This window comes from Streptomyces sp. NPDC059443 (assembly GCF_042750105.1).
In the GTDB taxonomy this organism is placed as follows: Bacteria; Actinomycetota; Actinomycetes; order Streptomycetales; family Streptomycetaceae; genus Streptomyces.
In genome coordinates this window covers 36612-91590 of record NZ_JBHYVM010000034.1, presented here as the reverse complement: position 1 = coordinate 91590, position 54979 = coordinate 36612, and the positions used below count along the sequence as shown (strand labels likewise).

The window sequence follows — 54979 nt, the reverse complement described above, 5'->3', positions numbered from 1 at the left end:
GTCCTCGGCGGCGGGGTGGCCGGCCTCACCGCCGCGCACGAGCTCGCCGAGCGCGGCTACGCCGTCACCGTGTACGAGCGCCGGGCGCTCGGCGGCAAGGCCCGCAGCATGGACGTGCCCGGCAGCGCGCGCGGCGGTCGCCGCCCGCTCCCCGCCGAGCACGGCTTCCGCTTCATCCCCGGGATCTACCACAACCTGCCCGACACGATGCGGCGCATCCCCTTCCCCGGCAACGCCAACGGGGTCTGGGACAACCTGACCGCCCCGCGCGAGATGATGTTCGCCCGCGCCGGCGGCCGCGAGGACCTGCGCGCGCCCATCCCGTGGCCCGACAGCTCCCCCGCCACCCTGACCCCCGACGAGCTGCGCCGGGCCCTCACCGGCATCCTCCAGTCGCTGGTCCGGCTCCCGGCGCACGAGACGGCGTACTTCGTCGACCGCGTGCTCGTCTTCCTCACCAGCTGCGACGAACGGCGCAACGAGCAGTGGGAGAACACCCCTTGGTGGGAGTTCACCCGGGCCGCGCAGATGTCGAGCGAGTACCAGCGGATCCTCGCCGTCGGCATCACGCGCAACATCGTGGCCACCAAGGCCGAGGAGGCCTCCACCCGTACGGTCGGCACGCTCGGCGAGGCCTTCGTCTTCAACCTGCTGGGGCGCGGGGCGGACGGCCCGCCGGACCGGATCCTGAACCTGCCGACCAACGAAGCGTGGATCGGCCCCTGGGAGACCCATCTGCGCTCCCTGGGCGTGGAGTTCAACATCGGCTGGACGGTCCGCGAGGTGCGCTGCGCGGACGGCCGCGTGAGCGGGGTCGTAGTGGAGGACCCGGCCGGCGCGGCCTCGACCGTCACCGCCGACCACTACGTCAGCGCGCTGCCCGTGGAGCACGCCCGCCGCACGTGGAGCCCGGCACTGCGGGCGGCCGACCCGATGTTGGGGCGCTGCGACAAGCTGGAGACCGACTGGATGACCGGGATCCAGTTCTATCTCACCGAGCGCGCACCCCTGGTCCACGGACACCTCAACTGCATCGACTCCCCCTGGTCGTTGACGGCGATCCAACAGGCCGAGCACTGGCCGGCGCGGGACTTCCCCGCCGACTACGGGGACGGCACGGCCGTGGACTGCCTGTCGGTGGACATCTCCGAATGGGACAAGCCCGGGATCCTGTACGGGAAGACGGCCAAGCAGTGCACGCGCGAGGAGGTGGCCCGCGAGGTGTGGGCGCAGCTGAAGGCCTCGCTGAACGACACCGGCAGGACGCTGCTCTCGGACGGCAAACTGCACTCGTGGTTCCTGGACCCGGGGGTGGAGGGGACCGGCACGCCGAACCCGACCAACCAGGACCAGCTGCTGATCCACCCGACCGGCACCTTCCACAACCGGCCGAGCGCGGGCACCCGCATCCCCAACTTCTTCCTCAGCGGGGACTACGTGGCGGTCGACATCGACCTCGCGACGATGGAGGGAGCCAACGCCTCGGCCCGCGCGGCCGTCAACTCCCTTCTGGACCGGGATGGTTCGACGACGGCGCGGTGCTCGGTGAAACCGATGTACCGGGCTCCGGAGGTGGAACCCCTCAAGCGGCACGACCTGTGGCGCTACCGCCTCGGCCTGCGGAACGTCTTCGACCTGGGGTGAGCCCGGCGGGTTACCGTCGGGGCATGACGACGACGGCAACGGTGGGAACACTGCTCCGCACTTGGCGGGAGCGGCGCGGGATCAGCCAGCTGGAGCTGGCGGGCCGCGCCGACTCCTCCTCCCGGCACATCAGCTTCGTGGAAACCGGCCGGTCCCGGCCGAGCGAGGAGATGGTGCTGCGGCTCGCCGACCATCTGGACGTCCCGGTGCGGGACCGCAACGCACTGCTGCTGGCGGCGGGTTACGCGCCCCGGTACGCGCACACCCCGCTGGACGACCCCTCGATGGGGGTGCTGCGCGAGGGGCTGGAGCGGCTGCTGACCGGCTACGAGCCGTATCCGGCGCTGGTGGTGGATTCCACGTACGACGTGGTGGCCGCCAACCGGGGCGTCATGATGCTGATGGAGGGGCTGCCCGAGCACCTGCTGGCGGGGCCGCTGAACGCGATGCGGCTGACCCTGCACCCGGAGGGGCTCGCCGCGCGGATCCACAACCTGCGCGAGTGGCGCGGGCACCTACTGGCCCAGATGGAGCGGCAGATCGCCCTGGCCCGCTCGGAGCCGCTGCGTGCGCTGTACGAGGAGGTGGCGGCGTATCCGGTGCCGGACCGGCCGGGCGACAGCGAGCCGGAGGAAGCCGTTCCGTACATCGCGCTTCCCTTGCGGATCGAGCACGACGGACACCTGCTCTCCTTCGTGTCCTCCATCTCCACCTTCAACACGCCGATGGACGTGACCGTCGCCGAGCTGGCCATCGAGACCCTGCTCCCGGCCGACCCGGCGACGGTGAAGTACCTGCGCTCACTGGCGCCCTGAGCCCGCGCGCAGCGCGAGCTGCTGGAGGAGGCCGAAGGAGGCGACGGTGAGGGCCTGCGCCGGGATCCACACCGCCCCGGCGGTGGTGGGTGCGAACCACACGACGAGGGCGACGAGACTGAGCGCGGCCCAGGCGTAGTTGGCCTCGATGACGAACCTGACCGGGAAGGCCGGGGGCTGCCGGCGCGAGGCCAGTAGGCCGACGCCCGCGCCGAAGAGCACGAGGAAGAGGCCCAGTTCCAGCAGCAGCCCCTGCCCGATACCGAGCAGCCGGCCGAGGGGCGCGGAGAAGGCGGCGTAGGCGAGCCCGTTGCCGGTGGTGACGACGGCGTCGAGGGCGAGGAAGCGGCGCAGCGCGGCCTGCGGGACGGTGGTGCGGGCTACGGCGGTGAGCAGCGTTGCGGACATGGCGAATCAGCCTCCGTCGAGGGTCGAATGCACGGGTGGGGTACGGATGAAGTACGGAGTGGAGTACGGGTGACCGGGCCCCGGAGCCGAGTGCGCGGCCCGGGACCCGATGGCTCCACTGTGCCGCCGGGGCCCCGGCCGGTCGATTACCTCCGAGGTCATGCCCGCACGCGGGTCCCGGCTGGTCCCGGCGTCCCCACCTTTTTTGAGCCGGACGGAAAGAAAGGTTGGGGGGTGCCCTGTTCCGCCACGGAACAGGGGGATACGCTTCACGCTGAGCAACCATTCGAACCTTCTCTCTACTGACGGAGAAACACCCGGTGCGTGCCACCGCCAGCCCCGACCTCACCGCGGCCTGGGGCCGTGTCGTGGCGTTGGCCGAGCGGCGCGGTCAGGATCCGGAGCACGTGCTCTCCGTGGAGCGGCTGAGCCACCTGTCCGGGGTGGAACCGGCCCGCATCCCCCCGGTCCTGGCCGGTACCGCCGCCGAACTGCCCCTGTGCGAACGGGTGCACCAGCGGTTCCTGCGGCTGCGCGCCACCCGGCGCGACAAGCACGGCCGGGAGTGGCCCCTCGCGGCCATAGCCGAGGACTTCGACGCACCCGGCGCCTCCCTCGGCCCGCTCAACGCGGGCACCGGACTGCCCCGGCTCGGTCACGCGGCCGGAGTCCAGCGGTTCTTCGGGGTCTACGCCGGCTTCCTGCTCGCCGACAGCAAGAGCGCGGTGGAACGGGCCCTGGCCACCACCGGGAGCGGACCGGCGGGCCCGTCCACCGGCGGTACGGACGACCTCGAACACCTCTCGTACCTCACGGGCATCACCCCGCAGGCCATCCGGCTCACCCTCGACGGCAACCCGCCGCGGCTCCCGCTGAAGGAGCAGGTCCGCCGCCGGTTCGAGCACCTGCGCCGCACCCGCACCCGGGAAGACGGCCAGCCCCACTCCCTCTCCGCCATCGCCGCCTCCTTCGACGCCTCGGGGCAGTCCCTGACCCGCCTGGCGCAGGGCGAGGGGCTGCCCAACCTCGCGGCGGCCGCCGGGATCCAGCGTTTCTACGGAGTCGAGGCCGGCTTCCTGCTGGCCGACGACACCGAGGCGCTCGGCGCCACCCTGACGGGGATCGAGCGCGAGCTGGAGGCCGCGGAGCGGCCCGCGGAGAACCCGATGCTCGCCGTGATGCGGGCCCACGACGTACGCAGCATCGTCACCCGGGCGGGCAGGCTCTCGCCGGGCGGCTGGAAGTCGCTGGCCGACCACCTGGACGACCTGCTCGCCCGCGAGGGACAGCTGGGCCGCCCGGCCGCCGAACGCCCACGCGACGGCGACGGCCGTGGCCACGGCCACGAACGCAGCGCAGGCAACGACCGCAGTGCCGAAGGGGATGATGCGCCATGAGGACCACACGGGCCATGCGGAAACTCGGCGCCGACCTGGTGGCGGCCGCCCGCCTGACCCCGAACACCGAGGCCGCCGGCATCATCGCGGGGCTGTGCACCGCATACGGGCGCGGCCGCGACCGGCCGGTGCTGTTCCGGTTCGCCGCCTTTCCGCCCGACACGGCCAGTGGGCTGTGGCTGGAGATGGAGGACCGCGACCTCCTCGTCATCGAGGAGCGCACCCGGCCCGAGCACCAGCTCGTCATCGCCTGCCACGAGCTGTGGCACATGGACGAGGGCACCTGCGACCGGCACGGCTCCGGCATGGCGGTCGCGGCCCGACTGACGGGACGCCACGGCGGCCTGGCGGAGCTGCTGCGCTCCGACCAGGGACTGAGCTCCGTCGTCCGGCAGGCCGCGGCCCGTGCCGACCGGGAGGACCCGGCGGAGATCCGCGCGGAGACCTTCGGGCTGCACCTCGGAAAGATCCTCAAGGCATTCCTTCCACCGCCCCGGGAAGAGCAGGTCCCCGAGGCGATCGAGCGCATCAAGACCTCGTTCGGCTGTGGACGTTGAGCGGGCCATGGCAAGCACGCGCGGCGGCTGACCGCCGCCCTCCCGCCGACGCACCTACTTCGCCGATGCGCACGCGCACGGCCCTGACAGAGAGCACCACACGATGACCCAGTCTTCTCCGCCCCGCCACGCCGTCGTCATCGGCGGCAGCATGGCCGGCCTCCTCGCGGCGGCCGTCCTCGCCGAGCACGCGTCGGTCACCATCATCGACGCCGACACCCTGCCCGACAGCCCGGAGCCCCGGCGCGGCCTGCCGCAGGCCCGCCACGTCCACGTCATGTGGTCGGGCGGCGCCCGCGCCATCGAGGACATCCTCCCCGGCATCACCGAGGACTGGACGGCGGCGGGCGCGATCCGCCGCAGCCTGCCCACCGACCTGGTCACCAAGACCGCTCAGGGCTGGATCCCGCGCTGCGGGGAGAAGCAGTTCAACATCTCCTGCAGCCGCGACCTCCTCGACTCGGTGGTCCGCGCCCGCGTCACCGCCCTGGACGGGGTCACCACCCTCCAGAAGAGCCGTGTCCGCTCCCTGGAGGGAACGGCCGCCCGGATCACCGGCGTCCGCGTCGACACCCCGGAGGAAGAGGGCAGGCTGATCACCGCCGACCTCGTGGTCGACGCGAGCGGCCGCGGCTCCCGGGCCCGCAACTGGCTCCAGGAGCTCGGCGTGGGCGGCATCAGGCAGGCCGAGGTCGACTCCGGCCTGGTCTACGCGACCCGGATCTTCGAAGCACCGGAGGGCGCCCACGCGATGGGCTTCCCCATCGTCAACGTCCAGTCCGATCCCCGGGTTCCGGTCCCCGGCCAGACCGCGACGATCGTGCCCATCGAGAACGGCCAGTGGCAGGCCACCCTCTCGGGGACCCGAGGCGGCCAGCCCACCGGCGACCCCGAGCAGTTCATCCCGTTCGCCAAGGGCATCCGCGACCCGATCGTCGGCGAACTCCTCGAAGGCAAGAAGCCCCTGACCGACGTCGCCGTCACCCAGGGCACCGCCAACCGCCGGGTCTTCTTCGAGAAGGCCGAACTCCCCGACGGGTTCTTCGCCGTCGGCGACTCGGTCGCCACCTTCAACCCGCTCTACGGCCAGGGCATGACGGTCGCCGCCCAGGGCCTGCTGGCCGTCCGTACGCTGCTGCGCGCCAAGGGGCTGGCGCACCCCTCCATCGGCATGGAGGCGCAGCGCGCCATCGCCCCGCAGGTGGCCACCGCCTGGGAGCTCGCCACCTCGCAGGACATCCTGTACCCGGGCGCCACCGGGATGAAGCCGCGCGCGGGCGCCGGCCTGCTCAACTCCTACGTCTCCCGGCTGATGACCGGGGCCACCACCCGGGAGGAGCTGACCGCGGCCTTCCTGGAGGTCATCACCATGAGCAGCCCTCCCACCTACTGGCTGCGTCCGGCGGTGGTCTGGCAGGTGCTGCGCGCCTCGGACCAGGGGGCCCTCAAGGCCCCGCCGCTGACCGCCGCCGAGTGGGCCGTCGCCGGACTCGACCAGGAGACCGATCCCGTGGAAGCCCGCCAGTAACCCGATGTCGGACGGGCTCATCCTCTACGTGCCGGGTTTCGTGATCGTCCTGGCGCTGATCATCAAGGCTCCGACCCTGCGCCGCGGCTGGGACCAGCCGCTGATGCGCGCCGTGTGCACGCTGCTGGTGGTCGGTTCCCTCGCCATGTTCCTGTCCGGTCCGCCGACCATCGCCGCCGTCAACCGGCTGACCGGCGTCGTCAACTTCTCCGCCCCGCTCGTCTACAGCGTGCTGACCACGTTCTCCGGATCGTGCATCGTGCTGATCCTGCACTGGGGCGGCGGGCCGACCCCGGGCGTGCGGCGGGCCACCCGGATCACGGTGGTCGCGTACAGCGCCGTCGTCGTGGCGATCGTCCTCCTCTTCGCGAAGGGGGACGCGCCGGTGGAACGGCTGCGCGACCTGGACACGTACTACGCCAACACGCCGTGGATCCGGGAGATGATCGCCCTCTACCTGGCCGCCCACGCGGTGGGCAGCACGGCGCTGACCCTGCTGTGCTGGAAGTGGCTGCGGCGCGTGGATCCGGCCATGCGGGCCCTGCGCACCGGGCTGGCGCTGCTCATGCTCGGCGGGGTGATGGACGTGGGCTACCTCGTCGCGAAGTGGGCGGCCGTGGGTGCCCGCTGGTCCGGCCGGGACTGGGACGGCCTGTCGACCTACCTCGCGCCGCCGCTGGCCTCCGCGGCGGCCCTGCTGGTGGGGACCGGATTCATCGTGCCGCTGGTCGGCGAATCGGCGGCCTGGCAGGACTTCAGCCAGTACCGGCGGCTGCGTCCGCTGTGGAAGGCCCTGCACGGATTCGCCGCGTCGAGCGTGATGACCGTGCCGCTGACCTGGTGGTCGCCGGTCGGGATCCGGCTGATCCACCGCGAGTCGGTGATCGACGACGGGCTCCTGGCCCTCGCCTCCTGGTTCGACCCCGCCGTCCGCGGCGAGGCCTACGAGGCCGCGCTCGCCCAGGGCCGGTCCGAGCGGGACGCCGCCCTGGTGGCGGACGCCGCGATGCTCGCGGCCGCCTGTCTGCGCCGGCTGGCGGCCGGTGCGGAGCGGCCCGTCGGGGAATCCGGGCAGCCGGGCTCCTGCCGGCTGGGCGCCCGGCCGCTGGCCGAGCTGGCCCGCGAGTTCCACGCCTCCCCCATCGTCGCGGAGGCCCGCCGCCGGGCCGCGGCCCGGGTCTGACCCCGAAGGGCCCCCAGCGGGCCGCCAGGGGCCCTCTCGGGGCCGCGGGAGGGCCCGGGCCGGGGAAAGACGGAACGCCCCGGGCCGAAGGGTCCGGGGCGTTCGTCGTACGGTCACGCCCGCCGCGGCGGGCGGAGGTCGCTCAGAGGTCCGCGAGCGCCAGCCCGGCCTGCGCGGCGGCCGCCTGGACGGTCTGCTCCAGCAGTACCGCGATGGTCATCGGGCCGACACCGCCAGGCACGGGGGTGATCAGCGAGGCGCGCGCGGCGGCCGATTCGAAGTGGACGTCGCCGACGTTGCCCTCGTTGTACCCGGCGTCGAGGACCACCGCGCCCGGCTTGATGTCCTCGCCCCGGATGAACTCGGCCTTGCCGACGGCGGCGACCAGCACGTCCGCCTGGCGCACGATGGACGGCAGGTCCACGGTGCGGGAGTGGCAGTAGGTGACGGTGGCGTTCTGCTCCAGGAGCAGCATCCCGGCCGGCTTGCCCAGGATGGCGCTGCGGCCGACGACCACGGCGTGCTTGCCGGTCAGGTCCACGTCGTAGGCCTCCAGCAGGCGCATGATGCCGCCGGGGGTGCAGGAGACGAAGCCCGGCAGACCGAAGCCCATGGCGGCGAAGGAGTGCATGGTGACCCCGTCGACGTCCTTGCCGGGGGCGATGGCCTCGAAGGCGGCGCGCTCGTCGATGTGGTGCGGGACCGGGTGCTGGAGCAGGATGCCGCTGATCTCCGGGTCCTCGGAGAGCGCGGTGAGCGTGGCGACGAGCTCCTCGGTGGTGGTCTCGGCCGGCAGCTCCACGTGGCGGGAGGTGATCCCGGCCTTCGCGCAGCGGTTCTGCTTCATGCGGACGTAGGTGACGGACGCGGGGTCCTCGCCGACCAGGACGGTCGCGAGACAGGGCGCGGTGCCGGTGCGCTCGGTGATCTTCGCGGCGTACGCGGCGGTCTGCTCCGAGATGCGGCGGGCGAGGGCGGTGCCGTCCATCAGCCGGGCGGCCGGGGTGCCGGCGGTCTGCGTGGCAATCGTGGCCTGGGCAGTCGTCATGGGGTCTCCTGAGCGTGGCTGCGGGATCGCGGTTCGCCCAGGCGCGCGGCAGTCGACGTACGGAGGCACGCCGGGCCGCTCCCCGGTGGTGATCCACCCGAACGCCAGTCACGGCCCGCCGCCCAGTGTAGGCGAACCCGCGGGACTCCCCGCGGGTGCCCCGACCCCGGCAATCCGGTGGATGACCGGCGCCCGGGCTGGGAGGATCTAGACATGACGCCCACATTCGACCATCTCGTCGCGGAAGCCGAGTCCGTCTCCGTGGACGGCTGGGATTTCTCCTGGCTCGACGGCCGGGCCAGCGAACAGCGGCCCTCGTGGGGCTACCAGCGCCTCCTCGGGGAGCGCCTGTCCCACGTCCAGGCCGCCCTGGACATCCAGACCGGCGGCGGCGAGGTCCTCGCCGGAGCCGGACCGCTGCCCCCGCTGATGGCCGCCACGGAGTCCTGGCCGCCGAACATCGACAAAGCGACCCGGCTGCTGCACCCGCTCGGCGCAGTGGTGGTCGCGGACAGCGACGAGCCCCCGCTGCCGTTCGGCGACGAGGCCTTCGACTTCGTCTCCAGCCGGCACCCCGTGACGATCTGGTGGGAGGAGATCGCGCGGGTGCTGCGGCCCGGCGGCACGTACCTCTCCCAGCAGGTCGGTCCGGCGAGCGTCTTCGAGCTCGTCGAGTACTTCCTGGGACCGCAGCCCGAGGAGATCCGGCGCTCGCGCCACCCCGACGACGCGGTCGCCGACGCCACGAAGGCCGGGCTGGAGGTGGTCGATCTGCGCTCGGAGCGACTGCGGACGGAGTTCCACGACATCGGAGCCGTGATCTACTTTCTACGGAAGGTGATCTGGATGGTGCCCGGCTTCACGGTCGGGCAGCACCGGGACCGGTTGCGCGAGCTGTACGAACAGATCGAACGCGAAGGCCCGTTCATCGCGCACACCGCCCGATTCCTCATCGAGGCCCGCAAAACGGGCTGACAAAAAGGGCGGACGCCGCCACCGCCGATCGGTTGCCCGGTCACAGCGTGGCGCAGGTCACTCAATTCAGCGCGTAACGAATCTACTCGGGCGTGCGATGAACCGACAGGTGTCCTCGTGCGGCTCGGAATACAGACCCCCCTCGGGTCTGTTTCCCGAGTTCGCGCGATGATGTCCCGCCACCCCTTATCTGTTCGCAACGAGAGGCTCCTTGTGTCGCTCAGCCCGTCCCGTACGTTCCCCACGGAGATCGCCGAATCCGAGGCCCTGGTCGCGCTTGTCGAGCGTGGCCGCGAGCAGGGTCACATCAACGGTGATGACGTGCGCCAGGCCTTCGAGGCCGGCCGCATCCCGGTGGACCAGTGGAAGCGGGTCCTGCGCAGCCTGAACCAGGTCCTCGACGAGGAAGGTGTCGCACTTCACGTCAGTGCGGCGCCCGCCACGAAGGCTGCCGCCAAGAAGCCGCGCAAGGCGGCCGCCGCCCCGGCGCGTGCCGTCGCCAAGAAGGCCGCCGCCCCGCCGCGCCTCATCGGCGCGCGCAAGACGGCCGCGGCCCCGGCCCCCGCCGCGGCGATATCCGACCCGTCGGCCTCCGGCACCGAGGAGGAGGTGGCGGCGGATGCCGCCGCCGCACCGAAGAAGCGGACGGTCAAGAAGACCGCCGTGAAGAAGACCGCCGTGAAGAAGACGGCTGCCACGAAGAAGGGCGCCAAGGACGGCGACGAGGGCGAGACCCCCGTGGCCGAGGGCGAGGACTGGGCAGCGGAGGACCTCGGCGACGACGAGGAGGAGAAGACCCCCAAGGCCGGCGGCACGCAGGGCTTCGTCCTCTCCGACGACGACGAGGACGACGCCCCGGCGCAGACGGTCATGGTGGCCGGCGCCACCGCCGACCCCGTCAAGGACTACCTCAAGCTCATCGGCAAGGTGCCGCTGCTCAACGCCGAGCAGGAGGTCGAGCTCGCCAAGCGGATCGAGGCCGGTCTCTTCTCCGAGTACAAGCTCGAAGAGGAGGAGGACCACAAGCCCGCGTTCAAGCGCGAGCTGGAGATCCTGGTCGAGGACGGCCGCCGCGCCAAGAACCACCTGCTGGAGGCCAACCTCCGCCTCGTGGTCTCGCTGGCCAAGCGCTACACCGGCCGCGGCATGCTCTTCCTGGACCTGATCCAGGAGGGCAACGTCGGTCTGATCCGCGCCGTGGAGAAGTTCGACTACACCAAGGGCTTCAAGTTCTCCACGTACGCGACCTGGTGGATCCGCCAGGCGATCACGCGCGCCATGGCCGACCAGTCGCGCACGATCCGCATCCCCGTCCACATGGTCGAGATCATCAACAAGCTGGCCCGCGTCCAGCGCCAGATGCTCCAGGACCTCGGCCGGGAGCCCACTCCGGAGGAGCTGGGCAAGGAACTCGACATGACCCCCGAGAAGGTCATCGAGGTCCAGAAGTACGGCCGCGAGCCGATCTCCCTGCACACCCCGCTGGGTGAGGAGGGCGACAGCGAGTTCGGCGACCTCATCGAGGACTCCGAGGCGGTCGTCCCGGCCGACGCGGTCTCCTTCACCTTCCTCCAGGAGCAGCTCCAGTCGATCCTGGGCACGCTCTCGGAGCGCGAGGCGGGCGTGGTCTCCATGCGTTACGGCCTCAACGACGGCCAGCCGAAGACCCTCGACGAGATCGGCCGCGTGTACGGGGTCACCCGTGAGCGCATCCGCCAGATCGAGTCGAAGACCATGTCGAAGCTCCGTCACCCGTCGCGTTCGCAGGTGCTGCGCGACTACCTCGACTAGAACCGGGGTCCGCGCCCTCAGGTCAGCCGGAAGACCGGCCCCTGGGGCGTGAACGGCAGGGAGGCACCCTGCGGAACCAGGAAGGCGTGCTCGCGCCGGATCCGCAGGGTGTCGGTCCAGCCGTCCGTGATCACCAGCACCGGAGCCCGCGGCGGGAAGTCCTCCGCCCGCAGGAGCAGGTCGATGCCCGGCTGGAGCACGGTCCCGCCCCGGCCGCGCACCTTGACCCGGCCCGCGATTTCGGTCGGGGGCAGATAGCCCGCGTCGTACGGCGCCGCGTCGCAGAACACGACGCGTGCCGCCGGAACGTCGCGGGCTTCGGCGTACGAGGCGATGGCGCCGAGCGCCTTGCCGAGCAGCTCCCGGCTCATCGACGCCGACGTGTCGAGCACCACCCCGAAGGTGCAGCGGGCGGTCTCCTCCGCCGGGAAGTACCGTCCGGCCCGCGGGATGTCCGGGGTGGACGCCTGGCGGCGGGCCGGGCGCGCGAAGCTCCGTACGGGCTCCGGGCGGGGCACGTACGGCGTCGGGCGGCGGAGTCAGGCGGCGGAGTGCTCCAGCAGGTGCTTGAGCTTCTCCTCGCCCCGGGGCATCTCCTTGCGGACCATGGGCTTGACCACGAGCGGGACCAGGGCCCTGCCCAGGCCGTGGCCCTCGAAGTCGATGGCGAGGGTCACGCGCGAGCGGGTCCCGCCGTCGAGGGGTTCGATGCGGCCCCGCACGTCCGGCCGGACCGGCCCGTCCAGGCCGTGCATGTGCCAGCTCCTCGGCGGGTCGAGCTCCAGGACCTGCATGGTCGTGGGCAGGCGCCGCTTGCCGATCTGCCGGGTGACCATCACCTTCGAACCGACCTGGACGGGAAGATCGCCCATCGGAACGGCGGAGACGGCGCTGTCCTGCCACTCCGGCAGGTGCGTGGGGTCCGTGACGTACGCGTAGACGTCCTCGGGCCTGCGGTCGATGTCGATGCTCTTGCTGATCGCGGACATGGCGACTCCTCGGAGCCCCCCTGGAGGTCCTCCTCCTTACAAATTACGCCGCGGGCACGGACCCCGCGCCACCCTCGTGGCCACCGGGCGCGACCGGGACCTGGGGTCCGTCCGCCTCGCGGAGCCAGCCCCGCAGCACCTCGTGCACCGACTCCGCGCCCACCAGCTCCCCGCCCGGCAGGGTCTCCGGCTCCGGCAGCTCCACCGGCCACATCAGGAACGGGTGCCCCTGTTCTCCGCCCAGGCCCCCGTGCGAGCCGATCTGCTCCTCGAAGGCGTGCACCGCGCCCGTTCGCGGGTCGTACGCCGAGTTCACCATGATGTCGGCCACGTGCGGGAAGGAGTCCGTGCGCCGGACCGCCCGCGCCGACCCCGGCCCGAAGCCCGCCGTCGCCAGCAGTTCCTCCGCCGCGCCGGGCACGTCGAGCCGCGCCTCGGCCCCGTCGGGCCCCAGCACCACCCCGTCCACCAGCAGGAACCCGACCCCGGGATGGTTCGCCAGGGTCTCCAGCAGCGCCGGGTGCGCGCGGTCGATCCGCTCCCGCGAGGCCCGGCCGGGCAGGTCCGGGAAGGAGATCAGCCCGAGGTTGCCCGATGCCAGCACCACCGGGTCCGGGCCGGGCCCGGGACGCGCCTCCTCGGCCGTCTCCTCCACCGGCCGGTGCAGGGCGGCCCGTACGGCGGCACGCGCCTCGGCCCCGCTGTGCGTCCGGCCGGCCCTGCGGGACACGGGCAGCCCGCAGCCCGCGCGGACCAGGTCCTTCAGGGTGAGCCCGTACCGGCCGAGGAAGGTCTCCCCCGGGCTCTGGCCGTGGTCCGAGAGCAGCACGATCCGGTAGTCCCGGGGCGCGTGCTCGGCGACCCGGGCGATCAGGGCGAGGCCGCGGTCCATGCGGGCGAGCACCTGGTCGGTGTCCCGGCCGTGCGGGCCCGAGTGGTGGGCGACCTCGTCGTAGGCGACGAGGTCGGCGTAGACCGCGGCGCGCCCGGCCAGCATGTCGCCGATCACCGCCGCGACCACCACGTCCCGCTCCACCACCGTCGCGAAGGCGCGGATCAGCGGGTACAGCCCCCCGCGCCCGACGCGCGGCCGCTCCCCGCGCAGGCGTCCCCGTAGCGACTGGGTGATCTCCCGGCCCACCTCGGCGGTGAAGGACAGCGCGGTGCGGACGGAGTTGGCCGGGTCGGAGAAGTACGCGAAGTAGCCCGCGCGGGAGCGGTTCTCCGGGCCCCGGCGCGCGGAGACCGACAGGACGAGGGCCAGCTGGCCCGCGCCGCCGCTGAAGAGGTTGCCGCGGCTGGCTCCGTCGAAGGTGAGCAGGCCGCCGTCCCCGGTGCGCTCCACCGCGCGCCGCTGGAGTTCGGCGGCGCTGGTGGGCCGGTTGCAGACCATGACCTCGCCGGTGTCCTTCTCGTACCAGCGGAAGGCGGGCACGTCGAAGTTGGATCCGTGCAGGATGCCGAGCTGGCTGGCGCCGGTCTGGCTCGACCAGTCGGTCCGCCAGGACCTGATGCGGTGGGTGCGCTCCAGCCAGTCGGCGACCGTGGGCATCAGCCCGCTGCCCGCGGCGCGGCGCAGCACCTCGTACCCGACCCCGTCGAGCTGGAGGAAGACCAGGCCGGGGGCGTGCTCGTCGGCCCCGGGCTCGCCTGCGCGCCGCTGCCTGCGGCGGCGCCGGTCGGCGAGCCGGTAGAGCCGGCGCCGGTAGGCCTCGTCGTCGCGTACGGCGAGGGCGGTGGAAGTGGCCGACGCCACGGCGGACATGACGGCCGCGACCACCACGGCCGTCTCCGGGGCCGCCTCGCCGCGCCCGGCCGGGATCAGGCTGAGGGCTATGAGCAGCAGGGAGCCGTTGAGGAAGAAGACGAGCAGGCCGAGCACCAGGGCCGGTACGAGCAGCAGCGCGCGGACGAGCACGGGCCAGACGAGGGCGCTCAGCAGACCGAACGCCCCGGCGCCCAGGGCCGCCGTCAGTCCTATCTGCGTGATGCTGTCGCGGTCGCCGCCCTCGGCCTGGAGCCTGAAGTCGGGGAGGATCCCCGCGAGGGCGAGCATCGTGAGGGTGGACACCGCCCAGACGATGATCACCCGCAGCACGGCGCCGCCCGCGCTCCGCCACCGGCCTCGCAACACGCCGCACCCACCTCACCACCGTGGCCCGCACCGCGCCGCCGAGCCCCCGTCCCACTCGTTCCAGGCTCGCACAGCCGGGCCGTCACGGCCGGATGACACGGGTGGCGCATGTGCGTACGGGAGGTGGCGCGGGGTGCGTACGGAGGGGGCGACCTACGTACCGTCGTAGCCGGCGGTCGGCATGGAGAGGCGGCGGTGCACCTCGGCCTTCATCGCGGAGGTGTACCGCGGCTCGTCGAGCCCGGCGGTCTCCAGCCGTACGCCGCGCCGCCGGCACTCGGCGGCGAACTCGTCCACGGAGCGCAGCGCGCGGTCCAGCACCCGGTGGTTGGCGGCGACGAACAGGTCGACGCGGCCCGCGTCGACGTCGGTCCAGAGCCCGCAGTGGTCGGCGCGCAGCCCGTAGACGAGCAGGTGCCGGGTGACGACGTACCCCTGGCCTTCGGCCCAGCGGGCGCACATGGCGTGCTGGCTCCGGGTGTCGACGGCGAAGGGATCGGCGTCCAGATCCTCAAGCGGGGCCAGGCTGGCGATCGCGGCCACGCGCAGCTCATCCATGCCGCCCGACCCTACTCCGATCCGCCGCCGGGGAGGAGGGGGCGTGGGAGGCCGGTTCCGGGCGGCCCGGGCGGGCAGCCTTTAGGCTCGACGGAGGCGGGAGCGGACGGGAACGGGCGCGGGAACGGGCGGGAAGGCGGAGGGGGAACGGATGCCGGTGGAGATCACCTGGTGGGGTCATGCCACGTGCACGGTCGAGGACTCCGGGGTCCGGCTGCTGACGGACCCGCTGTTCACCCGGCGCCTGGCACACCTGCGGCGCCGTCGCGGGGCGGTGCCCCCGCCGGAGGCGGCGGTCGCGGACGCGGTGCTCGTCTCGCACCTGCACTCCGACCATCTGCATCTGCCCTCGCTGGCACGGCTGGCGGCCGGGACCCGGCTGCTGGTGCCGCTCGGGGCGCGGCGGGCGGTGCCGGGTCTGGCGCGGATCGCGGACGTGCGGGGGCTGGCGGTGACGGAGATGGCGCCGGGGGACGAGGTTTCGGTGACGGGCTCGGCGCGGGACGCACGGGGCGTACCGGTCGTACGGGTACGGGCGGTCAGCGCGCGGCACGACGGGCGGCGGCTGCCGTTCGGGCCGCAGCTCGCCCCGGCGCTCGGGTACGTGGTGGAGGGCGCGGCGCGGACGTACTTCGCCGGGGACACCGGGCTGTTCGACTCGATGGTCGAAGAGGTCGGGGCGGTGGACGTGGCCCTGCTGCCGGTGGGCGGCTGGGGCCCCTACCTGGGCCCGGGTCACCTGGACGCGGCGGGCGCGGCGCGGGCGCTGGCCCTGCTGGCGCCGGCGGCGGCGCTTCCGGTGCACTGGGGGACGTACTGGCCGATCGGGATGGACGCGGTGCGGCCGCACGAGTTCCATTCGCCGGGCGAGGAGTTCGTACGGTGTGCGCGGCGGGAGGCCCCGAAGGTGGCCGTCGTGGTGCCGGCGCACGGTGAGGCGGTGCTGCTGCCGTGACGGTGTCCGTGTCCTCGGCCCTGCACCAGCTCGCGGAGACGGCGGCCCAGGTCCCCGGCGAATCCACCCAGCAGGCCGTCGGCTACCCGACGTTGTTCGTCCTGGTGGCGCTGGGCGCGCTGGTACCGGTCATCCCGACGGGCGCGCTGGTCAGCACGGCGGCGGTGGTGGCCTTCCACCAGGAATCCCTGCCCTTCGGCCTGTTGCTGGTCTTCGGGGTCTCCTCGCTGGCCGCGTTCACCGGTGACCTCGCGCTGTACTGGCTCGGCCGGCGCGGGGTCCACTCCCGCAACGGCTCCCGCTGGCTGGAGGCCCTGCGGCGACGGGCCTCCCCCGAACGCCTCGCCCGGGCCCAGCGCAAGCTGGACGAGAACGGGGTACTGGTCCTCGTGGTCTCCCGACTGCTCCCGGCCGGCCGGATCCCGGTGATGCTGGCCTGCCTGCTGGCGGAGCTCCCGCTACGCCGCTTCGCCCGCGGCGACGCCCCGGCCTGCCTGGCCTGGGCGGCGACCTACGGCCTCATCGGCATCCTGGGCGGCTCCCTCTTCTCGGACCCCTGGAAGGGCGTGCTCCTGGCGGTGGCCCTCACCCTGGCCATCAGCGCGGCCCCGCCCCTATGGCGCCGTCTGCGCGGCCGGCCCGATCGGCAAGACACGGCCTAGGCCGGCCGGAGGACCCCCGACCCGCCGATCGGGAGGTCCCAGAGGTGTTCGCGGGGGCGGCCGGTGCGGGTCCAGGCGGCGCGCGTGCGGTGCAGGGGTTCCATCACCGGCTCGGCGGACAGGGCGAACGTGGCCCAGTGCATGGGGGCCATCCGGCGCGCCCCCACGTCGAGGCAGGCCTGGACGGCTTCCTCCGGGTCGGCGTGGACGTCCCGCAGCCACCACCTCGGGGCGTACGCGCCGACGGGGAGCAGCGCCAGGTCGATGCCGGGATGGCGGCGGCCGATCTCGCCGAACCAGTGCCCGTAGCCGGTGTCGCCCGCGAAGTAGACCTTCTTCGGGGTCCGGGCCCGCAGGTCGGTGAGGATCCAGCCGCCCCACAGGGTGCGGCACGCATCGAGCAGGGACCGCTTCGACCAGTGGTGCGCGGGCACGAAGTCGAAGCGTACGCCGCCCAGTTCGGCCGATTCCCACCAGTCGAGCTCGGTGACCCGGGTGAAACCCCGGCGCCTGCACCAGCGCGCGAGCCCGGCCGGGACGAAGAGCGCCGTGTGGCGCGGGAGCCGCTTGAGGGTCGGGGCGTCGAGGTGGTCGTAGTGGTTGTGGCTGATCACCACCGCGTCGACCGGCGGCAGTTCCTCCCAGCGCACCCCGACCGGGGTCATCCGCGCCGGGGTTCCGAGGATCCGCCGGGACCAGACGGGGTCGGTGAGTACGGTCAGCCCGCCGAGCCGCAGGATCCAGCTGGCGTGCCCGGCCCAGGTGACGGACACCGTCCCGGTGGCCGGGGCGGGCAGCGGGGCGGGGGCGTACGGCAGGTCGGGGATGCCGCGCAGCCCGTCGGGGGCGGGCCGGAAGGCGCCCTCGCGGGCGAGCCGGGCGAACGCGCGCAGACCGGGCAGCGGAGTGGTCAGCCGGTCGGAGAACGACCGGGGCCACAGCCGGTGTTCACCCAGCGGGCGCACCACGGGAGCCGCGGGCCGCACCGGCGGGCGACGGACGGCGGCGGCGTTCCGGTCGGGCACGGAGCCGGACGCGGGGGCTGCCGCCGCCGCTCCCGGCGCGTCCGTCTGATCCCTCATCGAGAAGTCTCCGTTCACCGGCGGGAGCCGGACAGCTCGGTCGGGCGGCACGGTCGGGCGGCACGGTCGGGCGGCTCGGTCGGGCGGCTCGGTCCGGCGGCTCGGTCCGGCGGCTCAGTCCGGCGGCTCAGTCCGGCGGCTCAGTCCGGCGGCTCAGTCGGACAGTCCGGCCAGGACCGACCGGAGCCGGTCCAGGGAACCCCGTACGTGCGGCAGCCGCAGGGGGTCGGCCGCGGTCAGCGCGGCGAGCCGCTCCTCCGGGGTATCCCCCAGCAGCGGACCGGTCGACAGCCGGACCCGCAGGGCGACCGGTTCGTCCGCGAACCGCTGCCCGCCCGGGGTCGGCGCGCCGAGCCGGCCGCCCAGCCAGTCCTCCAGTTCCATCGCGTCGCCGACACCCCGGCGGGCGAGCCCCGCGCGCAGCGGAGTCAGGTCGGCGTAGAGGTGCCGGCCGGCCTGCGGGGGCCGGGCGAGCGCCCCGACGGCCAGCAGTTCCCGGTGCGCGGCGGCGGCCACCGCCCCGTGCAGGGCGGCGGCCGCGGCGGTGCGGCCGGCCACGGGGGCGGGCTCGTCGAGGGCGTGCGCGGCGGCTCCGGCGACGGGTCCGGCCACGAAGGCGCCGGTCGCGGTGAGCACGTCGAGGCTGCGGGCCCGCAGCCAGGTGCCGTGCGGGGTGCCGGGGAAGCGGATGACGGCGGCGGGCCAGCCGGCGGGCAGCAGTGCGCCGGAGAGGTCGAGGAGGACCGCGACCTCGTCGGGCAGCATCTCGGCGGGGCTGAGCACCAGCATGTCGTGCGGCCGGTGGACGGGCCGGTGGACGGTGTCGCGCCAGGTCTCGTCGCTGACGACGAACAGCCCGGCGGAGGCGGCGGCCTCGCAGGCCTCCCGCAGCAGTTCGGGCGAGGGCACGGTGGCCGTCGGGTCGTCGGCGACGGACAGCAGCAGGACGCGCGGGTCACCGCCCTCGGCGCGCACCCGGCGCACCGTCTCCAGCAGCGCGTACGGGTCCGGTACGCCGCCGCACTCGGCCGGGGTCGGCACGTGGTAGGCCCGCCGTCCCAGCAGCCGGACCTGCGGCGTCCACCAGGCGGGACAGGGCCGGGGCAGCATGACGTCTCCGCCGTACGCGCCGAGCAGCGCGAGCAGCAGGGCGGGGGCGCCGGGTCCGGCGGCCACGTGGTCGGGGTCGGTCGGCAGCCCGCGCCGGTCCCAGTACCGGGCCGCCGCGGACCGTACGGGCACTCCCCCGCCCGGGGGCTCGGGGGCGGAGCGCCAGGCGGCCGCCGCGAGGACGGCGGTGAGCTCGGGCAGGACGGGCAGGCCCGGCTGCGGGGCGGGCGGACCGTAGCGGACCGGGCCCCGGCCCTCGGCCGTCGTGCGCTGGATCCCCGACACCGCGCGCCACCTCTTCCCGCCGTCCCCGCCGCCGCTCGCCGACCATGCCTTTATACGGTTATTCGCCCATACTCGCCCGTTATGGCCGCCCGGCTCAGCCGTCCCTTCCCAGCAGCCCGAGCAGCCGGGTCTGGGCGTTCGCCCCGGCCGGCACCTCCAGCGGCGCGGCGAACAGGCCGCTGGCGGCCAGCCCGTCCGCGTAGGGCATGACCTCCTTGATGGCGAACTCGACGAGGCCGTCGGGGAGCCGGTCGTCGGCGCCGATGGCCCGGGAGAGGTCCCAGGCGTGCACGGCGCAGTCGACGGTCAGTTCGGAGCAGTACGCCGACCCGAGCGTGGGCCCGTAGGACAGGCGGACGGTGCGGTCCAGCGCCCCGGGGGCGGTGAACGCCGCGTGCGCGGCGACCGAGGCCCGGTCCCAGGCGGCGACCGGGTCGGCGCCGAGGACGTCTCCGGAGAACGCGTCCCCGACCTCCTCGACGGTGCGGCCGTCGGAGAGCAGCGGCGGGATCCACAGCTGCTCGGAGGTGACGTGGTTGACCAGATCGCGCACGCTCCACTCGCTGCACGGCGTCGGCGCGTCCCACTGGGTGTCCGAGACGGCGCGCACCCGCTCCCCGAAGAGCCGCAGGGCCTCCGCGTGCCGGTCGAGCGGCGAGTCCGGCAGGCGCGGTTCCGCAGCCTGCGAGCCGCCCGCCGCCTGCGCGCCCGTCACCTGCGGGTCCGGTACTTGGTCCGGCATGACTCTCACCGTCCTTCGCCAGGGTCTCCCCTCCCCCGGGTTCACTCTCCTCGCACCCGCCGCACCCTGCCACCGACCCCGCACCGACCTGCCCGGTCTCCTTGACGCACAAGGATGGTGTCCACATGTCAAAACGCATATCTCATATCGCGAACTGATCGTTTACGGTGGCACCATCGCTTCGACGACGAAGGAGACCCGGCCATGAACGCCGCACAGTCCGCCAACGCCCCGCACGAGACCGCCGTCTACACCCACGGACACCACGAGTCGGTGCTGCGCTCGCACCGCTGGCGCACGGCACGCAACTCGGCCGCGTACCTGATCGGCGAGGTGCGTCCGGGCATGTCCGTCCTGGACGTGGGCTGCGGTCCGGGCACCATCACGGCGGACCTGGCGGAGCTGGTGGGACCGCGGGGCCGGGTCACGGCCGTGGACGCCGCGCAGGACGTGATCGAGCAGGCCGCCGCGCATGCCGGGGAGCGCGGCCTGACCAACATCGAGTTCGCCACGGCCGATGTCCACGCGCTGGACTTCCCGGACGATTCCTTCGACGTGGTCCACGCCCACCAGGTGCTGCAGCACGTCGGAGATCCGGTCCAGGCCCTGCGCGAGATGCGCCGCGTGTGCCGGCCGGGAGGGATCGTGGCCGCGCGGGACGCGGACTACGCGGCGATGACCTGGTACCCGCTGACCCCGGGACTGGAGGAGTGGCTGGACCTGTACCGGCGGGTGGCCCGCGCCAACGGCGGCGAACCGGACGCCGGACGCCGGCTGCGCTCATGGGCGCGGGCGGCGGGCTTCGCGGACGTGACCTGCACGGCGACGTCCTGGTGCTACGCGACCCCGGACGAGGCCGCGTGGTGGTCCGCGCTGTGGGCGGACCGTACGACGGCCTCGGCCTACGCCGCCATCGCGACCGACGGCGGACACGCGACCGGGGCGGAGCTGACGGCCATCGCGGAGGCGTGGCACACCTGGGGCGCCTCCCCGGACGCCTGGTTCTCGGTCCTGAACGGCGAGATCATCTGCCGCGCCTGACGCACCCGCGCGGGGTCCGTGTGGTTCAGGACGCGAGCCGTACGGGGAGCAGCTCGGGCCGCTTGGCCGTACGCCCGTCCCCCGAGGAGCGCCCGCGCAACCGCCGGCCGATCCAGGGCCCGGCGAACCCGACGGCCCACCGCAGCTCCCCGGCCGCGCCCCGCAGGCCCGCCGGGGCGGCCGGCGCCGGGCCGGGCAACGGGCGGGTCCAGGAGTCGTCACTGCCGGGCAGTTCCAGGGCGTGCGCGACGCCGGCGGCGATCATCGCGTGCCCGAGCGGCGAGGCGTGCAGCCGGTCCGCGCTCCACATCCGGGGGTCGGTGCACGCCTCGTGCGGAGCGAAGTCGGCGACGGCCACCCCGTGCCGCTCCGCCGCCCGCCGTATCCGCTCGTTGAGGGCGTCCACGCGCGGGGCCGCGCCCTTGGCGAGCGGGACGAGCTTCGCGATGTCGGGGAAGGTGACGGTGGCGACGCGGGCGCCCTGCGCGGTGAGCGCGGCGAACATCGCCTCCAGGTGCCCGGCGACCTCGTCGGCGTCGAACCGGGGCCGCAGCACGTCGTTGACCCCGGCGACGACGGTGGCCAGGTCGGGACGGAGCGCGAGGGCGGGCGCGAGCTGCCCCGCGCGGACCCCCGCCGCGAGCCGGCCGCGTACGGCCAGGTTGGCGTACCGGACATCGGGGGCGTGCGCCGCGATCAGCTCGGCGAGCCGGTCCGCGCACCCGCGCAGCCCCGTGCGGTCGTCGCCGTCGCCGACGCCTTCGGTCTGGCTGTCGCCCAGTGCCACGTACCGCAGGGGGTGACCGCGCTCATCGCTCGGCACGGGGTGCCCGCCTCTCGCTCAGGATGGTGGTGGTGCGCTCGTACCAGGCGCGGTTGGCCCGCTCGAATTCGAGGCCGCGCAGGCAGGTGAGGTAGGGGCCGATCCGCTCGCCGTGGCGCAGGAACTCCTCCTCGGCGCGCTCGCCCCGCATCTTGCGCAGCAGGGCGTCGAACATCTCGATCTTGGCGTCGGCGAAGGCGATCCGCTCCGCGAGCTGCGCGATCAGCGAGTCGGTGTCGACGTAGCCGGCGGCCTGGATCTTCACGAGCAGGTCGTCGCGGATGAAGGAGGGCTTGGTGGCGGTGGCCGCAAAGCGTTCCAGTTCGGCCATTCCCACGGAAGTGACCTGGAAGAGGCGCTTGTTGGGGCGGCTCTCCTGGATGACCTCCCGGCCGGCGATGAGCCCTTCCTGTTCCAGCTTGGCCAGCTCGGCGTAGACCTGCTGGGGCAGGGCCTGCCAGAAGTTGGCCACGCCCATGCCGAAGGACTTGGCCAGCTGGTAGCCGCTCAGCTCCTCGTCGAGCAGGGCCGCCAGCACGGCGTGACGCAGGGCCAACGGTCCGCCTCCTCATGTCCGTCGTCCGCCGATGTCTGTTCACCGGGGCGCGACTCATGATAGTCAAGAAACTGACTAATCACATCGTTGACTATCCAGGAGAGTTCATGAGCACCGTGGACCGATTCCGCGCCGCCGTCGACCACCGCGATCTCACCGCCCTGGAGGCACTGTTCACCGAGGACGCCCGGCTCTACAGCCCCGTGAAGTTCACGCCCTTCGAGGGCAGGGCGATGGTGATGGCCCTCTTCGGCGTCCTCCTGCGCACCTTCGAGGACTTCCGCTACGTCGGCCGGTTCGAGGGCAGCGTGGAAGCGGCCGGCGCCGGCGCCGCCGAGGGTCCGGCCGCGGTCCTGGTCTTCCGGGCCACCGTGAACGGCAAGGAGATCAACGGCATCGACATGCTGCACTTCGACACCGACGGCGAGGGGCTGATCAAGGAGATCACCGTGATGGTCCGCCCGCAGTCGGCGGTCCAGGCCCTCGGCGAGGCGGTGCTCGCGGGCCTGGTCGCCGACGGACTGGTGTCCTAGACCCTGTCGTCCCGGTGTCCCGGCGGGCGCATCCGGAAGTTGTACGGGCGCGGCAGCGGGCGGTCCGTGAGCGTGGACCAGACCTCCGAGAGGATCTCGTCGCCCTCGCGGAGGTCGGGGAGTTCGAACCCCTCCTCGAAGACCCGCCGGGCCGCGCCCACATGGCCTTCGGCCGCCAGCAGCCGGGCCGCCGCGAGTCGGAAGCGGCCCTCGTCGCGCAGGGCGGGCCGGAGCCGGTCCCACACCGCGCGGGCCTGCGGCAGCAGCCCCGCCGCCAGCAGGGCGGCGAGGGCCTCCCGGCCCAGCGCCGATTCGGCGGCCAGCCAGCCGTCGCCGCCCCGGCTCTCCTGGGCCAGGTCCTCGAAGGCCTCGGCGTACCAGCGGGCCGCCCGCGCCGGGTCCCCGGCCAGGCCGTCGGCGACCGCCAGGCACCTCAGCAGCGGCCACCGCGAGGGGGCCAGCGCCAGCCCGCGCTCCCAGCTGCGCACCGCCTGGGCGATGTCCCCGGCGTGCCACTGCGCGACCCCGAGGTGGTACTCGGTCAGCGGGTCCGCCCGCGCCGTTTCCAGCATGTCCCGCCAGTGCGGGGCGACCAGGCTCGGGCCGGGCGGCGCCACCCGGCGCGGCGCGGGGAACACCCCGCTGCGCCAGAGCTCCAGCCACGGCGCCTGTTCCTCGCCGAGCGTGTCCTCGGGGAAGGGGGTGCCGGGCAGCTTGTGGCCTCCGCACCGCACCTCCAGCGCGCCCCAGCCGGAGCCGGCAGCCAGCCGCTCGCCCGGCTCGGTGTCGGCGCACCCGCGCCACGCCTCGTAGGCCGCGTCCACGGCCGCCCCGGGGAGCGCGGAATCCAGCGCCGCCCCGGCCGCGCCCCGCGCCGCCGCCCAGTCGTCCCCGTGGACGGCGGCCGGGTCCGCGGACAGGGCCCCGTAGGCCTCCAGCCAGCTGAACTCCGCCCCGGCCTCCAGCCGTACGTGCTCCAGCTGGGTCCGGGCCAGCCCGGCCTGGATCTCCGCGTACCCGGCCGTGCCCGGCTCGGTAAGCCACTCCTGCCAGCGCCGGCCGCCCTCGCCCGCGCCCCAGACGAAGAGCTTGCGGCCGCGCAGCCGGTCCGTGGAGGTCTGCACGAGGCCCCGCCCGTCCGCGTCGAGGGAGGCGATCCAGGGCCTGGCCCCGCTCTGGACCTCGTAGAAGAAGTCGGCGGGGTACTCGCTGCGCAGCGGGTACGTGCGGTCCGCGCCCTCCCACTCCGGTACGGGGATCTTCCGCAGGGACCGCTCGTACCCGAAGTGCCAGGCCTCGTCGGCCGGCGCCAGGACGCGCGTGTCCGGGCCCTCGGGCACGGCGATGTTGGACCACCAGTAGACGGGCGCGGGCCGCTCGTGCGGATTGCGCACGCGGACCCCGACGTAGAGGAACTCGGAGTCCTCGGGCAGCCACAGGTCCACCTGGAACGGCAGGTCGCGCAGCCGCTCCCACTCCCACAGCCGCACCATCACGCCCCCGTCGGGCGCCGGGACCAGGGCCGCGTGCAGCGGGGCGCAGGAGAGGGTGGTGTGGCCGGTGGCGCCGATGTTCCACTCGATGCCGCCGGAGAACCAGGCGCCGTTGAGGGCGAAGTTGGCGGGCTGGAACACCGGGTTGCGGTAGAGCAGTTCGCGTCCGGTCGGGAGGTGCACGAGCGAGTGGATCCGGCCACCGAGTCCGGGCAGGACGGTGACGCGCAGATGCGCGTTCTCGATGACGATCGTTTCGATGTCCCGCTCCGCGCGCCGCCGTTGGTAGCCGTCCAGGATCCGGACGGGCAGCAGCGAGCGCAGCGGCTCGTACCCGATCTGGCGTGCCATGTCGCGCGGCAGGCTCTGGCGCTCACGATCGTCGAGTACGTGTACGTCGTCGAGGGCGCGGAGGGCGGGCAGCGGGTTCTCGGGACCCAACGGTGCGGCGGGGAGGGTGAGTACGGAGCGGCTGACGGTGGTGGCCATGGGGAAATGGAACACGCCACGGCCGCCGGTGCACAGGGATTCGGCGGATCACCACCGGTCAGGATTACGCAAAACCCTTCGCCGCACGGGCCGGTGATCGACCATGGGTGTCATGAGCGAGCGCAGCAGACGAGCCGAATTCTTCGGCGGAGCCGAGGCCGAGAGCCGGTTCCTGGGACGGCCCACGACGGGTGACGAGCGGCGGATGCTCGCCGCGATGCTGGGGGCGCAGCGCGCGACCCTGGAGAACAAGTGTGCCGGTCTCGGCGAGGAGTTGGCCACTCGGTCGGTGGAGCCTTCCAGCCTGTCGCTGCTGGGGCTGGTACGCCACCTCGCGGACGTGGAGCGCCGCTGGTTCCGGCGGGTGCTGGCCGGAGCGGAGGCTCCGCCCCTGTTCTCCTCGGCAGAGGATCCCGACGGGGACTTCGACGGGGCGGTGGCAAAGCCCGCAGTGGTCGAACAGGCGTGGGAGGCCTGGCGCGAGGAGGTGGCTTTCGCCGAGCGGTTCACGGCACGCGCCCCCGACCTGGAGGTGTCCGGGAAGGACGGGTGGCTGGGCGAGGTCTCGTTGCGCTGGGTGCTGATCCACATGATCGAGGAGTACGCGCGGCACAACGGCCACGCGGACCTGCTGCGCGAGCGCATCGACGGCGCGATCGGCGTCTGACGCGCGGGCACCGGGACCCGCGGGCCCAGGCCCGGGAGCCCCGGGCCCCGGCCCGGCCGGGCCCGGCCGGGCCGCCACGGGACCGCCGGTCAGGCGAACGCCCCCGCCACCAGGTCCGCGAGCAGCGCTCCGGCGCGTCCGTCCGGGTCCAGGTCCGGGTCGTAGACGGTGACGTCGAGGCCCACGCAGCGCGGGGAGCTGATCAACACCCCGAGCAGCTCGGCGAGTTCGTCCGGGATCAGCCCGCCGGGGTCCGGGCTGTCGACGGCCGGCATCACCGACGGGTCCAGTACGTCGGCGTCCAGGTGGATCCAGAACCCGGCCGTTGCCGGGGGCTGCAGCCCGGTCAGTGCCGTCCGCGCCACCGGTCCGGCGCCGCGGTCGCGGATCGCCCCGACCGTGGCGGCGAAGATCCCGGCGGCGCGCAGCTCGGCGAGGTCGGGGTCCCCGTCGCGCAGCCCGAAGAGCCGTACGTCCTCGTCGCGGACGTACGGCGCGAGGCCCTCCAGGTTCGCCAGGTCCGCCTGGCCGCGCCCGGTGGCGAGCGCCAGCTCCTCGCCGCCGGCCGCGCCGACGGGCCCGTTGACGGCCTCGTTGCCGGGGTGGCGGAAGTCGGCGGAGCCGTCGATCGCGGCGATCCCGTACCGCCCTAGGCGGCGCATGGCGAGCGAGGCGCCCAGCTGGATGGAGCAGTCGCCGCCGAGGACCACGGGGAACTCCCCGGCCCGCAGGTGGCCCTCGATCCGGTCGGCGAGGGTGACGGTGTACTCGGCGAGGGGCCCGGCGTGGAACACCCCGTCCCCCTCCTTCCAGTCCCCCCGGTCGTAGCGCGGCGGGACGACCACCCCGCCCTCGCGCGCGCCGAGCCGGGCCAGCAGCCCCTGTTCGCGCAGGGCCCCGGCCAGTTTGCAGACGCCGGGTACGGTGCCCGGCGCGGGAGGCCGGAGTCCGAGGTTGGACGGTGCGTCGAGGAGCACGAGGGTTCGCATGGACTCATCCTGTGCGATGCGGGGCCGGGGGACGAGGCATTTCGGCCGTGATCGCCCAGCGTTCGTGGTCCCGCCAGGCGCCGTCGACGTGGAGGAAGTCCGGGGAGAGCCCTTCCAGCCGGAATCCCCGGCCGCGCACGAGGGCGATGGAGGCGGTGTTCCCCGGCTGGATGTTGGCCTCCACCCGGTGCAGGCCGAGGCCGTCCGCCGCGAAGGCGTGGCCGAGGAGCAGGTCGAGGGCCTCGCCGAGCAGCCCTCGGCCCGCCGCGTGCGCGAAGGCCCCGTAGCCCACGGCCCCGCACTGGAGGGCGCCCCGGACGATGTTGTTGACGTTGGCGAAGCCGGCGATGGCGCCCGTCTCCCGCTCGCAGACGAGGAACCCGGCCCTGCCCGCGCCCCCGATCAGCGGAGCCGCGTAGGGCTCGTACTCCTCGATCGTGGCGGGCGGGGACAGCCAGGGGTGGTGGAGCCGCCGGCTCTCGCGGACCCGGGCGGTGAACTCCGGCCCGTCCGCGAGCCGGAAGGGGCGCAACCCCACGCGGGGGCCCGTGACGAGGTAGGGGAAATCGACCACGCCCACAGGGTAGGTGTATGACACCATCGCCTTCGTGATCGACGAGGAGAACGACGGCATCCGCCTGCTGGCAGCGCGCAACAACGCGGAGTGGTGCGATGCCGTGTGCCGCGCGCACGGACTGGAGGGCTCGCTCGGCGAGGACGTCTGGACCAGTGCGCGGCGGACCCCGCCCTACTACCCCGACGCGGTGACCCTGACCCGCGGCACCGACGGGGCCGCTCTGATCGACGCGATCGACACCGACTCCCCCGGCGCCTCGGTCAAGGACAGCTTCGCCGCGCTCGACCTGGCCCCGGCCGGCTTCGAGGTCCTCTTCGACGCCCAGTGGATCCACCGCCCGGCCACGGCCCCCGCCCCGGACGCCGCCCCCGCCCCCTCGCTCGACTGGTCCCGGGTCGGTTCGGCCGACGAGCTGGAGGCCTGGGAGGCCGCCTGGGACGGGGAAGGGAGCACCGGCCTGTTCCGCCCGGCGCTCCTCACCGCCGACATCGCCTTCTTCGCCGGCCGGGACCCCGACGGGCGGATCCTCGCCGGAGCCGTCGCCAACCGCACCGGCGAAGTCGTGGGCATCTCCAACGTCTTCACCGCCGACGGGACCCCGGACGACGCCGCCTGGAGCGGTGGCCTCGCCTCGATCGCCGGGCTGTGGCCGGGCCACGAGGTCGTCGGCTACGAGTCCGGCGACGACCTCGACCCGGCCCGCCGCCACGGCTTCACCACGATCGGCCCGCTCCGGGTCTGGCTGCACACCGCCTGAGCCGTCTCACGGCTCCAGCACGAGCAACGGAACGTCCGTCCGTTCGAGCCCGAACACCTGGCTGTACAGGGACAGTTCCGACTCCAGTGCCCGGATCATCGAGTCCGCGCGCCGCAATCCGTGCCCCTCGCCCGCGAAGGTGACGTACGCGTGCGGCACCGCCCGCCCGTGCATCGCGGCGAGCAGCCGTTCCGCCTGCGCGGGCGGGCAGACCGGGTCGTCCAGGCCCTGGAGGAGGACGAACGGCGCGGTGATCCGGTCGGCCAGGGCCACCGGGGAGCGTTCGCGGCTGCGCAGCGCCAGGGTCTGCGGCGGGCCGGCGAGGCCTTCGACGTAGCGGGACTCCAGGTCGTGGGTCTCCTCGGCGAAGCCGACCAGGTCCAGTACGGGGTAGATGATCGCCGCGCACGCGTAGAGGTCGGTGGAGGCCAGCGAGGCCGCCGCCGTCCAGCCGCCCGCGCTGCCGCCCCGGATGGCGAGCCGCGCGGGGTCGGCGGTGCCCTCGGCCCCCAGCGACCGCGCCACCGCCGCGCAGTCCGCCACGTCGACCACGCCCCACTGCTCGCGCAGCCGCTCCCGGTAGGCGCGTCCGTAGCCGGTGGAGCCGCCGTAGTTGACCTCGACCACGCCGATGCCGCGCGAGGTGAAGTAGGCGATGTTCAGGTCGAGTACGGGCGGCACGTGGTCGGTGGGGCCGCCGTGCGCCCACACCACGTACGGGGGCAGTTCCCGGTCCCGGGCCCGCAGCACGGGATGGTGCGGCGGGTAGACGTGGGCGTGGATCTGCCGGCCGCCGCGGCCGTGGAAGGTCCGGCTCTGCGGCTCCGGGTAGTACGCCGGGTCCACCGGATCCGCCCTCCCGCCGCCCACCACCCGGGCGTGCCCGGTGGCGGTGTCCAGCTCCACCACCTCGTACGCGCTGCGCGGACTGGCCGCGACCCCGTAGACCCGGTTTCCGGCGACGGCGAGCGTGGGCTGCCAGGCCGTCCACGGACCGGCCGCGTCGACCAGGTCGCCGCTCTCCGGGTCGAGCACGCCCAGTACCGAGGAGCCCTGTCCGTGCAGCACGGCGACGAGCCCCCCGGGCAGCGCGGCGATCCAGCGCAGTCCGGGCTTCCAGAGCGGCCCGCCGAACTCCTCTTCCCGGGGGCACAGGTTGACGGCCCCGCCCGTCGCGGGGTCCACCCGGTACGGGTTCCACCAGCCGCCCCGGTCGCTCACCGCGAGGAGGGTCCCGTCACAGGCCCACTCGATCTGCGCGACGGCCTCCTCGGGTCCGCCGAGTACGGTACGGGGCTGCGCGAGCCGACCGTCCGGGGTGACCTCGGCGAGCCTCAGCTCGGTGCCGTCCCACGGCATCCGGGGGTGGTCCCACACCAGCCAGGCCGCCTGCCGCCCGTCCGGGGAGATCCGGGGGCCGGTGGTGAACCGGTGCCGGTCGTCGGTGAGCTCCCGCACCCGGGAGCGGTCCTCGGCGGCCGTTCCGTCCAGCGGTACGGCGGCCAGCACCCGGCGCACGTCGCCCGGTCCGTGACCGGTGAACTCCTCCAGCACGCACCAGACTTCGCCGCCGCGCAGCACGGGGTCGGCCCAGCGCAGCCCGCCGCCGACCGCCGAGACGGGGGTCAGCGGGCGCGGTGCGGGGCCGCCGGGCGCGTCGGGCTCGTAGGCGTAGAGCCGCTGGTCGGCGAAGTGCGCGAACACCACCAGCGGTCCGCCGGACGGGCGTTCGGTACCCGCCCAGGGCCGGCCGCCGTACTCGGTGACCCGGCTGCGCACGTTCCAGGGCGCGGGCAGCACCGAGACGGGGTGGCCGCCGTTCACGGACCGCCGGACCAGCGCGCGGCGGCCGCCCTCGGCCGGCCGGGGCTCGGTCCACCACACCTCGGGGCCGACCGTGCCGACGTACTCGGGCCGCCCGTCGAGGGAGGCGGCGAGCGCGGCGTCGATGGGCGAGGGCCAGCTGCCGTAGGGAGCGGTCCGGAGCCCGTCGCCGCGTGGGGCCGTCATAGGGTGCGCAGGGCGTGGTCGAGGACGCGCACGCCGAAGTGCAGGGCCTCGACGGGGACCCGCTCGTCGACGCCGTGGAAGAGGGACCAGTAGTCGAAGCCGGGCGGCAGCTTCAGCGGGGAGAAGCCGTAGCCGGTGATGCCGAGGCGGGAGAACTGCTTGGCGTCGGTGCCGCCCGCCATGCAGAAGGGGACCACGTGCCCTTCGGGGTCGAACCTCTCGACGGACTCGCGCAGGATCGCGTAGGTCCGCCCGTCCACGGGGGCTTCGAGGGCCACCTCCCGGTGGTGGAACTCCCAGCGCACGTCGGGCCCGGTGAGTTCGTCGAGGACGGCGATGAACTCCTCCTCGCCGCCGGGCAGCATCCGGCCGTCCACGAACGCGGTGGCGGTGCCGGGAATGACGTTGAGCTTGTAACCGGCGCTGAGCATGGTGGGGTTGGCGCTGTTGCGGATGGTCGCCTCGACGAGGGCCGAGGCCGGTCCGAGCTCGCGCAGGACGGTGTCGAGATCGAAGCCGGGGTCGCGCGGATCCACCGACATCCCCTGGAGGGCGGCCAGTTCGGTGATGCAGGCGACGACCGTGCCGGTGAGGCGGACCGGCCAGCGGTACTCGCCGATCCGGGCCACGGCGGCGGCGAGCCGGCTGACGGCATTGGCCCGGTTGGGCTTGGAGCCGTGTCCGGCGGTGCCGGTGGCCGTCAACTTCAGCCAGGCGGTACCGCGTTCACCGGCGGCGATCGGGTAGAGGGGGGCCCGTCCGGGGCCGGGGTGCACGGTGAAGGCGCCCGACTCCCCGATGCCCTCGGTACAGCCTTCGAAGAGTTCCCGGTGACGGTCGGCGAGGAAACCGGATCCGTCGGCCGCGCTGTCCTCCTCGTCGGCGGTGTAGGCGATCACGATGTCCCGCCGGGGTGTGACCCCGGCCCGCGCCCAGGCCCGTACGACGGCCAGCACCATCGCGTCCATGTTCTTCATGTCGACCGCGCCCCGGCCCCAGACCACCCCGTCGCGGACCTCCCCGGAGAAGGGGTCCACGCGCCAGTCGGCGGCCTCGGCGGGGACCACGTCGAGGTGGCCGTGGACCAGGAGGGCGGGGGCCGAGCGGTCGGCCCCCTCGATCCGGGCCACCACGTTCGTGCGGCCCGGGGTGCGCTCCAGCAGCACAGGCTCTGTTCCGGCGGCCGCCAGCCGCTCGGCGACGTACTCGGCGGCCGGCCGTTCCCGGCAGTCGCCGCCGCCCCGGTTCGTGGTGTCGATCCGGATCAGGCCGGAGGTGAACTCCACGGCCTCGTCGAGCGCGGTCCGGTCCACCGGGGAGTCCAGGACCGAGCCGGGGACGGGATCGGACATGTCAGCCATACTGCTCCTCCACCGCTGCCGAGACGATCGTCGTGACCGCCTTGAAGGTCCGGATCCCCTCATACATGGTCGCGCTGGTGTACGCGACTTTGCGCATCCCCGACCGTGCGACGCCGGGCACCACCGTGGCGGCCATCGCCAGGTGCTCCGCGTCGAACTCCACCTCCACCGTGAAGGGCCCGCCGCGCACCGGTTCGTGACGGACCGCCAGGGCGGCCGCCGCCTTGGCGGCGGCCCTGATGTCGGCGGCGGTCCGGGCGGGGGTGCGGCAGACGGCCGCGTAGCGCGAGACGTGGTCCTTGACCGCGACGGTCACCGCGTCCGGGGCGTAGCCCGCGGCGTCCACGCAGGTCAGGTCGTCTCCCGTGACGAGCACCACGGGGACCCCGTACTCGGCGACGACGTGTGCGTTGAGCACTCCCTCGCTGGCCCGGATCCCGTTCAGCCAGACCCCGGTGATGGAGTTCGCGAGGTAGGTGTGGGCGAGCACCCCTTCGGCTCCGGCTCCGGTGTGGTAGCCGACGAAGGCGATGCCGTCGACGTCCCCGTGCTGGACGCCCTCGACCATGGAGAGGGACTTGTGGCGGCCGGTGAGCATCTCGACGCGCGCGTCGAGCCGCTCCAGCAGCAGGTTGCGCATGGTCCAGTGGGCCTCGTTGACGAGGACCTGCTCGGCCCCGGCGTCGTAGAAGCCGAGCACGGCGGCGTTCACGTCGGAGGTGAACATCGTCCGGCAGCGTTCCCACTGCGGCGTCCCGGGCAGCACGTCGGCGGGCCAGGTGACGCCGGTGGCGCCTTCCATGTCGGCGGAGATGAGGATCTTCATCGGGCCCCCGGGCGGTCGGTAGCGCTCAGACCCCCACCCTAGCCGCCCGGCCCCCACGCGACCCCGGGGCCACGCCCGTGGGCGCGCCGGACCGCGCGGCCGCGGGCCGGCGCGTCCGGTTCACTCGATCCGGTGAGGCCGCGTCCCGGCCTCACCGGCAACGGCGGTGCTCAGCCCTGGACTTCGGCGGCCAGGTTGGTGAGGAGGGTGTCGTAGATGCGGGCCAGGCCCTTGGGCGCGAAGGTGCGCTCGAAGAAGCCGCCGATGCCGCCGGCGCCGTTCCACACGGTGGTGACCACGGCCCTGGACTGCCCCTCGCCGGCCGGGGTGACCGTCCAGGTGGTGACCATGGAGGAGTTCCGGTCCTTCTCCACGAGCTGGCCGTCGGTGGGCTCGCTGACCTCCAGCAGGCAGTCGCGCACCCGCTTGCTGGTGGCCTGGAGCTTCCAGTGGACGAGGGTGCCCTCGCCGTCGCCGCCCTCGCGCACCTCGTACTCGCTGAAGTGCTCGGGCAGCAGCTTCCCCCGGGTACCGGTGTAGTCGGCCAGCGCGTCGAACACGGTCTCCGCGTCCGCCGTGATGATGCGCTCCGTGGTGGCCTCGACCTGCGCCATGGCTGCTCCTCCAACAGTGGTGATCTCTCGTCGCGGCAAGCCAACCACCTCCGGGGCGGGCGCCCAAATCCGGGCCCGTCGGGAAGGCGGATGCCGGCCGCTCCGAGCCCGCGCACGGGCGCCCGTACGACCGTACGACCGACTGAAGGGTCATCACATCGGGCCAATCGGGCTCCCAATCCCCCCTTCCGGGCACGGGTTCCGGGACGATTCCGCCCAGAACCCTCGGCTGGGAGGCCCCATGACCCCCGTGAACCGTCCGCCCCTCAAGAAGCGCGCCGCCGTCCTGCTGGCGGTCACCACCGTCGCCGCCGCCCTCGCGAGCCCGGTGACGGCCGCCGCCCCGGCCGCGCCCGCGCCCGCGCCGCCGCCCCTCCAGTGGTCCAGCTGTGCGACGTCCCGCTACCCGACGCTCCAGTGCGCCTCCCTCAAGGTCCCCCTCGACCACGACCGGCCCGACGGCCGGCAGATCTCCCTCGCCCTGACCCGGGTCCCCCACACGGCCGCCCGCTCCCAGGGCCCGCTGCTGGTCAACCCGGGCGGCCCCGGCGGCAGCGGCCGCACCCTGGCCGGGTACATCGCCTCCGCGCTGCCCAAGGACGTCGCCGGCCAGTACGACGTGATCGGCTTCGACCCCCGGGGCGTCGGCAAGAGCGAGCCCGTCCTGGACTGCGGCGCCGGCCACTTCACCCCCGTGCGGCCCGACTCCGTACCCCTGGACGAGGAGACCGAGCGCGCCAACCTGGAGCGGGTGAAGTCCTTCGCCGAGTCCTGCCAGACCAAGCACGCGGACGTGCTCCCGTACATCGGCACGGTCTCGGCGGCCCGGGACCTGGAGGTGCTGCGGGGCGCCCTGCGCGCCGACAAGCTCAGCTACTTCGGCTACTCCTACGGGACCTACCTGGGCGCGGTGTACGCCAAGCTGCACCCCGACCGCATCCACCGCCTCGTCCTGGACTCGGTCGTCGACCCGGCCGGGGTCTGGTACGAGGACAACCTCGCCCAGGACCAGGCCTTCGACGCCCGCCACAAGTCCTTCCTGGCGTGGGTGGCCCGGTACGACTCCACCTACCACCTGGGCACCGACCCGTCCGAGGTCGAGGCCCGCTGGTACGCGATGCGCTCCGCGCTGCGCACGGCCCCGGCGGGCGCCAAGGTGGGTGCGGCCGAGCTGGAGGACACCTTCATGCCGGGCGGCTACTACAACGGCTACTGGCCGCACCTCGCCGCGGCGTTCTCCTCGTACTCCGTGGACAACGACCCGAAGCCGCTGGTGGCGGCGTACGAGCGGTTCGGCGCGGTGGAGCCCTCGGCGGGCAACAGCTACAGCGTGTACACGGCCGTGCAGTGCCGGGACTCGGCGTGGCCCAAGGACTGGAACAAGTGGCGGGCCGACATGTGGCGCACGCACGCCAAGGCGCCCTTCATGACCTGGAACAACGCCTGGTACAACGCCCCCTGTGCGTTCTGGCCGACCGAGCCGCTGCAGGCCCCGGACGTCGCCAACACCGCCCTCCCGCAGGCGCTCCTCTTCCAGGCGACGGAGGACGCGGCCACCCCCTACGAGGGCGCGGTGAGCATGCGGCGCAAGCTCGCAGGCTCCGCGCTGGTGGTCGAGCAGGGCGGCGGCAACCACGGCATCGCGCTCAGCGGCAACAAGTGCCTGGACGAGAAGCTGGCTTCGTACCTGCTGACGGGCAGGGCCGCGGACGCCGTCTGCCCCGCCCAGCCGGCCCCCAAGCCGCTCCCCGCGACCCGCGCGGTCCCGCCGTCGGCGGGCGGCGCGGCGCTGCACGGCCTGCTGGGCTTCCGGGGCTAGGCCGGCCGGGTCCTGGCCGTCCGGGTCTTGGCGGTCCGGGTCTTGGCGGTCCGGGGCGGAGCGGGCAAGATCGCCCCCATGACCACTTCACAGGACGGCCACCTCACCCGCATCGCCGCGCCGGAGGGCGTCGCCCCGGGCACCGGGTACAACCACGTCGTCTGGGGCACCGGGCGGTTCGTCGCCGTGTCCGGGCAGTGCGCCTTCGACGAGAAGGGCGAGCTGGTCGGCGAGGGCGACGCCGACGCCCAGGCCCGGCAGGTGTTCGAGAACCTGCGCCGGTGCCTGGCGGCGGCCGGGGCGACCTTCGAGGACGTGGTGAAGGTGACGTACTTCGTCACGGACGTCGCCCACCTCCCCGCGGTGCGCGCGGCCCGTGACGAGGTGTTCGCCCCGGACCGCCTCCCGGCCTCCTCGGCGGTCCAGGTGTCGGCACTGTTCCGGCCCGAACTGCTGGTGGAGGTCGAGGCCTTCGCGATCGTCCCGGAGCGGACGGGGGCCGGGGCCGGCACCGGGTCCGAGTCCCGGACCGAATCCGGATTCGGGACCGGCTTCGGGACGGGGTTCGGCAACGGCTTCAAGACCGGGTTCGCCGGCTAGGGGCCCGGGCCGCCCGGCCGATCGGTGCGCGCGGCGACGTCCACCCCCGGCAGCGGCAGATCCTGCCCCAGCCGGAACAGCACGACGGCGCACAGCGTCACCGGCAGCCTCTGCCGCAAGCGCGGAACCCGCAATGCGCGCACGAACCCGGTCACCGCGATCCCGGCCCCTCCGCTCGACGCCTCACCGGGTTGCCACCGCCCTTGGCGGCCCGCACGCGCACCCGTACCGCCACGCAGGCGGCGGACAGGGCCAGGAAGACCACCCAGGCGAACACCCCGTTGGTCAGTTGCCATACCCCGCGGGTGATCCCCAGAACCACCACCAGCCCGCCGAAGAACCAGGAAGAGTCCTGCATGGGCGCGCCCTGGAACTGGTGGTATTCGTGCCACACGCGCCCCTGCGGGGTCCGCAGGGAGTTGAGCTCCCGCCCGACGAAGTAGTTGACCACCGCGCCCACCAGGAACGCCGCGACCCCCAACGCCCCGAACGCGAACCCCTTCAGGTTCTCCTCGCCCACCAGCCGTCTCACGCCGACCACCAGGAAGAGCGGCAGGAAGAGGCACAGGATCACGCTGAGGAAGCCCCACCCTCGGGTTTTCATGACCGTACTCATGCCGACTCCTCTGAAGTGGACGCGGCCAAGTGTGGCTCACGCGACCTCAGTTATGGAAGGCATTTCTAGAACTTCCCTCTAGATAAACAGAGCTACTCCGGCTGCAGCGAGCGCCAGATCCGGTCCGGCAGCAGCCGCGCGGCCTCCGCGAGGTCGAAGTCGTACGTACTGGAGAGCCAGCGGCGGGCCGCCTCCGCGACGGGACCCATCACGAGTACCTCGATCACCGACGCCGGCATCGGGGCTACCTCACCCCTCTCCATCCGGGTCCGCAGCCACTCGTTCATCGGCGCCGTCATGACCTCCTTGGCCGCGCGGATCTCCTCGGCGTGCAAGGCCAGCGAACCGGAATAGGCGGAGGCGTGCAGGAAGAGAGCCGACTCGCGCTGTTCCCGGGTGAAGCCGAGGTAGGCCTGGACGATCGCGCGGACACCGGTGCGGGCGGTGCGGCTGCGCAGCAGGGCCTCGTTCATCTCACCGAACAACTTGCCCATGCACTGGGTGTACAGCGCGGCGGCGAGGCCGTCGAAGCTGCCGAAGTGGTGGTAGAGACTGCCGAGGCTGACCTTGCCGGCCGTTGTGACGGCGCTGACGGTGAAGCCCCGCTCGCCGGACTCGGCGTACACGCGCAGCGCCGTGGCCAGGATCAGATCGACGGTTGCCTCGCCACGCTGCTGCTTCACCATCGGGTCAGGGTAGAGGAGATTGCGACTGGAGAACCGAGTCCTGGCCGGGCTCCAGCCCCCGCAGGGCCGCGGTCGCCGCCACCGCCAGCCGCGGGTGCGACTGGGCCCGTACGAGGACTTCGCGGGCGCGCCGGTCCGCCAGCGCGCCCAGCCCCTCCACGCAGGCCAGCGCCACCCGCCAGTACGGGTCGTTCGGCGCGAGCAGCCGCGACAGGGTACGGATGAGCGCCGGGGCGGATTCGGGGGCGCGCAGCGCCGCCAGCAGCCGGACCGGGTGCAGGGCGTAGGCCGTCCGCAGTTCGTTGGTCGCCAGGGCCGCCGCCGCGCGGGCGGTGCGCGGGTCCCCGAGGACGGCCAGCGCCTGCGCGGCGGCCTCGCAGCGCGGCGGGTCCCGGTGGTTGAGCAGCAGGACCAGCGCTTCGAAGGCCCGCCGGTCACCGGCCAAGCCCAGCCGGTACGCGGCCAGTTCCCGGGCCCACAGCGGCCGGCCGGCCTCGGACAGGGAGGCCGCCAGCTCGTCGGGGCCGGCGGCGGCCAGCGCCACGTATTCAGCGGACCCGGCTTCAGCGGACCCGGCTTCAGCGGACCCGGTCTCCGCGGACCCGGTCTCCGCGGCCCCGGCCGACTCCGCCCGCAGGCGCTCCAACACGTCGTTCACCCGGCCACCCTAGAGCGGACGCGACGGCCGCCGCGACGGGTTCCCCGACACCCGGTTGATCGATGATCGATGATCGGTACATTTGAGCGGTACAGGTCACATCTGCGCACTCTGGCGGACCAGTTGCCGGCGGGCTACTGTCCCTACAACACGTACGAGGGCGGCCTGGTGACGCAGCCACCTCGTACCAGTCGGTTCTGCACGACCTCCGCACCACCTCACGGCGTGACCCCGGGACAGGGCTCCGCCGCTTCCGCCCTCAGGGCTGCTCCCCTCCGGGATCCCCCGGGATGCCCCCGGATACCCCTGGGCTTCTCCGTACGGCTTTCCGCACGCCGTTCCGTACGGCATCCGCGCGCGCCGTGCGCCGCGCGCCCCCCTCAGTCGTCACCCTCTTCCACTGGAGTCCCGCGATGGACCTTCCGTCCACGTCCAGTCAGTCCTCCCCCTCCTCCGAGCCCACCCGGCCCGCCCTGCAGACCATCGCCGTCGTCGGCCTCGGCACCATGGGCACCGGCATCGCCGAGGTCCTCGCCCGCGCCGGCCGCGAGGTCATCGGCATCGAGATCAGCGACACCGCGGCCCGCCGGGCCACCGCGGCCCTCGCGGCCGCCACGGCCCGCTCCGTGACCAGGGGGCTGCTCACCGAGCAGGAGCGCGAGGGCGTGCTCGCCCGTTTCCGCACCTTCTCCGAACTGGGCGCCGCCGCCGAGGCCGATCTCGTCATCGAGGTCGTCCCCGAGTCCTACGAGCTCAAGCAGCGGATCTTCCGCGAGCTCGACGCGATCGTGCGGCCCACGGCGATCCTGGCCACCGGCACCAACGCCCTGTCGGTGACGCGGATGGCCGCCGAGTCGCAGCGCCCGGAGCGCGTGGTCGGACTGCACTTCTTCAACCCGGCCCCGGCGATGAAGCTGGTCGAGGTGGTCTCCAGCGTGCTGACGGCCCCGCCGGCCGTCGAGGCGGTCACGGCACTCGCCCGTGAGCTCGGCAAGGAGCCCGTCGCGGTCGGCGACCGCCCCGGTTTCGTCGCCGACGGCCTGCTGTTCGGCTACCTCAACCAGGCCGCCGCGATGTACGAGGCGAAGTACGCCTCCCGCGAGGACATCGACGCGGCGATGCGGCTGGGCTGCGGCCTGCCGATGGGCCCGCTCGCCCTGCTCGACCTGATCGGCGTGGACACCGCCCGCACCGTCCTGGAGGCCATGTACACCGCCTCCGGCGACCGGCTGCACGCCCCGGCCCCGATCCTGGGCCACCTCGCCGAGGCGGGCCTGACCGGGCAGAAGTCCGGGCGCGGGTTCTACACGTACGAGGCCGCGGGCAGCCAGGTCATCGTCCGCGACCTCCAGACCCCGCCGGACGGCGACCTGGTCCGGGCGAGCCGCCCGGTCTCCACGGTCGGCGTGGCCGGTTCGGGCACGATGGCGAGCGGGATCGCGCAGGTCTTCGCGCAGGCCGGCTACTCCGTGGTGCTGGCGGCCCGCAGCCAGGAGAAGGCGGACGCGGCCAAGGCCGCCATCGCCAAGTCCTTGAGCCGCGCGGTGGACCGTGGGCGGCTGACCGCGGACGCGGCGGCGGCCACCGTGGGGCGGATCACGGCGGCGGGTTCGCTGGAGGCCTTCGCCGAGGTGGATCTGGCCGTGGAGGCCGTCGCCGAGGACCTCGCGGTCAAGCAGGAGCTGTTCCAGAACCTGGACAAGGTCTGCAAGCCGGGCGCGGTGCTGGCCACCACGACCTCCTCGCTGCCGGTGATCGCGATCGCCCGCGCCACCTCGCGTCCGCAGGACGTGATCGGCATGCACTTCTTCAACCCGGCTCCGGCGATGAAGCTGGTCGAGGTGGTCCGGACCGTCCTGACCGCCGACGACGTGCACTCCACGGTCCGCGGGATCTGCGCCAAGGTGCGCAAGCACCCGGTGGACTGCGGGGACCGGGCCGGTTTCATCGTGAACGCGCTGCTGTTCCCGTACCTCAACAACGCGATCAAGATGGTCGAGCAGCACTACGCCGGGATCGACGACATCGACGCGGCGATGAAGCTGGGCGGCGGCTACCCGATGGGCCCCTTCGAGCTCCTCGACGTGGTGGGCCTGGACGTGTCGCTGGCCATCGAGCAGGTGCTGCACAAGGAGTTCCGCGACCCGGGCCTGGCCCCGTCACCGCTGCTGGAGCACCTCGTCGCGGCGGGCTGCCTCGGCCGGAAGACCGGCCGCGGATTCCGTGAGTACGCCCCCCGCCGGTAACCGGCGGCCGGCCCACGAGCCGGATGCGTGGGGAGGGCTGCTCGGGTCTGCCGGACCCTCACGGCAGGCCGTACCTTCCGAGCCCAGTGCGGGCCCTCCCCCGCATCCATCCCTGTCCCAGACCCCTCGGGAGCGCTCTCCGGCGCGGATGAAGTACTTTCGCTCTATGTCCCAGCCCGTCAAGACCTCGCCCCGCGCCTCCTCGGCCTCCGACGCCCCGGAGAGCCCGGCCGGCACCAAGGCGGCCGCCCAGCGGCTCAAGATGCGCCGCGAGCTGGCGGCGGCCGCGATGGAGCTGTTCGCGACCAAGGGGTACGAGGCCACGACGGTCGACGAGATCGCCGCGACGGCCGGAGTGGCTCGCCGGACCTTCTTCCGGCACTTCAGGTCCAAGGAAGAGGCGATCTTCCCGGACCACGACGACACCCTGACCCGTGCGGAGGCCGTCCTCGAAGTGGCTCCGGCGCACGAGCACCCGCTCGACACGGTGTGCCGGGGGATCAAGGAAGTCATGAAGATGTACGCCGCCTCGCCGGCGGTGTCGGTGGAGCGCTACCGGCTCACCCGCGAGGTGCCGGCGCTGCGGGAGCGGGAGATCGCCTCGGTCGCCCGCTACGAGCGGCTGTTCACCCGCTACCTGCTGGCCCACTTCGACGAGACCGACCACCACGACGGCAACGACGACCCGCTGCTGGCCGAGGTGGCCGCCTCCGCGGTGGTCACGGCCCACAACCACGTGCTGCGGCGCTGGCTGCGGGCGGGCGGCCAGGGGGACGTCGAGGCGCAGCTGGACCACGCCTTCTCGATCGTGCGCAAGACCTTCGGCACCGGGATCGGCGCGGGGCGCACGCTGGGCTCGGCGCAGCCGGCGCAGGGTTCCGCTTCCGCCGCGGAGACGGCCCCGGCCGCGGCCTCGGTCCGTACGCAGGGCGAGGTGCTGGTCGCGGTGGCCCGGACGGACGCTCCGCTCGACGAGGTCATGCGGACCATCGAAGAGGCGCTCAAGAAGAGATAGCAGTACTCAGCAGTAACGCTCGTCACAGCGGCCGCTCCCGTTCCGGGGGCGGCCGCTTTCGTTTGTCCGGGTTGCCCCTACTCACAGGTAACTCTGATCGATCATCGCTCATCGGTGCAGGTCAATCGGCAAATGAGAGAAAGTTTTGGCACGCGGTGCCTTGCTGAGTGACACGGGGTGCCATACGTTGAATCTCGTCCGGATGTCCCCGCGGTCCAGCCCACTCGGCACGGAACGCGCCCCGGATGCCTGCGTCACCAGGCCCCCGCACCGCCCCACCACAGGCAACGCGCAGCAGCACCTCAGCCGAATCGACGGCGCCCCAGCACACCGAAGAACACAGCTCCACGCTCCTCAGCTCCGCCGCTCCACACCACCCGTTTCCCTGAGCGCACCCTCATCAGCGCATGGCCGGAGGCAACACCGTGAAGGACATCCTGGACGCGATCCAGTCGCAGGCCGCTACGGCCGCCGACTTCGCGGCCCTTCCGCTCCCCGACTCGTACCGCGCGATCACCGTGCACAAGGACGAGGTGGAGATGTTCGCCGGGCTCACCACCCGCGAGAAGGACCCGCGCAAGTCCCTCCACCTGGACCAGGTCCCGGTGCCGGAACTCGGCCCGGGCGAGGCCCTGGTGGCCGTCATGGCCTCCTCGGTCAACTACAACTCCGTGTGGACCTCGATCTTCGAGCCGGTGTCCACCTTCAGCTTCCTGGAGCGCTACGGGCGCCTCTCGGAGCTCACCAAGCGCCACGACCTGCCGTACCACGTCATCGGCTCGGACCTCGCGGGCGTCGTCCTGCGCACCGGCCCCGGCGTCAACGCCTGGAAGCCGGGCGACGAGGTCGTCGCGCACTGCCTCTCGGTCGAGCTGGAGTCCTCGGACGGCCACAACGACACGATGCTCGACCCCGAGCAGCGCATCTGGGGCTTCGAGACCAACTTCGGCGGCCTGGCAGAGATCGCGCTGGTCAAGTCCAACCAGCTGATGCCGAAGCCGGACCACCTGAGCTGGGAGGAGGCCGCCTCCCCCGGCCTGGTCAACTCCACCGCCTACCGCCAGCTGGTCTCCCGCAACGGCGCCGGCATGAAGCAGGGCGACAACGTCCTGATCTGGGGTGCCAGCGGCGGACTCGGCTCGTACGCCACCCAGTTCGCGCTGGCCGGCGGCGCCAACCCGATCTGTGTCGTCTCCAGCGCGCAGAAGGCGGACATCTGCCGGGCGATGGGCGCGACCGCGATCATCGACCGCAGCGCCGAGGGCTACAAGTTCTGGAAGGACGAGCACACCCAGGACCCCCGGGAGTGGAAGCGCCTCGGCAAGCGCATCCGCGAGCTGACCGGCGGCGAGGACGTGGACATCGTCTTCGAGCACCCGGGCCGCGAGACCTTCGGCGCCTCGGTCTACGTCACCCGCAAGGGCGGCACGATCGTCACCTGCGCCTCGACCTCGGGCTACAACCACGAGTACGACAACCGGTACCTGTGGATGTCGCTGAAGAAGATCGTCGGCTCGCACTTCGCGAACTACCGCGAGGCGTGGGAGGCCAACCGCCTGGTCGCCAAGGGCAAGATCCACCCCACGCTGTCCAAGGTCTACTCCCTGGAGGACACCGGCCAGGCCGCGTACGACGTCCACCGCAACCTCCACCAGGGCAAGGTCGGCGTCCTCGCGCTGGCCCCCGAGGAGGGCCTGGGCGTCCGGGACCACGAGATGCGCGCGACGCACCTGGAAGCCATCAACCGCTTCCGAAACGTCTGAGACAGCCTCAAAGGCCAAAGGGACAGCCTGAGATGACAGAGCGCCAGAAAGACCGTCCGTGGCTCATGCGGACGTACGCCGGCCACTCCACGGCCGAGGCGTCCAACGAGCTGTACCGCCGCAACCTCGCCAAGGGCCAGACCGGCCTGTCGGTCGCGTTCGACCTCCCGACGCAGACCGGCTACGACCCCGACCACATCCTCGCCCGCGGCGAGGTGGGCCGGGTCGGGGTCCCGGTCTCCCATCTGGGCGACATGCGGCGGCTGTTCCAGGACATTCCCCTGGAGCAGATGAACACCTCGATGACGATCAACGCCACCGCCATGTGGCTGCTGGCGCTCTACCAGGTGGCCGCCGAGGAGCAGGGCGCGGACATCGCCCAGCTCCAGGGCACCACCCAGAACGACATCGTCAAGGAGTACCTCTCGCGCGGGACGCACGTCTTCCCGCCCGGGCCCTCGCTCCGGCTGACGACGGACATGATCGCGTACACGGTCAACCACATCCCCAAGTGGAACCCGATCAACATCTGCTCGTACCACCTCCAGGAGGCCGGAGCCACGCCGGTCCAGGAGATCTCGTACGCGATGTCCACGGCCATCGCCGTACTGGACTCCGTGCGCGACTCGGGCCAGGTCCCGCCGGAACGTTTCGGCGAGGTCGTCGCCCGCATCTCCTTCTTCGTGAACGCGGGCGTCCGCTTCATCGAGGAGATGTGCAAGATGCGCGCCTTCGGCCGCATCTGGGACAAGGTCACCCGCGAGCGCTACGGCATCGAGGACGCCAAGCAGCGCCGCTTCCGGTACGGGGTCCAGGTCAACTCCCTGGGCCTGACCGAGGCGCAGCCCGAGAACAACGTCCAGCGCATCGTGCTGGAGATGCTCGCGGTCACCCTGTCCAAGGACGCCCGCGCGCGCGCCGTGCAGCTGCCCGCCTGGAACGAGGCGCTGGGCCTGCCCCGGCCCTGGGACCAGCAGTGGTCGCTGCGCATCCAGCAGGTCCTGGCGCACGAGAGCGACCTGCTGGAGTACGAGGACATCTTCGCCGGCTCGCACGTCATCGAGGCCAAGGTCGAGTCCCTGGTGGCCGAGTGCCTGGCCGAGATCGACCGGATCCAGGAGATGGGCGGCGCGATGGCCGCCGTGGAGTCCGGTTACCTGAAGGGCGAGCTGGTCGCCTCGCACGCCGAGCGGCGGGCCCGGATCGAGGCCGGCGAGGACAAGATCGTCGGCGTCAACTGCTTCCAGCAGACCGAGGAGAACCCGCTCACCGCCGACCTGGACGGCGCCATCATGACGGTCGACCCCGCGACCGAGGCGCTGACCGTCGAGCGGATCGCCCGCTGGCGCGCCGAGCGGCAGGAGTCCTCGGACCGGCAGGGCAACGGCGACCCGTTCGTCTTCCCGACGGTGATGCAGGCCCTGGACCGGCTGAAGGAGGCCGCCGCCGGGACCGAGAACCTGATGGAGGCCACCCTGGAGTGCGCCCGCGCCGGTGTCACCACCGGCGAGTGGTCGAGCGCCCTGCGCGAGGTGTTCGGGGAGTTCCGGGCTCCGACCGGGGTCTCCTCGGCCCCTGTGGCGGTCACCGCCGAGCCGGGCACCCCGATGGCCGAGGTCCGCGCGAAGGTGACCCGTACGGCCGAGGACCTGGGCTCCGGCCGGCTGCGCCTGCTGGTCGGCAAGCCCGGCCTGGACGGACACTCCAACGGCGCCGAGCAGATCGCCGTACGGGCCCGCGACGCCGGTTTCGAGGTGGTCTACCAGGGCATCAGGCTGACCCCCGAGGAGATCTCCTCGGCGGCCCTGGCCGAGGACGTGCACTGCGTGGGACTGTCGATCCTGTCGGGCTCGCACAGCGCGCTCGTGCCGGACGTACTGGAACGCCTGCGCGCGGCGGGGGCGGGTGACATCCCCGTCGTCCTCGGCGGCATCATTCCGAATGCCGACGCCGTGGCGCTGAAGGCCGCCGGGGTCGCCGCGGTCTTCACCCCGAAGGACTTCGGCATAACGGAGATCATCGGCCGTATCGTCGACGAGATCCGCAAGGCGAACAAGCTCCACCCGCTCGACGGCACCGAAGGCACCGTCGGCGCGGACACCACTGACGCCAACCACACCGTCAACACAGCTGCAAGCACGGAGGTCCCCGCATGACCACGCCCTCTTCCCCGGTCAACCGGCTGCGGCCGCGCCGCTCCTGCCTCGCGGTGCCGGGTTCCAACCCCCGGTTCCTGGAGAAGGCCCAGGGCCTGCCGGCCGACCAGGTCTTCCTCGACCTGGAGGACGCCTGCGCCCCGCTCGCCAAGGAGGGTGCCCGCCACACGATCGTGGAGGCGCTGAACCAGGGCGACTGGACCGGCAAGACCCGCGTGGTGCGCGTCAACGACTGGACCACGCACTGGACGTACCGCGACGTGATCACCGTCGTCGAGGGCGCCGGTCAGAACCTCGACTGCATCATGCTGCCGAAGGTCCAGGACGCCCAGCAGGTCGTGGCGCTCGACCTCCTCCTGACCCAGATCGAGAAGACCATGGGCTTCGAGGTCGGCAAGATCGGCATCGAGGCACAGATCGAGAACGCCAAGGGCCTGGTCAACGTCGACGAGATCGCCGCCGCGTCCCCGCGGCTGGAGACCATCATCTTCGGCCCGGCCGACTTCATGGCCTCGATCAACATGAAGTCCCTGGTCGTGGGCATGCAGCCGCCCGGCTACGGCGCGGACGCCTACCACTACATCCTGATGCGGATCCTGATGGCGGCCCGCATGCACAACCTCCAGGCGATCGACGGACCCTTCCTCCAGATCAAGAACGTCGACGGCTACCGCGAGGTCGCCGGGCGCGCGGCGGCGCTGGGCTTCGACGGCAAGTGGGTGCTGCACCCGGGCCAGGTCGACGCGGCGAACGAGGTCTTCTCCCCCTCCCAGGAGGACTACGACCACTCCGAGCTGATCCTCGACGCGTACGACTGGTGCACCTCCGAGGCCGGTGGCAAGAAGGGCTCGGCGATGCTCGGCGACGAGATGATCGACGAGGCCAGCCGCAAGATGGCCCTGGTCATCGCGGGCAAGGGCCGCGCGGCGGGCATGGAGCGCACCACCAAGTTCGAGATCCCGGGAGCCTGATCAGCATGCAGTTCGGACGCACCTACGAAGAGTTCGAGATCGGCGCGGTCTACAAGCACTGGCCGGGAAAGACGGTCACCGAGTACGACGACCACCTCTTCTGCCTGCTGACCATGAACCACCACCCGCTCCACATGGACAGCAACTACGCGGAGAACACGACCGACTTCGGCAAGAACGTCGTCGTGGGCAACTACATCTACTCGCTCCTGCTGGGCATGTCCGTGCCGGACGTCTCCGGCAAGGCGATCGCCAACCTGGAGATCGAGTCGCTGCGGCACGTGGCTCCGACCTTCCACGGGGACACGATCTACGGCGAGACCACGGTCCTCGACAAGACCCCGTCGAAGTCGAAGAACGACCGCGGCATCGTCTACGTGGAGACCAAGGGCTACAAGCAGGACGGCACCCTCGTCTGCGTCTTCAGGCGCAAGGTGATGGTCCCGACCGAGACGTACATCAAGGAGCGCGGCGGCGAGCAGCCCGGCCGCCCCACGCTGAAGGAACAGGGGAAGTAGAACCATGAGCCGACTTGCCCAGACCGCCGGCCTGACGGACGACCAGAGGGACATCCTCAAGACCGTCCGGGAGTTCGTCGACAAGGAGATCATCCCGGTCGCCACCGAGCTGGAGCACCGCGACGAGTACCCGCAGCGGATCGTCGACGGTCTCAAGGAACTCGGCCTCTTCGGCCTGATGATCCCGGAGGAGTACGGCGGCCTGGGTGAGTCGCTGCTCACCTACGCGCTGTGCGTGGAGGAGATCGCGCGCGGCTGGATGTCCGTCTCGGGCATCATCAACACGCACTTCATCGTGGCGTACATGCTCAAGCAGCACGGCACGCAGGAGCAGAAGGAGTACTTCCTCCCGCGCATGGCGCTGGGCGAGGTGCGCGGCGCGTTCTCGATGTCCGAGCCGGGGCTCGGCTCCGATGTGTCGGCCATCACCTCCAAGGCGGTGAAGGACGGCGACGAGTACGTCCTGAACGGTCAGAAGATGTGGCTGACGAACGGCGGCACGTCCACGCTGGTGGCCGTCCTGGTGCGCAGTGACGAAGGACACCCGGAGGGCACCGCCCCCCACAAGTCGATGACGACCTTCCTGGTGGAGAAGGAAGCCGGCTTCGGCGAGGTCCGTCCCGGCCTGACCATCCCGGGCAAGATCGACAAGATGGGCTACAAGGGCGTCGACACGACCGAGCTCATCATGGACGGACTGCGCATTCCGGCCAATCGTGTCCTCGGCGGCCAGACCGGCCGAGGGTTTTACCAAATGATGGACGGGGTCGAGGTCGGCCGCGTCAACGTGGCGGCCCGTGGCTGCGGCGTCGCACAGCGTGCTTTCGAGCTCGGTGTCTCGTATGCCCAGCAACGTCACACTTTCGGCAAAGCCATCGCCGAGCACCAGGCGATCCAGTTCAAGCTGGCCGAGATGGCTACCAAGGTCGAAGCCGCCCATGCGATGATGGTCAATGCAGCACGCAAAAAGGACTCCGGGGAACGAAACGACCTCGAAGCAGGGATGGCGAAGTACCTCGCCTCCGAGTACTGCAAGGAGGTGGTTGAGGACGCGTTCCGCATCCACGGTGGCTACGGCTTCTCGAAGGAGTACGAGATCGAGCGTCTCTACCGGGAGGCTCCGATGCTGCTCATCGGTGAAGGTACCGCCGAGATCCAGAAAATGATCATCGGGCGACGCCTGCTTGAGGAGTACCGACTGCAGGGCTGAAAGTACCTTTTGCGGCGAATCATCCAGTGGTTTTCCGCAAAAGTGTCACTAGCAGTCACTGGCCGGCGGTCATCGACTCGGCTTCTGGCTTGCCCAGTTGTTGCGTGCAACCGATAGCATTCCAGTAAAGCCGCCGTCCCGTCCCCGTATTTCCGGCGCGGCATCACCCGCTACGAAGGTCATCCATGCCCCACAGCCAAACCTCTGCACCTCGCGTCGGCCTCCTCGGTGGACGCCTCGCGCGCGGAGCATCGCCGTGGCTTCTGCCGACCGTCGCCACCGCCGCTCTCAGCCTCACCCGGGCCCGCAAGTCCGGACGCTGGGCGGCAGTGGCCGTGCCCACCACCGCTCTCGCGGCGGGCATGCTGTGGTTCTTCCGCGACCCCGAGCGTGAGATCACGCAGGGCCGGGTCATCTCGCCCGCCGACGGTGTGGTGCAGAGCATCATGCCGTGGAAGGACGGGCGGACCCGGGTCGCGATCTTCATGAGCCCGCTGAACGTCCACGTCAACCGCGCGCCCCTCGCGGGCACGGTGACGTCCGTGGAGCACGTCCCCGGTGGATTCGTTCCGGCGTTCAACAAGGAGAGCGAGAACAACGAGCGCGTTGTCTGGCACTTCGACACCGAGCTCGGCGACATCGAGATGGTGCAGATCGCCGGCGCCGTCGCGCGCCGCATCGTCCCGTACCTGCCGGCCGGTACCAAGGTGGAGCAGGGCGAACGCATCGGTCTGATCCGCTTCGGCTCCCGCGTCGACATCTACCTCCCCGAGGGCGTCGAGGTCGCGGTCGAGGTCGGACAGGCCACCACCGCGGGGGTGACCCGAATTGACCGTGACTGATCCTGAGACTCCGGCTGCCGGCTGGGTGCCGGAGGCCTCCGCCTCCGAGGAGGAGTCCGCCGAAGACGACATGCCGCTCTCCCTGCGGCTGTCGATAGCGGACACCCTCACCCTCGGCAACGCGACCTGCGGATTCATGGCGGTGTACTTCACCACCACCGGGATCCTCATCCCGCACCTCACCGGCAGCGGCGAGTCGGGCATGGCCCGGCACAGCGCGGCCACCGCGGTGATACTGATGCTGCTCGCGGCCGTCTTCGACCTCTTCGACGGGATCGTGGCCCGCAAGCTGCGCAGCTCGCCGATGGGTGCGGAGCTGGACAACCTGTCCGACCTGATCAGCTTCGGGCTGGCGCCCGCGTACTTCGTGCTCGTCTACGGCATGGTCGCCGACGACGCGCACCAGAAGATGTCGGCGCTGGCGGCGATCGTCGTCCTGCTGGCGGTCGTGCTGCGCCTGGCCAGATTCAGCTGCGTGACGATGAAGGACGGCATGTTCCAGGGCATGCCGAGCCCCTTCGGCGCGCTCACGGTCGTCTCGATCGTGCTGCTGGAGCTTCCCTTCATCCCGACGCTCCTCGCGATCGTCGGCGTGGCCTGGCTGATGGTGAGCCGGGTCGAGTACCCCAAGCCGCGGGGTGTCCTCGCGGTGGCGATGCTGAGCTGGATCGTCGGGGCGATGGGGCTGCTGGCGGCCTGGGCGTTCGACGCCCCGGGCGGCGCGCTGCTGCTCCAGACGGGCTGCGCGCTGCAGATCGCTCTGGCGGCGACCATCCCGCTGTTCGCGACGACCCGTCGCGCGAACACCTTCCGCCACAACCGCCGCGAGGCAAGGGCCACCCAGGCCCGCTGATCCGCTGGCCGCGGCTTTACGCGTACGAGAGGGCCCCCGGGGCCGCCCCACCAGGCGGACCCGGGGGCCCTCTCGCGTGGGCGGGGGCGCCGGGTGCCGCAGCGCGGGGTGTGTGTCCCCTACCCACCCTTCGCCCGTTCCCTGGGGCTCCGCCCCAGACCCCGGTCCTCAAACGCCGGACGGGCTGAAGAAAGGCGCCCGGTAGCCTTGGTGTCGGAAAACCGCCAGCCCGGGGGGCCACTGCCCGGGAGGATGGAGCCATGTACACCGACACCGAGCGCTGTGTCCGGGCCGTCCGGTCCAAGGACGCCCGCTTCGACGGATGGTTCTTCACCGCCGTCAGGACCACCGGGATCTACTGCCGGCCGAGCTGCCCCGCCGTGCCGCCCAAGGTCGAGAACATGACCTTCCTGCCCAGCGCCGCCGCCTGCCAGCAGAGCGGGTACCGGGCGTGCAAGCGGTGCCGGCCCGACACCTCCCCCGGCTCCCCCGAGTGGAACGCCCGCGCCGATGCCGTCGCCCGCGCCATGCGGCTCATCCAGGACGGGGTCGTGGACCGGGAGGGGGTCCCGGGGCTGGCGGCCAAGCTGGGGTACTCCGCCCGCCAGGTGGAGCGCCAGCTCAACGCCGAGCTCGGCGCCGGCCCCCTCGCGCTCGCCCGCGCCCAGCGCGCGCAGACCGCCCGGCTGCTGATCGAGACCTCCGGGCTGCCGATGGGCGACATCGCCTTCGCCGCCGGGTTCTCCTCCATCCGGACCTTCAACGACACCGTCCGCGAGGTCTTCGCCCTCGCCCCGAGCGAGCTGCGCGCACGGGCGGGGAACGGCGGCCGTCAGGCCGCCCGGGTGCCCGGCACCATCAGCCTGCGGCTCCCCTTCCGCACCCCGCTCAACCCCGACAACCTCTTCGGGCACCTCGTCGCGACCGCCGTCCCCGGAGTCGAGGAGTGGCGGGCGGGCGCGTACCGCCGCACGCTCCGGCTCCCGTACGGCACCGGCGTCGTCGCGCTCACCCCGCAGCCCGACCACATCGGCTGCCAGCTCGCCCTGACCGACCTGCGCGACCTCACCATCGCCATCAGCCGCTGCCGCCGCCTCCTGGACCTGGACGCCGATCCCGAGGCCGTGGACGGGCAGCTGCGCGCCGATCCGCTGCTGGCCCCGCTCGTGGACAGGGCTCCCGGGCGCCGGGTGCCCCGAACGGTCGACGCGGAGGAGTTCGCCGTACGCGCGGTCCTCGGGCAGCAGGTGTCCACGGCCGCGGCCCGGACCCACGCGGCCCGGCTGGTGAGCGCCCACGGCGAGCCGGTGGCGGACCCCGATCCCGAGGGCGGGCTGACCCACCTGTTCCCGTCCTCGCAGGCGCTGGCCGGGCTCGACCCGGAGGCGCTGGCCCTGCCGCGCAGCCGGCGGGCCACCCTGACCACGCTCGTCTCGGCGCTCGCCGACGGTTCGCTGCCGCTGGGCATCGACAGCGACTGGGAGACGGCCCGGGACCGTCTGAACGCGCTGCCCGGCTTCGGCCCGTGGACCACCGAGATCATCGCGATGCGGGCGCTGGGCGACCCCGATGCCTTCGTCCCCTCCGACCTGGGGATCCGGCGGGCCGCGAAGGGGCTCGGGCTGCCGTCCACGCCCTCGGCGCTGACGGCCCGCGCGGCGCACTGGCGGCCCTGGCGCGCGTACGCCGTCCAGTACCTGTGGGCCACCGAGGACCACGCCATCAACTTCCTGCCCGCCTGAACCGAGGAGCACCAGCACCATGTCCAGCAGCAGCACGCGCGGTACGTCCACCGGCCGCAAGCAGCACACCGTCGTCGACAGCCCCTACGGGGAGCTCACCCTCGTCGCCACCGACGGGTTCCTCAGCGGCCTCTACATGTCCGGCCAGCGCCACCGTCCGGCCGAGGAGTCCTTCGGCGAGCGGGTCTCGGCCGGGGAGGAGCCGTTCCCCGAGGTGGTGCGGCAGCTGGCCGCGTACTTCGCCGGGGAGCTCACCGAGTTCGATCTCCCGGTCCGGCTGGAGGGCACCGAGTTCCAGCGCAGCGTGTGGGAGCAGCTCGTACGGATCCCCTACGGGCAGACCTGGTCCTACGGGGAGCTGGCGGCCCGGCTCGGCAAGCCGAACGCCTCGCGCGCGGTGGGTCTGGCCAACGGGAAGAACCCGGTCGGCATCATCGTGCCCTGCCACCGCGTCATCGGGGCGTCCGGCTCCATGACCGGCTACGGCGGCGGCATCGACCGCAAGGTGCGCCTGCTGGCCTTCGAGTCGGGGGCGGAGCAGCTCTAGGAGCTGTGGTCAGATCACCACGAGCGGGACCAGCAGGGCGAAGGCGGCGCCCGCCTCGACCGCGTAGGCGTACAGCGACGGGTGCTGGACGGGGGCCGCGAGCAGGACCACGCTCTGCTGGGCGGCGGCCGCGCCCACCCACTCGGCGGCGGCCCCGAGGCCGCCCTGGTACCAGCCCTCGCAGGCGCCGGGGCCGGTGACGGCCAGGACGTCGTCCTCGCGGCGGTAGAAGGCCTGCCAGCCGTCCGCCGGCACGGACCAGGCCTCGAAGTCGGTGAACGAGGCCCAGCCGCCGTCGCGGATCGCGGTGTCGAACATCCAGACCGGCACCCCTTCGGGGGTGACCTCGCCACCGGCCTGCTGATCGGTGGTGAAGTGGACCATGGGCAGGGCGTCGGGCCCGTCGGCGGTGCTGGGCCAGGCGTACATCGTGATCATCTGCTGAATTCTGTCCTGCTCGGTGTAGGCAAGAAATCAAGAAATAACGAGCGGGCTCCCGGATCAGGAAGTCCGCGGCCTGCGTCCGTTCTCCAGTTCCGCGGCGCCCTCGCCCGACCGCAGGACCCGGCAGGCCTCCACGGTGCGCAGGGCCAGCGATCCGAGCAGATAATCCGTCAGTTCGGCCGGTTCGACCAGCCGCCACGAGATCAGCTCCTCCTCCTGGAGCTTGATGGAGGCGAGCTGCTCCGCGTCGAGCACGCCGCCGTCGTAGATGTACCCGACGAGCGGCGGCCGGTCCGGACCCAGGCTCCAGTCCACGGCGAGCAGCCGGCCGAGCGGCAGGTCGAGGCCGATCTCCTCGGCGCTCTCCCGGCGGGCGGCCGCGCGCGGGGACTCGCCCTCGTCGGACTCGATGGTGCCGCCCGGCAGCGCCCAGCCCTCCCGGTAGTTGGGCTCGACGAGGAGCACCCGCCCCGCGGCGTCCCGGTAGAGCACGGCCGCGCCGGCCAGCACCCGGGGCAGGCTCGCGATGTAGGTGGCGTAGTCATCCGTGGTGGTCACCCCGTAACCCTACCCAGTGCCGCGTCAGGCGACGTTCGGTCACGCCCCGGGGGTGCTCCCGCCCGTGCCGCCGTCCTCGCGGTCGCGGTTCCTGGACTCGGCCACGCGGCGCAGGCGCGGGTGGCGGGACGGGCCCTGTCCGGTGATGGCGTCGCCGACCATGGCCTTGACCGCGTCGCGCATTCCGTGGAGGGCGTGGTGGCGGACGGGGCCCGCGCCCGGGTCCTCCCGCAGCTCCTTCACCAGGGCCCAGCAGAGCACCAGCATCACGATGACGAAGGGCAGCGCGACCAGGATGGTGGCCGTCTGGAGGGACTTCAGGCCGCCCGCGACCAGGAGTACGGCGGCCACCGCGGCCATCAGCACGCCCCAGGTGACCACGAGCCAGGTCGGCGGGTGCAGCGAGCCGCGGCTGGTGAGCGAGCCCATGACCAGGGAGGCGGAGTCGGCGCTGGTGACGAAGTACGTCATCACCAGGGCCATCGCGATCCAGGAGGTGAGCCCGCCGAGCGGGAGCGCGTCGAGCATCGCGAAGAGCGAGGCCTCGGTGCCCTCCTTGAGCTTGGAGGCCATGTCGGCGACACCGGTGGAGTCGAGGCGGATCGCGGTGCCGCCCATGACGCAGAACCAGATGACGGTGGCGCCGCTGGGGATCAGCAGCACGCCGATGAGGAACTCGCGGATGGTGCGGCCGCGCGAGATGCGGGCGATGAAGGTGCCGACGAACGGGGCCCAGGAGAGCCACCACGCCCAGTAGAAGATCGTCCACGCGCCGAGCCAGGCGCTGTCGGTGAAGGCGCCGGTACGGGTGGCCATGGGGAGCAGCTCGTGCAGGTAGCTGCCGACGCTGGCCGGGATCACGTCGAGGACGTAGACCGTCGGGCCGAGTACGAAGACGAAGATCATCAGGGCCGCGGCGAGCACGATGTTGATCGTGCTGAGCCATTTGACGCCCTTGTGCAGGCCGGAGAAGGCCGAGAGCACGAAGGCGGCGGAGAGCGATCCGATGATGATCAGCTCGACGGTGGTCGAGTCCTCGATCCCGGTGGTGATGTTGAGCCCCTTGGCGACCTGGAGCGCACCGAGGCCGAGGCTGGTGGCGGTGCCGAAGACGGTCGCGAAGACGGCGAGCAGGTCGATGGCCTTGCCGGGCCAGCCGTTGGCCCGCTCCTCGCCCATGAGGGGGACGAAGGCGGAGCTGAGGCGGTTGCCGCGGCCCTTGCGGAAGGTCGCGTAGGCCAGGGCGAGACCGGCGATGCCGTAGATCGCCCAGGGGGTGAGGGTCCAGTGGAAGAAGGAGTAGTCGAGCGCGGCGCGGGCCGCGTCCCCGGTGCCGGGGGCGGCGCCGCTGGCGGGCGGCGGGTTCAAGTAATGGGTGAGCGGCTCCCCCACCCCGTAGAACATCAGACCGATTCCCATGCCCGCGCTGAACATCATCGCGATCCACGCGAGGTTCGTGAACTCCGGCTCCGAGTCGTCCCTGCCGAGCCGGATCCGACCGAAGCGGCTGATCGCGAGCACCACGCACATGACCAGGAACACGTCGGCGGCGATCACGAACAGCCACGCGAAGTTGTTCAGCACCCAGGCCAGGGCGGTGCTCGACGCCGTGTCGAAGGAGCTCTTGCCGAGCGCCGCCCAGGCGACGACGACCAGGACGGAGATCACTCCGATGGCCACGACGGTACGGTCGGGAGTGCCGTCATCCGGGCCCGGTCCCCCGTCCGGGGAACCCTTCGGGATTGCCTGTTCCAGTGATTCCGTGCTCATGCGGCCACACTATGCAGGCTTATATACCTATTTAGGCGTATGGCGCGCCGGGTGTGGCCCAGGCCACGCATGGGCATAGGAGGATCCTCCGGATAGGCTCATGGGTGGCGCGACTGCACTGTTCGATAGCAAGGGATTAGCAAGGTGACGGACGGAGCAGTAACTGAGACCGCGCGCGTGCTCATCGCCGCGGACAAATTCAAGGGCTCGCTCACGGCCGTTCAGGTCGCGGAGCGGGTGACGGCCGGCCTTCGCAAGGCCGTACCGGGCGTGGAGATCGAGACTCTCCCCGTCGCGGACGGCGGCGACGGTACGGTCGCGGCCGCTGTGGCGGCCGGTTTCGAACGCCGGGAGGTACGGGTCACCGGACCCCTCGGTGACCAGGTCACGGCCGCTTTCGCACTGCGCGAGGGCACCGCGGTGGTCGAGATGGCGGAGGCCTCCGGCCTCCAGCTGCTGCCGGCGGGTGTCTTCGCCCCGCTGACGGCGACCACCTACGGCTCCGGCGAACTGCTGAAGGCCGCACTCGACGCGGGCGCGCGCTCGATCGTCTTCGGTGTGGGCGGCAGCGCCACCACCGACGGCGGCGCGGGCATGCTGGCCGCGCTGGGCGCGGTGTTCCTGGATGCGAACGGTGAACCCGTCGGTCCGGGCGGCGGCGCGCTGGCGGGTCTGGCCTCGGCCGACCTGTCGGGCATCGACCCCCGCATCAAGGAGGTCGACTTCGTCCTGGCGAGCGACGTGGACAACCCACTGACGGGTCCGAAGGGCGCTCCGGCGGTCTACGGCCCGCAGAAGGGGGCGTCGCCCGAGGACGTTGCCACGCTCGACGCGGCGCTGGCGCACTTCGCGGTGGTCCTGGAGAAGTCGATCGGCTCCCTGGCCGCGGAGGCGGCGGTTTCGCCCGGCGCGGGCGGTGCCGGCGGCATCGGCTACGGGGCCCTGCTGCTCGGAGCCTCGTTCCGTCCCGGCATCGAGCTGATGCTGGAGGTACTCGGCTTCGCGCCGGCGCTGGAGCGGGCGACGCTGGTCATCACCGGCGAGGGCTCGCTGGACGAGCAGACCCTCCACGGCAAGGCTCCGGCCGGTGTCGCGGCGGCGGCCCGTGCGGCCGGCAAGCCGGTCGTCGCGGTCTGCGGCCGTCTGCTGCTGACGCCCGAGGCGCTCGCGGCGGCCGGGATCCAGCGGGCCTACCCGCTGACCGACATCGAGCCGGACCCGGCGGTGTCCATCCCGAACGCGGGTCCGCTGCTGGAGCGGGTGGCGGAGAACATCGCGGCCGACGTCCTGTGAGAAGTGTCTCTTATAAAAATCTCCGAGCCCAAGAGACATTTACTCATCTCGTGTGACGTGTGTGGAGGTGAAA

At 72.5% G+C, this 54979-nt stretch carries 51 protein-coding genes, 2 pseudogenes and 1 riboswitch (1 of these 54 running past the window's edge); of the genes and pseudogenes, 28 read left to right on the top strand and 25 right to left on the bottom strand.

Going from position 1 to position 54979, the window contains the following annotated elements; translation table 11 throughout:
• Window positions 1-1644 carry the 3' portion of an FAD-dependent oxidoreductase gene (locus ACFXDJ_RS28200; protein ID WP_384662055.1) on the top strand. The gene continues 165 nt to the left of window position 1, outside the view, so 1644 of the gene's 1809 nt are visible here — the last part of the coding sequence; its start codon lies off the left edge, out of view; it ends in the stop codon at window positions 1642-1644.
• A 23-nt stretch (window positions 1645-1667) separates the two neighbouring features.
• Complete coding sequence (locus tag ACFXDJ_RS28195) at window positions 1668-2459, top strand: helix-turn-helix domain-containing protein (RefSeq protein ID WP_384662052.1); 792 nt, start codon at window positions 1668-1670, stop codon at window positions 2457-2459.
• Here the strand turns inward: ACFXDJ_RS28195 and ACFXDJ_RS28190 are convergent.
• Complete coding sequence (locus tag ACFXDJ_RS28190) at window positions 2445-2867, bottom strand: hypothetical protein (RefSeq protein ID WP_384662050.1); 423 nt, start codon at window positions 2865-2867, stop codon at window positions 2445-2447. The two genes, ACFXDJ_RS28195 and ACFXDJ_RS28190, sit on opposite strands and share 15 nt — an antisense overlap.
• Before the next feature lie 320 nt (window positions 2868-3187).
• Between ACFXDJ_RS28190 and ACFXDJ_RS28185 the strand changes: the two genes are divergently transcribed.
• The 4 genes from ACFXDJ_RS28185 (at window position 3188) to ACFXDJ_RS28170 (ending at window position 7532) form a co-directional block, all read left to right on the top strand.
• Window positions 3188-4264: a hypothetical protein gene (locus ACFXDJ_RS28185; protein ID WP_384662048.1), complete on the top strand. Its 1077-nt coding sequence runs from the start codon at window positions 3188-3190 to the stop codon at window positions 4262-4264.
• Window positions 4261-4821 carry a toxin-antitoxin system, toxin component gene (locus ACFXDJ_RS28180; RefSeq protein WP_384662045.1) on the top strand — a complete coding sequence of 187 codons (561 nt, stop codon included), beginning with the start codon at window positions 4261-4263 and terminating at the stop codon, window positions 4819-4821. Before ACFXDJ_RS28185 ends, ACFXDJ_RS28180 begins: the two co-directional genes overlap by 4 nt.
• 103 nt (window positions 4822-4924) lie before the next feature.
• On the top strand, window positions 4925-6349 hold the full coding sequence (locus ACFXDJ_RS28175; protein ID WP_384850748.1) for an NAD(P)/FAD-dependent oxidoreductase: 1425 nt from the start codon (window positions 4925-4927) through the stop codon (window positions 6347-6349).
• A gap of 4 nt (window positions 6350-6353) precedes the next feature.
• The gene (locus tag ACFXDJ_RS28170; RefSeq protein WP_384850745.1) at window positions 6354-7532 is read left to right on the top strand and encodes an MAB_1171c family putative transporter; all 1179 of its coding nucleotides are present in this window, start codon (window positions 6354-6356) and stop codon (window positions 7530-7532) included.
• Window positions 7533-7674: 142 nt separating this feature from the next.
• On the opposite strand, the gene ACFXDJ_RS28165 is transcribed toward ACFXDJ_RS28170, so the two are convergent.
• On the bottom strand, window positions 7675-8580 hold the full coding sequence (locus ACFXDJ_RS28165; RefSeq protein WP_384663303.1) for a bifunctional 5,10-methylenetetrahydrofolate dehydrogenase/5,10-methenyltetrahydrofolate cyclohydrolase: 906 nt from the start codon (window positions 8578-8580) through the stop codon (window positions 7675-7677).
• 28 nt (window positions 8581-8608) lie between these two features.
• A riboswitch (ZMP/ZTP riboswitch) is annotated at window positions 8609-8702 on the bottom strand.
• A gap of 91 nt (window positions 8703-8793) precedes the next feature.
• Between ACFXDJ_RS28165 and ACFXDJ_RS28160 the strand changes: the two genes are divergently transcribed.
• Together ACFXDJ_RS28160 and ACFXDJ_RS28155 are read left to right on the top strand one after the other, a co-directional pair.
• Window positions 8794-9555, top strand: coding sequence for a class I SAM-dependent methyltransferase (locus ACFXDJ_RS28160; RefSeq protein ID WP_384850742.1), 762 nt, complete (start codon window positions 8794-8796; stop codon window positions 9553-9555).
• A gap of 213 nt (window positions 9556-9768) precedes the next feature.
• Window positions 9769-11346, top strand: a complete 1578-nt coding sequence (locus tag ACFXDJ_RS28155) for an RNA polymerase sigma factor (RefSeq protein WP_384663306.1) — start codon at window positions 9769-9771, stop codon at window positions 11344-11346.
• Window positions 11347-11363: 17 nt separating this feature from the next.
• On the opposite strand, the pseudogene ACFXDJ_RS28150 reads toward ACFXDJ_RS28155, so the two are convergent.
• The 4 genes and pseudogenes from ACFXDJ_RS28150 to ACFXDJ_RS28135 form a co-directional block, all read right to left on the bottom strand.
• Window positions 11364-11867: pseudogene (locus tag ACFXDJ_RS28150) on the bottom strand (hypothetical protein); the annotation flags it as partial.
• An 18-nt stretch (window positions 11868-11885) separates the two neighbouring features.
• Window positions 11886-12335: an SRPBCC family protein gene (locus tag ACFXDJ_RS28145; protein WP_384663307.1), complete on the bottom strand. Its 450-nt coding sequence runs from the start codon at window positions 12333-12335 to the stop codon at window positions 11886-11888.
• 43 nt (window positions 12336-12378) lie between these two features.
• Window positions 12379-14469: a phage holin family protein gene (locus ACFXDJ_RS28140; RefSeq protein WP_384850739.1), complete on the bottom strand. Its 2091-nt coding sequence runs from the start codon at window positions 14467-14469 to the stop codon at window positions 12379-12381.
• 153 nt (window positions 14470-14622) lie between these two features.
• On the bottom strand, window positions 14623-15027 hold the full coding sequence (locus ACFXDJ_RS28135; RefSeq protein ID WP_384659940.1) for a hypothetical protein: 405 nt from the start codon (window positions 15025-15027) through the stop codon (window positions 14623-14625).
• A 151-nt stretch (window positions 15028-15178) separates the two neighbouring features.
• On the opposite strand from ACFXDJ_RS28135, the gene ACFXDJ_RS28130 reads away from it, so the two are divergent.
• Both ACFXDJ_RS28130 and ACFXDJ_RS28125 read left to right on the top strand, forming a co-directional pair.
• Complete coding sequence (locus ACFXDJ_RS28130) at window positions 15179-15982, top strand: MBL fold metallo-hydrolase (RefSeq protein WP_384659943.1); 804 nt, start codon at window positions 15179-15181, stop codon at window positions 15980-15982.
• A gap of 20 nt (window positions 15983-16002) precedes the next feature.
• A complete protein-coding gene (locus ACFXDJ_RS28125) occupies window positions 16003-16644 on the top strand; it encodes a DedA family protein (RefSeq protein ID WP_384659968.1) in 642 nt (213 codons plus the stop codon).
• Here ACFXDJ_RS28125 and ACFXDJ_RS28120 read toward each other — a convergent pair.
• The 3 genes from ACFXDJ_RS28120 to ACFXDJ_RS28110 form a co-directional block, all read right to left on the bottom strand.
• Window positions 16641-17726 carry an MBL fold metallo-hydrolase gene (locus ACFXDJ_RS28120; protein ID WP_384659945.1) on the bottom strand — a complete coding sequence of 362 codons (1086 nt, stop codon included), beginning with the start codon at window positions 17724-17726 and terminating at the stop codon, window positions 16641-16643. The two genes, ACFXDJ_RS28125 and ACFXDJ_RS28120, sit on opposite strands and share 4 nt — an antisense overlap.
• A 153-nt stretch (window positions 17727-17879) precedes the next feature.
• On the bottom strand, window positions 17880-19121 hold the full coding sequence (locus ACFXDJ_RS28115; protein WP_384659948.1) for an aminotransferase class I/II-fold pyridoxal phosphate-dependent enzyme: 1242 nt from the start codon (window positions 19119-19121) through the stop codon (window positions 17880-17882).
• A gap of 94 nt (window positions 19122-19215) precedes the next feature.
• Complete coding sequence (locus tag ACFXDJ_RS28110) at window positions 19216-19863, bottom strand: TIGR03086 family metal-binding protein (RefSeq protein ID WP_384659950.1); 648 nt, start codon at window positions 19861-19863, stop codon at window positions 19216-19218.
• Window positions 19864-20067: 204 nt separating this feature from the next.
• Here ACFXDJ_RS28110 and ACFXDJ_RS28105 point away from each other — a divergent pair, with 204 nt between their 5' ends.
• Window positions 20068-20904 (top strand): methyltransferase domain-containing protein, encoded by an 837-nt coding sequence (locus ACFXDJ_RS28105; RefSeq protein ID WP_384659952.1) that lies wholly within the window; start codon window positions 20068-20070, stop codon window positions 20902-20904.
• Window positions 20905-20929: 25 nt separating this feature from the next.
• Here ACFXDJ_RS28105 and ACFXDJ_RS28100 read toward each other — a convergent pair whose 3' ends face one another.
• Both ACFXDJ_RS28100 and ACFXDJ_RS28095 read right to left on the bottom strand, forming a co-directional pair.
• Complete coding sequence (locus ACFXDJ_RS28100; RefSeq protein WP_384659954.1) at window positions 20930-21727, bottom strand: SGNH/GDSL hydrolase family protein; 798 nt, start codon at window positions 21725-21727, stop codon at window positions 20930-20932.
• Window positions 21714-22283: a PadR family transcriptional regulator gene (locus tag ACFXDJ_RS28095; protein WP_384659957.1), complete on the bottom strand. Its 570-nt coding sequence runs from the start codon at window positions 22281-22283 to the stop codon at window positions 21714-21716. The genes ACFXDJ_RS28100 and ACFXDJ_RS28095 overlap by 14 nt, the downstream gene beginning before the upstream one ends.
• Before the next feature lie 107 nt (window positions 22284-22390).
• On the opposite strand from ACFXDJ_RS28095, the gene ACFXDJ_RS28090 reads away from it, so the two are divergent.
• Window positions 22391-22816, top strand: coding sequence for a nuclear transport factor 2 family protein (locus ACFXDJ_RS28090; RefSeq protein ID WP_384850736.1), 426 nt, complete (start codon window positions 22391-22393; stop codon window positions 22814-22816).
• On the opposite strand, the gene ACFXDJ_RS28085 is transcribed toward ACFXDJ_RS28090, so the two are convergent.
• Complete coding sequence (locus tag ACFXDJ_RS28085; protein WP_384659963.1) at window positions 22813-24798, bottom strand: DUF5107 domain-containing protein; 1986 nt, start codon at window positions 24796-24798, stop codon at window positions 22813-22815. The genes ACFXDJ_RS28090 and ACFXDJ_RS28085 overlap by 4 nt on opposite strands.
• A 112-nt stretch (window positions 24799-24910) precedes the next feature.
• Between ACFXDJ_RS28085 and ACFXDJ_RS28080 the strand changes: the two genes are divergently transcribed.
• Window positions 24911-25465 (top strand): DinB family protein, encoded by a 555-nt coding sequence (locus tag ACFXDJ_RS28080; protein ID WP_384850733.1) that lies wholly within the window; start codon window positions 24911-24913, stop codon window positions 25463-25465.
• Between the two features lie 89 nt (window positions 25466-25554).
• Here the strand turns inward: ACFXDJ_RS28080 and ACFXDJ_RS28075 are convergent, their stop codons facing one another.
• Both ACFXDJ_RS28075 and ACFXDJ_RS28070 read right to left on the bottom strand, forming a co-directional pair.
• Window positions 25555-26454 (bottom strand): arginase family protein, encoded by a 900-nt coding sequence (locus tag ACFXDJ_RS28075; protein WP_384850730.1) that lies wholly within the window; start codon window positions 26452-26454, stop codon window positions 25555-25557.
• A gap of 4 nt (window positions 26455-26458) precedes the next feature.
• Window positions 26459-27055 carry a GNAT family N-acetyltransferase gene (locus ACFXDJ_RS28070; RefSeq protein WP_384850727.1) on the bottom strand — a complete coding sequence of 199 codons (597 nt, stop codon included), beginning with the start codon at window positions 27053-27055 and terminating at the stop codon, window positions 26459-26461.
• Between ACFXDJ_RS28070 and ACFXDJ_RS28065 the strand changes: the two genes are divergently transcribed.
• Window positions 27042-27788 carry a hypothetical protein gene (locus ACFXDJ_RS28065; protein WP_384850724.1) on the top strand — a complete coding sequence of 249 codons (747 nt, stop codon included), beginning with the start codon at window positions 27042-27044 and terminating at the stop codon, window positions 27786-27788. The two genes, ACFXDJ_RS28070 and ACFXDJ_RS28065, sit on opposite strands and share 14 nt — an antisense overlap.
• 6 nt (window positions 27789-27794) lie before the next feature.
• Here ACFXDJ_RS28065 and ACFXDJ_RS28060 read toward each other — a convergent pair whose 3' ends face one another.
• The 4 genes from ACFXDJ_RS28060 to ACFXDJ_RS28045 all read right to left on the bottom strand — a co-directional run bounded on the left by ACFXDJ_RS28060 (window position 27795) and on the right by ACFXDJ_RS28045 (window position 32599).
• Window positions 27795-29798 (bottom strand): prolyl oligopeptidase family serine peptidase, encoded by a 2004-nt coding sequence (locus ACFXDJ_RS28060; RefSeq protein WP_384850721.1) that lies wholly within the window; start codon window positions 29796-29798, stop codon window positions 27795-27797.
• A complete protein-coding gene (locus tag ACFXDJ_RS28055) occupies window positions 29795-31159 on the bottom strand; it encodes a M20/M25/M40 family metallo-hydrolase (RefSeq protein WP_384653216.1) in 1365 nt (454 codons plus the stop codon). Before ACFXDJ_RS28055 ends, ACFXDJ_RS28060 begins: the two co-directional genes overlap by 4 nt.
• Window positions 31152-31985 carry a M55 family metallopeptidase gene (locus tag ACFXDJ_RS28050; protein ID WP_384653218.1) on the bottom strand — a complete coding sequence of 278 codons (834 nt, stop codon included), beginning with the start codon at window positions 31983-31985 and terminating at the stop codon, window positions 31152-31154. Before ACFXDJ_RS28050 ends, ACFXDJ_RS28055 begins: the two co-directional genes overlap by 8 nt.
• A gap of 170 nt (window positions 31986-32155) precedes the next feature.
• Window positions 32156-32599, bottom strand: coding sequence for an SRPBCC family protein (locus ACFXDJ_RS28045; protein WP_384653220.1), 444 nt, complete (start codon window positions 32597-32599; stop codon window positions 32156-32158).
• A 241-nt stretch (window positions 32600-32840) separates the two neighbouring features.
• On the opposite strand from ACFXDJ_RS28045, the gene ACFXDJ_RS28040 reads away from it, so the two are divergent.
• Together ACFXDJ_RS28040 and ACFXDJ_RS28035 are read left to right on the top strand one after the other, a co-directional pair.
• Complete coding sequence (locus ACFXDJ_RS28040; protein WP_384850718.1) at window positions 32841-34418, top strand: alpha/beta hydrolase; 1578 nt, start codon at window positions 32841-32843, stop codon at window positions 34416-34418.
• A 78-nt stretch (window positions 34419-34496) separates the two neighbouring features.
• A pseudogene (locus ACFXDJ_RS28035) lies at window positions 34497-34907 on the top strand (RidA family protein); the annotation flags it as partial.
• A gap of 107 nt (window positions 34908-35014) precedes the next feature.
• Here ACFXDJ_RS28035 and ACFXDJ_RS28030 read toward each other — a convergent pair.
• The 4 genes from ACFXDJ_RS28030 to ACFXDJ_RS28015 form a co-directional block, all read right to left on the bottom strand.
• The gene (locus ACFXDJ_RS28030; protein ID WP_384850715.1) at window positions 35015-35137 is read right to left on the bottom strand and encodes a hypothetical protein; all 123 of its coding nucleotides are present in this window, start codon (window positions 35135-35137) and stop codon (window positions 35015-35017) included.
• A 32-nt stretch (window positions 35138-35169) separates the two neighbouring features.
• Window positions 35170-35634, bottom strand: a complete 465-nt coding sequence (locus ACFXDJ_RS28025; RefSeq protein ID WP_384653224.1) for a hypothetical protein — start codon at window positions 35632-35634, stop codon at window positions 35170-35172.
• A 92-nt stretch (window positions 35635-35726) separates the two neighbouring features.
• The gene (locus ACFXDJ_RS28020; protein WP_384653225.1) at window positions 35727-36320 is read right to left on the bottom strand and encodes a TetR/AcrR family transcriptional regulator; all 594 of its coding nucleotides are present in this window, start codon (window positions 36318-36320) and stop codon (window positions 35727-35729) included.
• 4 nt (window positions 36321-36324) lie between these two features.
• Entirely contained in the window at window positions 36325-36978 is a 654-nt protein-coding gene (locus ACFXDJ_RS28015) for a HEAT repeat domain-containing protein (protein ID WP_384850712.1), read from the bottom strand.
• 413 nt (window positions 36979-37391) lie between these two features.
• Here ACFXDJ_RS28015 and ACFXDJ_RS28010 point away from each other — a divergent pair, with 413 nt between their 5' ends.
• The 11 genes from ACFXDJ_RS28010 (at window position 37392) to ACFXDJ_RS27960 (ending at window position 50841) form a co-directional block, all read left to right on the top strand.
• Window positions 37392-39224 carry a 3-hydroxyacyl-CoA dehydrogenase family protein gene (locus tag ACFXDJ_RS28010; RefSeq protein WP_384850709.1) on the top strand — a complete coding sequence of 611 codons (1833 nt, stop codon included), beginning with the start codon at window positions 37392-37394 and terminating at the stop codon, window positions 39222-39224.
• Window positions 39225-39390: 166 nt separating this feature from the next.
• Window positions 39391-40239 (top strand): TetR family transcriptional regulator, encoded by an 849-nt coding sequence (locus ACFXDJ_RS28005; protein ID WP_384653228.1) that lies wholly within the window; start codon window positions 39391-39393, stop codon window positions 40237-40239.
• A gap of 425 nt (window positions 40240-40664) precedes the next feature.
• Entirely contained in the window at window positions 40665-42002 is a 1338-nt protein-coding gene (gene ccrA, locus ACFXDJ_RS28000) for a crotonyl-CoA carboxylase/reductase (protein WP_384653250.1), read from the top strand.
• A gap of 32 nt (window positions 42003-42034) precedes the next feature.
• The gene (locus ACFXDJ_RS27995; RefSeq protein ID WP_384653230.1) at window positions 42035-44158 is read left to right on the top strand and encodes a protein meaA; all 2124 of its coding nucleotides are present in this window, start codon (window positions 42035-42037) and stop codon (window positions 44156-44158) included.
• Window positions 44155-45129, top strand: coding sequence for an HpcH/HpaI aldolase/citrate lyase family protein (locus ACFXDJ_RS27990; protein ID WP_384653232.1), 975 nt, complete (start codon window positions 44155-44157; stop codon window positions 45127-45129). Before ACFXDJ_RS27995 ends, ACFXDJ_RS27990 begins: the two co-directional genes overlap by 4 nt.
• Before the next feature lie 5 nt (window positions 45130-45134).
• Window positions 45135-45647 (top strand): MaoC family dehydratase, encoded by a 513-nt coding sequence (locus tag ACFXDJ_RS27985; protein WP_053681718.1) that lies wholly within the window; start codon window positions 45135-45137, stop codon window positions 45645-45647.
• Window positions 45648-45651: 4 nt separating this feature from the next.
• Window positions 45652-46857 (top strand): acyl-CoA dehydrogenase family protein, encoded by a 1206-nt coding sequence (locus ACFXDJ_RS27980; protein ID WP_384653235.1) that lies wholly within the window; start codon window positions 45652-45654, stop codon window positions 46855-46857.
• Window positions 46858-47042: 185 nt separating this feature from the next.
• Entirely contained in the window at window positions 47043-47699 is a 657-nt protein-coding gene (locus ACFXDJ_RS27975; RefSeq protein WP_328301641.1) for a phosphatidylserine decarboxylase, read from the top strand.
• Between the two features lie 70 nt (window positions 47700-47769).
• Window positions 47770-48552, top strand: coding sequence for a CDP-diacylglycerol--serine O-phosphatidyltransferase (gene pssA / locus ACFXDJ_RS27970; protein ID WP_384653252.1), 783 nt, complete (start codon window positions 47770-47772; stop codon window positions 48550-48552).
• 260 nt (window positions 48553-48812) lie between these two features.
• Window positions 48813-50294 (top strand): AlkA N-terminal domain-containing protein, encoded by a 1482-nt coding sequence (locus ACFXDJ_RS27965; protein ID WP_384653237.1) that lies wholly within the window; start codon window positions 48813-48815, stop codon window positions 50292-50294.
• Between the two features lie 19 nt (window positions 50295-50313).
• Window positions 50314-50841: a methylated-DNA--[protein]-cysteine S-methyltransferase gene (locus ACFXDJ_RS27960; RefSeq protein ID WP_384653238.1), complete on the top strand. Its 528-nt coding sequence runs from the start codon at window positions 50314-50316 to the stop codon at window positions 50839-50841.
• 9 nt (window positions 50842-50850) lie between these two features.
• Here the strand turns inward: ACFXDJ_RS27960 and ACFXDJ_RS27955 are convergent, their stop codons facing one another.
• From ACFXDJ_RS27955 to ACFXDJ_RS27945, 3 genes are all read right to left on the bottom strand, one after another.
• The gene (locus ACFXDJ_RS27955; protein ID WP_384850706.1) at window positions 50851-51279 is read right to left on the bottom strand and encodes a hypothetical protein; all 429 of its coding nucleotides are present in this window, start codon (window positions 51277-51279) and stop codon (window positions 50851-50853) included.
• 63 nt (window positions 51280-51342) lie between these two features.
• Window positions 51343-51843 (bottom strand): NUDIX domain-containing protein, encoded by a 501-nt coding sequence (locus ACFXDJ_RS27950; RefSeq protein ID WP_384850703.1) that lies wholly within the window; start codon window positions 51841-51843, stop codon window positions 51343-51345.
• Between the two features lie 39 nt (window positions 51844-51882).
• On the bottom strand, window positions 51883-53613 hold the full coding sequence (locus tag ACFXDJ_RS27945; protein WP_384850700.1) for a BCCT family transporter: 1731 nt from the start codon (window positions 53611-53613) through the stop codon (window positions 51883-51885).
• Between the two features lie 144 nt (window positions 53614-53757).
• On the opposite strand from ACFXDJ_RS27945, the gene ACFXDJ_RS27940 reads away from it, so the two are divergent.
• A complete protein-coding gene (locus ACFXDJ_RS27940) occupies window positions 53758-54906 on the top strand; it encodes a glycerate kinase (RefSeq protein ID WP_384653246.1) in 1149 nt (382 codons plus the stop codon).
• The last annotated feature ends 73 nt before the right edge of the window (window positions 54907-54979 follow it).

What these genes read in the sequence shown, in the direction of transcription:
- ACFXDJ_RS28060 (WP_384850721.1), bottom strand. Translation starts at nt 29,798, where the DNA reads ATGACGGCCCCACGCGGCGACGGGCTCCGGACCGCTCCCTACGGCAGC.
- ACFXDJ_RS28195 (WP_384662052.1), top strand. Translation starts at nt 1,668, where the DNA reads ATGACGACGACGGCAACGGTGGGAACACTGCTCCGCACTTGGCGGGAG.
- ACFXDJ_RS28050 (WP_384653218.1), bottom strand. Translation starts at nt 31,985, where the DNA reads ATGAAGATCCTCATCTCCGCCGACATGGAAGGCGCCACCGGCGTCACC.
- ACFXDJ_RS28175 (WP_384850748.1), top strand. Translation starts at nt 4,925, where the DNA reads ATGACCCAGTCTTCTCCGCCCCGCCACGCCGTCGTCATCGGCGGCAGC.
- ACFXDJ_RS28170 (WP_384850745.1), top strand. Translation starts at nt 6,354, where the DNA reads ATGTCGGACGGGCTCATCCTCTACGTGCCGGGTTTCGTGATCGTCCTG.
- ACFXDJ_RS28025 (WP_384653224.1), bottom strand. Translation starts at nt 35,634, where the DNA reads ATGAGTACGGTCATGAAAACCCGAGGGTGGGGCTTCCTCAGCGTGATC.
- ACFXDJ_RS28085 (WP_384659963.1), bottom strand. Translation starts at nt 24,798, where the DNA reads ATGGCCACCACCGTCAGCCGCTCCGTACTCACCCTCCCCGCCGCACCG.
- ACFXDJ_RS28105 (WP_384659952.1), top strand. Translation starts at nt 20,068, where the DNA reads ATGAACGCCGCACAGTCCGCCAACGCCCCGCACGAGACCGCCGTCTAC.
- ACFXDJ_RS28080 (WP_384850733.1), top strand. Translation starts at nt 24,911, where the DNA reads ATGAGCGAGCGCAGCAGACGAGCCGAATTCTTCGGCGGAGCCGAGGCC.
- ACFXDJ_RS28010 (WP_384850709.1), top strand. Translation starts at nt 37,392, where the DNA reads ATGGACCTTCCGTCCACGTCCAGTCAGTCCTCCCCCTCCTCCGAGCCC.
- pssA (WP_384653252.1), top strand. Translation starts at nt 47,770, where the DNA reads ATGCCGCTCTCCCTGCGGCTGTCGATAGCGGACACCCTCACCCTCGGC.
- ACFXDJ_RS28055 (WP_384653216.1), bottom strand. Translation starts at nt 31,159, where the DNA reads ATGGCTGACATGTCCGATCCCGTCCCCGGCTCGGTCCTGGACTCCCCG.
- ACFXDJ_RS27995 (WP_384653230.1), top strand. Translation starts at nt 42,035, where the DNA reads ATGACAGAGCGCCAGAAAGACCGTCCGTGGCTCATGCGGACGTACGCC.
- ACFXDJ_RS27955 (WP_384850706.1), bottom strand. Translation starts at nt 51,279, where the DNA reads ATGATCACGATGTACGCCTGGCCCAGCACCGCCGACGGGCCCGACGCC.
- ACFXDJ_RS27945 (WP_384850700.1), bottom strand. Translation starts at nt 53,613, where the DNA reads ATGAGCACGGAATCACTGGAACAGGCAATCCCGAAGGGTTCCCCGGAC.
- ACFXDJ_RS28120 (WP_384659945.1), bottom strand. Translation starts at nt 17,726, where the DNA reads ATGAGGGATCAGACGGACGCGCCGGGAGCGGCGGCGGCAGCCCCCGCG.
- ACFXDJ_RS27990 (WP_384653232.1), top strand. Translation starts at nt 44,155, where the DNA reads ATGACCACGCCCTCTTCCCCGGTCAACCGGCTGCGGCCGCGCCGCTCC.
- ACFXDJ_RS27985 (WP_053681718.1), top strand. Translation starts at nt 45,135, where the DNA reads ATGCAGTTCGGACGCACCTACGAAGAGTTCGAGATCGGCGCGGTCTAC.
- ACFXDJ_RS28090 (WP_384850736.1), top strand. Translation starts at nt 22,391, where the DNA reads ATGAGCACCGTGGACCGATTCCGCGCCGCCGTCGACCACCGCGATCTC.
- ACFXDJ_RS28070 (WP_384850727.1), bottom strand. Translation starts at nt 27,055, where the DNA reads ATGGTGTCATACACCTACCCTGTGGGCGTGGTCGATTTCCCCTACCTC.
- ACFXDJ_RS28130 (WP_384659943.1), top strand. Translation starts at nt 15,179, where the DNA reads ATGCCGGTGGAGATCACCTGGTGGGGTCATGCCACGTGCACGGTCGAG.
- ACFXDJ_RS27960 (WP_384653238.1), top strand. Translation starts at nt 50,314, where the DNA reads ATGTCCAGCAGCAGCACGCGCGGTACGTCCACCGGCCGCAAGCAGCAC.
- ACFXDJ_RS28160 (WP_384850742.1), top strand. Translation starts at nt 8,794, where the DNA reads ATGACGCCCACATTCGACCATCTCGTCGCGGAAGCCGAGTCCGTCTCC.
- ACFXDJ_RS28075 (WP_384850730.1), bottom strand. Translation starts at nt 26,454, where the DNA reads ATGCGAACCCTCGTGCTCCTCGACGCACCGTCCAACCTCGGACTCCGG.
- ACFXDJ_RS28135 (WP_384659940.1), bottom strand. Translation starts at nt 15,027, where the DNA reads ATGGATGAGCTGCGCGTGGCCGCGATCGCCAGCCTGGCCCCGCTTGAG.
- ACFXDJ_RS27965 (WP_384653237.1), top strand. Translation starts at nt 48,813, where the DNA reads ATGTACACCGACACCGAGCGCTGTGTCCGGGCCGTCCGGTCCAAGGAC.
- ACFXDJ_RS28180 (WP_384662045.1), top strand. Translation starts at nt 4,261, where the DNA reads ATGAGGACCACACGGGCCATGCGGAAACTCGGCGCCGACCTGGTGGCG.
- ACFXDJ_RS28110 (WP_384659950.1), bottom strand. Translation starts at nt 19,863, where the DNA reads ATGCCGGACCAAGTACCGGACCCGCAGGTGACGGGCGCGCAGGCGGCG.
- ACFXDJ_RS28190 (WP_384662050.1), bottom strand. Translation starts at nt 2,867, where the DNA reads ATGTCCGCAACGCTGCTCACCGCCGTAGCCCGCACCACCGTCCCGCAG.
- ACFXDJ_RS28045 (WP_384653220.1), bottom strand. Translation starts at nt 32,599, where the DNA reads ATGGCGCAGGTCGAGGCCACCACGGAGCGCATCATCACGGCGGACGCG.
- ACFXDJ_RS28020 (WP_384653225.1), bottom strand. Translation starts at nt 36,320, where the DNA reads ATGGTGAAGCAGCAGCGTGGCGAGGCAACCGTCGATCTGATCCTGGCC.
- ACFXDJ_RS27975 (WP_328301641.1), top strand. Translation starts at nt 47,043, where the DNA reads ATGCCCCACAGCCAAACCTCTGCACCTCGCGTCGGCCTCCTCGGTGGA.
- ACFXDJ_RS27980 (WP_384653235.1), top strand. Translation starts at nt 45,652, where the DNA reads ATGAGCCGACTTGCCCAGACCGCCGGCCTGACGGACGACCAGAGGGAC.
- ACFXDJ_RS28005 (WP_384653228.1), top strand. Translation starts at nt 39,391, where the DNA reads ATGTCCCAGCCCGTCAAGACCTCGCCCCGCGCCTCCTCGGCCTCCGAC.
- ACFXDJ_RS28165 (WP_384663303.1), bottom strand. Translation starts at nt 8,580, where the DNA reads ATGACGACTGCCCAGGCCACGATTGCCACGCAGACCGCCGGCACCCCG.
- ACFXDJ_RS28145 (WP_384663307.1), bottom strand. Translation starts at nt 12,335, where the DNA reads ATGTCCGCGATCAGCAAGAGCATCGACATCGACCGCAGGCCCGAGGAC.
- ACFXDJ_RS28040 (WP_384850718.1), top strand. Translation starts at nt 32,841, where the DNA reads ATGACCCCCGTGAACCGTCCGCCCCTCAAGAAGCGCGCCGCCGTCCTG.